The following is a 57,671-nucleotide window of genomic DNA, read 5'->3' as shown; positions in this document are numbered from 1 at the left end:
GGCCGCACGCGTCACTTGATTCCGGTGTTCGCGATGCCTGTGACGATCTGCCTCTGGAAGAAGAGGAACAGGATGATCACAGGCAGGATGCTGACCACGCTCATGGCGATGATGAGGTTGAATGGTACGGTTTCCTCAGCAGTGAAGCGCGCCAACGCAACCGGCAACGTGTAGACGGTTTCACTTTGGGCGACGACGAGCGGCCACAGGAAGTCATTCCATCGCCACATGATGGACAGGATGGCGACAACAGCCAGCGCCGGCCTGCACATCGGGAGGACTATCTGAATGAAGGTCCGGAATTCTCCGGATCCGTCCACCCTTGCCGCTTCGATCAGCTCGTCCGGGATGGAGAGCATGTACTGCCGCAGGATGAAGACCCCAGTGGGGGTGGCCGCCGCCGGGATGATGAGCCCCCAGAGGGTGTTCACCATCCCCAGCGACGCAACCACCTGGTAAACCGGAATCAGAATCACCTGCAGCGGGATCATGATCGTTGCCAGTGTGAGGAGGAACAGGCCGTTTTTTCCGCGGAAGTTGTACTTCGCCAGGGCGTAGGCGGCCATGGAATTGATCGCAAGAGTCAGGGCGGTCGCAGCGATCGTCACGACGGTGCTGTTGAAGAGGTACGTCGTAAAATCGAACCGCGTCAGTGCGTCGGTGTAGTTCGAGAGTCCCCACGACTCCGGCAGCAGCAACGGCGGCCGTGCCGACAGCTCGGTGGGAGTCTTGAACGACCCAAGCACAAGCCACACGATGGGGACCAGGGCTACGAGCGCCGCTGTAACGAGGATGACCACCCGGAGGGCGTCGGTGGCGGTTATGTTGTTTTTGCCTGTCGACGTCCAGGTTTTACCCGGGAGCGTCTCAGGTGCGGCCTCAGTAGTAGTGCTGCTCATGCTGCTTCCCTTTTCCGGCCAACCATCCAGTTGATGATCGTCAACGCGAATATGGCGCAGAACAGCAGGACGCTGCCCGCCGATGCCATGCCATACCTGATCGGGGAGACGAAGCCGTTTTCGTAGATGTATTGAACGATGAGGGTTGTGGCGCCGACGGGGCCGCCGCCGGTCAGGGTGTAGATGTAGTCGAATGCCTGGAAGCCATGGATGGTGGCAAGCACAACGACCACAAGGATGCTTGGCTGCAGCAGCGGAAAAGTCAGGCTGATGAACTGCCGCCACCGGTTTGCTCCATCCACTCGCGCCGCCTCATAGACAGACGGATCGATGCTCTGGAGCCCGGCCAGGAGGATCAGCATATAGAAGCCCACCTGCATCCAGACGCCAACAGCGATCACCACAATGGTGGCGAGGTTGTTGTCCACCAGCCACGGGATCTCCGGGATTCCGAACCAGCCCAGAAAGGTATTAACCAGGCCCCCCTGCCGCTCCAGCATCCAGTTCCAGACCAGGCCGACCACGACAGGCGAAATAAGGACCGGGATAAAGAAGACGGAGCGGAAGAACGTTCGGCCCCGCCGCTGCTGATCCACAAGCACCGCAAGTACCACCCCGATCACCACGGAGAGCAGCACAAACGCGAATGCATAGATCACTGTATTTCGGACAATTCCCCAGAAATCAGCGTCCGTCAGGATGCTCTGGTAGTTCCCCGCCCCCTCCCACCGGAAAGTCCGGCCGTTGGAGGAGGAGTACATGGAGATGTTGAAGCCGTTGATCGCCGGCCAGATGGTGAAGAGTCCAAAGATCGCCATGTTCGGCAAGAGGAAGAGATAAGGAACCAACCCCATCTTCAGTGATGACTTGCGCTTCCGGGGAGGAGCGGTCTGGACTGCTGTCATCGGTCCAGTTCATCCACGAGGGCCTGTGACTTATCCTGGACCTTCTTCAGCGCAGCCGGCATATCAGTCTTTCCGGCAACCACTTCCGAGACAGCATTGACGAGTTCCGTCGCGGAGCCGGCGAACGCCGGATCGGCATTTGCGGAGTACCCCACCTCAGGAGTGCGTGAGAGATCCTTCAGGAAAACGTCCATATCGGATTGCCGGGCAGGATAAGCGACGCCTTCCTCGGCAAGGTCCTTCCGGGTGGGCAGGAAGCCGCCGGCAACGATGAAGGTCTTCTGGCTTTCCGCGGTATTCATGAACCGGATGAACTCAGCGGCCAGCGCAGGATTCTTTCCTTCCGCCAAAGCCGCCATGTACTTGCCGCCCGGGAAGCCGCCGCAGTTTTCGGCGCAGGGGTTGGGGGCTGCGGCCCATTCAAATTTGGCGTTGGCCGCGAACTGTCCCACCTGCCAGTTTCCCGAGAGGTAGACAGGGGCGTCCTGGGCCAGGAAGATTTCGTTGGCACCGGTATAGCGCGAGCCCGAGCCGAGCCAGAAGTCCCGGGGCATCCGGTTATCGCCCATCATTTCGACAAGGGGGGTCAGGGCTTTTGTTGCTTTGTCCGCGTCCAGGACTGCTTTGCCATCTGCGACGAGCGTGGTGCCGTACTGGTTGAGAACGGTGGAAAGGCGGTGACCGGACTTGTCCATGGCGAAGGCGTACTGAGATCCGGTGGCCTGCTGCACCTTGGTAGCGGAGGCGATCATCTCCTCCCAGGTCCAGGGATCTTCGGGATTGGGAAGCTCAACACCGGCCTTCTTGAACATGTCCACGTTGACGAACGGGCCGTTGAGCGTGAGGTCCGACGGCACCGCAAGCAGCTGGTCATTCTCACCGGCAGCCCCGACCAGCGGGCCGGGGAGGAACTCCTCCGCGTACTTCTCACCCAGATAGCGGCGCAGGTCCAGAAGATCGGCCTTGAAGTCAGTGAGCCCGGTGAGGCGAACGACGTCGGGCACGTTTCCGCCGGAAAGGCGCGCCTGGACGGAAGTGACCAAATCTTTGTAGGGAAGAACCTCAAGGTTGACGGTGACGTCGAATTTCTTTTCGAAATCCCCGATGAGGGAACGGGTCGCCTGTTCGTCTGGCCCGTCCGTGAAGTAGACGTAGTTCAGGGTCTTGCCCTTGAACTCCGCCGGGTCGACGCTCTCGACAGTAAGCGGCTCCTGTCCAGGGCCGCCCTCCCCTTCAACCTGGCCCGGCGCACAGGCGCCCAGCAGGGTGACGGCGGTGACAGCGAGCATCAACCGCGCTGTTATCCGACTCTTTTTAGCCACTTCATCCTCCTTGATGGTGATCGCCCCCTGCCGGGGCGACGATGTGCCCAACGTCACGAACACTGGAAAACAGCATGGCCTATTTTCAGCTGGATGGAAAGCACTTTCCGTCCAGCTGAAAAACGGCTAGGCTACATTTCTACCTGAAGTGCAGCATCGGACCCGCTGGTTGCCTCTGCTGCACTGACGCCCGTTGCGGATAAGTTGCGAAGAAGGAGCCCCAAAACCGTGAAACGCCTGTGGAGCACCCACCCTGATGACCTGGCCCGCCTCGATTCCACGGAGCTGCACCAGCGCTTCGTCGTCTCGGACCTCTTCGCACCCGGGGAGGTCCGGCTCGCCTACGCCCACGACGACAGGATGATCGTGGGAGGGGCCATGCCCACAGGGGACCCGATCGAGCTTGAGGCTCCAACGGAGTTGCGGTCCGGGAATTTCCTGGATCGACGCGAACTTGCCCTCGTTGGCCTTGACGGCGCCGTAGGAGTGACCGCCGACGGGGAAACCTGGAAGGTGGGCCGGCATGACGTCCTCTACCTGCCGTGCGGAACGAAGTCGGTGACGCTGTCCGGCACGGGGGCCGTTTACCTCGTTTCGGCCCCTGCGCACCGGCGAACAGCAGCGCGACTTGCTTCCCACGATGAGGCCACAGCCCTGCATCTGGGCTCGGCAGAAGAGGCCAATGAGCGCGTTATTCGCAAGTACGTTCACGCCGACGGAATCGAGTCCAATCAGCTGGTCCTTGGCATTACCACCCTGAATCAGGGTTCTGTCTGGAATACCATGCCAGCCCACCTGCACGACCGTCGGACTGAAATCTACTTTTACGATGGGCTGGGTGACGCCCTGCTTGTCCACCTCATGGGCCGGCCGGACAGCACACGTCACCTGTTGCTGCGGAACCGGGACGCTGTGGTTTCACCGCCGTGGTCCATCCACAGCGGCAGCGGAACGAGTGCCTATTCGTTTGTGTGGGCGATGGCCGGAGAGAACATCGACTACACCGACGTTGATTCCGTCAGCTCGGGAGACCTTCGATGAACGGCGGAACCAGCCTGGAATCGTCCAGCCCTCTGTCCCGTCCACTTCAGGGTCAACGCGCCGTGGTTACCGGGGCGCGGACAGGCATCGGATTCGCGTGCGCGGAGCGGCTCGCCCGCGGGGGCGCCGATCTGGTCCTGTGGGGACACCGGGACATGGCGGAGACCGCAGAGCAGCTGTCCGGCCATGGTGTCACCATCGACGTTGTGACATCCGACCTTGGCGATCCTGCCGTGGCCCGTACCGATGCGGAACGCCTCGTGGCATCAGGGCCGGTGGATATCCTGGTCAATAACGCGGGAACGATTCACCGCGAACCGGCCGCGGCTCATGCCAGCGAGGCCTGGGACCGCGTCCTGAACCTGAACCTGAACACCGTCTGGCACCTGAGTCAGGTCTTTGGCACGCACATGGTCAACCGGGGACACGGCAGGATCATTTCCATCGCCTCGCTCCTCTCGTTCCAGGGAGGAATAAACGTTCCCTCCTACACGGCGTCAAAGCACGCGGTGGTGGGCTTGACCAAAGCCCTCGCCAACGAGTGGGCATCCCACGGGGTAACGGTGAACGCCATTGCGCCCGGATACATTGCAACGAACAACACTGAAGCTTTGCGCGCGGACCCCGAACGGGAGCGCTCGATCCGTGAGCGCATTCCCGCAGGGCGTTGGGGTTCGCCGGAGGATATCGCCGGCAGTGTGGCCTTCCTTGCCGGGCCGGAGGCGGCATACATCAACGGCCACGTTCTGGTTGTCGACGGCGGGTGGCTGGGCAGGTGACCGCCGAACCCGTGCCTGCAGAGCCCCAACTGTCCGCACTGATGAAAGGCCTCAAAGTGCTGGAGGCGGTGCCTGCGCACCACAGGATTTCTGACATTGCCTCCGAGACTGGCCTGTCCGTCAGCACCGTCCACCGCATCCTGAGTGACCTCGTGGAGTATGGCTGGGTGGAACAGGACCAGGAGAGGGCCTACCGCCCAGGCCGGCGGGTCCAAGGGCTTGTCTCGAAGCTTTCCAATGACGAACAACTTGTCCGCACGGCACTGCCTGACCTTCAGGCGCTGCGGGACCGCGTTGGTTTCACCGTCCACATGGCACGATTCGCGCACAACGAGTTGAGTTACGTCGCAAAAATAGACGGGCCGGCCGCCTACCAAATGCGCTCAAGGGTCGGCGACACCATTCCGCTGTGGTCCTCCGCCATTGGAAAGGCGATACTGGCCGCTCTCGACGAGCAAACGAGCCGCGACCTGTTGAAAGCCGCGCAGCTGAAGCGGCGAACCCGGTCCACCATCATGTCCAAGACCCTCCTCTGGAACCAGGTGGAACTTATCCGCAGGCGGGGGTGGGCCGTGGACGACGAGGAAAACGAGCTGCACATCAGGTGCGTGGGGGTTGCGCTCCAGGACGCGAGCGGAAGAGTCATCGGCGGACTCAGCACGTCCGCGCTTGACCACGAGATGACCCCCGCCACGATAGAGCGGATAGCGCCCCTTGTCATGGAAACAGGGGCGCGGATCAACAAGCTCTTAGGCCGGGACAGCCAACGGAAGTGAGCCGGGTTGTCGAGGAAACGGGCACTCCCCCGGCGTATCCGCGGGAACAGCAAAACGCGAGGGACTAAGTACGGCGGGTGCCGGGCTTAGTCCCTCGCGTCGGTGTCTAGCGGTATTAGCCTTCGACGACGGTGATCTCGTTGGGTGTGCCCGGGAGTTCCTTGGAGGTGGTGACTTTGCCTGTGGCGAGGTCGATGGCGTGGAGTGCTTTCTTGGCCGGATCGGTTACGTAAGCGGTGCCACCGAGCACAGTGAGCGCCGGGTGCGGGTCCTGCCACTCGGCAGGGCCTTTCCAGGCGTCGATGACCGGCAGGGATGAAGTGGTCTCTCCGGTGACGGGATCGAGGGTGTGCAGGGATCCGTCCGTGCCGAGCAGGAGAATTTCTTCGTTGGGTCCGCGGGCGACGTCCCGCCATGTGTATTCGACGCCGTCAGGCAGGTCCACCACTTTCATGGTCTTGGCCTTAGTATCGATGAGGCCGAGCTGGTGCAGCAGGTACCCTTCGGCGTCCGGATCGGCGTTGTAGTCGAAAACGGCGATGGGGCTGGTGTCCGTTACATAGGCGTTGCCCATGCGGCCGTACTTGTCCGGCGCGGTGATTTTGGTGATGGTGCCGGCCTCGTAGACGAGCACGCCGTTGCTGCAACCGAAGACTGCGATTTCGTCCGCTACCGTGCCCTCGCCATGGATGGAGGGGCATTCGCCGTTCCGGGCGATTTCCTTGCGGTCCTTGTCCAGAACCCGGAGTCCTGAGCGGCTTTGCGAGTTGCCTACGGTGGTGAGCAGGGTGTCATCCTTGAGGACGATTGATACGCCGTGGTGTGCTTCCTCGGCGGGAACCACTTCGGTTTCAGGCAACTTGGTGGGTTCGTCAAGCAGCGCGTCGGTCTCGAAAATCGTCGTTTCGCCCGTGCCGTCTGCGTAAAGGACGGTCTTGCCGTCATGTCGCACAACGTGCCCGGCTTTGTCGGCCTTGAAGATGAGATCGGTGAGTTGAGGTTCGGCCTGCCGGGAGCCGCCGGCGTCAGTCCAGGTCCCCATGTCCAGGACCTGGAAACCTTCTGCGGTGGTGACCATTGCGTGCCGTCCGTCGCCTGCCGGGTTGAGCCGGTTGAAGCCTTCCAGGGGCAGGTCACCCTCGAGCTCAAGTGTTTTGCCGTCAAGGACGGCAATGCCCCCGTCATACGTGAGGGCCACGCGAGGGGCCGGCGCAGTTGTGCCGGCGCCGGCAGAACCGGTGCTGGCCGGATTGGCTGCCGGTCCGGCGGCGGATCCGCAGGCGGACAGGAGGAGCGCAGAGGCCGTGACGGCTGCTGCGAGGACAATGCGCCTGGTGCGCAACGGCGATGTGGCGTTTTTCATGTGTTCTTTCTGGTGTGTGGCCTCATGGCGAGAGGCCGGTGGAGATGCGATCGGTATTGGTGCGCATCATGGTCAGGTAGGAATCCGCCCCGCCGTCGGGGTCGGTAAGCGATTCGGTGAAGAGTTCGACGACGGACACGTCGATGTTGGCCCCATCGGCCAGGACCTGGACCAAGCGATCCGGTTGGGAAGACTCCGCGAAGATGGTGGGCACTTTGGCTTCCTCGATGGCGCTGACCAGGTCACGAAGGTCGGAAGCGCTTGGGGAGGCAAGGGTGGTTCCGCCCGGGATCACGGCACCAATTACGTTGAACCCGTACCGGTCGGCCAGGTAACCGAAGACGTGGTGGTTGGTCACGAGGTTTCGCCGCTCTTCGGGGATGGCGGTGAAAGCTGCGGTCATGTCAGAGTCCAGCTGCTTCAGCTCTGCCTGGTAGGACTCTGCCCTTGCTTTGACCGTTTCGGGGTCGATTCCGTCAATGGTGGATAGCCGGTCCTGAAGGGCGCTGACCACTGCGATCATCCGTTCCGGGTCGGTCCAGAAGTGGGGATCGGCTGCTCCGGCGGAGTTTCCTGCCGTGCTGTCGTCGCCGTAATTGAGGACGTCAATGACGTCGCCGGCGACGAGCAGGGGGACCTTGCCGGCGTTGGCCGAGTCGATGTGTTGCTGCAGGCCTTCCTCCAGGCCCAGTCCATTGGTAACGATGAGGTCCGCCTGCCGCATTGTTGCTGCCTGCTGGGCGGAAATCTCGAACGAGTGCGGGTCCGCATTGGGCTGCATAAGCGTCAGGACCTCGGCCTCGTCCCCGATGACGTTCTCCACCACATCGCCGAGGATGTTCGTGCTGACCACAATCAGCGGCCGGTCCGCTTCCTGCGGGCTGCAGCCAGCGGAACCGGCTAGCGCCACGGCCGCCAGAAGCAGAGTCAGCGGGCTGCGTGCACTTTTAAGATGTCGAAGCATCTTGGTCACCGTCCTGTCCGGGCAAAGACCACCGGCACGGACGGTGTGGGGAAGGTCCGGGCCAGACGGGCGTTATCAGCGAAATCAATCTCGTACAGCTTCTGTTCGGCCGGCGCATTGAGGTAGGCACGCTGCTGGTCGGCAACCAGTTCCACGCTGGCCAGGAGCCCGGGATCGGACAGGGTCTTGGCCAGCAGGGGTTCGGTGGAGGACAACGTGGCGCCGGTCTCGGCGGAGAGCACCAAGATGCGCCCGTCAATGGAAAGGGCGACGGCGTGCCCTTCCTTGTCATCCACGGCAGCTACCTGCTGCAACGGGACGTCAGTTTTGATGAGCTGCCAGCTCCGTTCGCGGGTATCGAGGATCCACGCGCCCTGGTCACCGGCCACGGCCGCCACAGTTGGGCGGCCTTCGCGGGCCCGGAACACCGTGGCGGGTCCTGCCCCTGCGCCTTCGGGGTAAGGGATGTGCTCGAACGCGACTTTCCCGTTTTCCACCGTTGCCAGGAGGGCCCCATCCGCGCATCCGATGACTACACCAACACGTGTGGTGATGGTGCCCTGCGCGTCAGCGCAGGCCGCCTGTGCTCCGTCGAGAGCCGACCCCTCGCCGTCGTACGCCTGTACTGCCTGGGCTTTCCCGCCAGCGCCGGGCACCGTGGCGAGTGCGAAGTCACCCAGCGGCACCAGCATTCCCTGGTGGGGTGCGGCGTCGAGGTGCGCTGTTTCACGGATCTGCCCTTCTGCCAGGCCGTCGTTGCTTAGGAGGACGCCCTTTCCCGTTTCGGGGAAGAACACCCCGGTGGCCGAAGCCCCGGGTGTAACGACTGCCTTCCCTTGCCCCGTAATTACTCCGACGGTTTTGGGATCGGAGCGGTAGTAGTGGAAGTGATCCTCGTGGTCCCAGGTCCAGACGCCACTGTCCAGGACCGTGACGGTTCCCTGTTCGGGGGATGAGGCGAAGATGTACCTGCCATCGGTAGTGCCGCTCTTTGTGCCCGGCAGGGTTCCCGCGTTTCTCCATGTTTCATCCGCAAGGTCCAGCATGCCCACTTCGCCGGCCTGGCCAACGGTGAGCAAGTGCAGCTGGGGTTCCGCTACCTCGCTGGCGCCTGCTTTGGCGCCATGCCCGTCGCCGATTGCCGATCCCCCTGCAGCGGCGGTTTCCTTGGCTGTTTCCTGTCCTGATCCCGGGACTGCCGCCGGGGCGGAACATGCGGAAAGGGCCAGGGCCAGCGCGAAGGCGGAAAGTGTGAGGGTTCTAGATGTTCGCACGGATTGCTTTCTTGGTGGAGCGATTAACGGAACCGGCAACAGGGCTGCCGGCGATGCCGGAGGGCAAGTCTTCGGAAGGGTGGGAAGCATGCCCGGCTGCCCGGCCGCGCCGCAGCGGTGAAGACACGGCCCGGGCGAGGTTTGAACAGGCCGCTGCTGAAACCGCGGTGAGGGCGATGGAGGCACCGGCGGACGTGCCCCAGTACCAGGAAATCAGCAGGCCGACGAACACCGACGTACAACCGATAAGCGCTGCCAGGACCATGGTGGTCCGGATGTGCCGGGTCCAGGCTGCAGCGGCCACGGACGGGGCAAGCAACAGGCCGAGGACCAGCAATGCACCCACGGCCTGATAGGAAGCGACCACCGCCAACGTCACCAGTCCAACGAGCAGCACCTGCGCCAGCCGGGGCCGGAGACCCATGACCTGGGCAACACGCTGGTCAAACACCAGGGCCACAAAGGAGCGGTGGAACACTCTGGCCACCACTATGGTTGCCAGCAATGCCCAGAACAGCATCCACAGATCGGCCTGCCCTATGGCCAGGATGTCGCCAAAGAGGATGGCCGTGGCATCGGTGGCAAAACTGCGTGAATGCGAAATGATGATCACGCCGGCGGCGAGCATGCCGACGAAAAAGAGACCGATGCTCGTGTCATGGGACAACCGGCCCCGGCGGGCCAGGAGACTCACCCCGACGCTCATCAAAATGGCACTTCCGGCAGCTCCTATGACGACAGGAACACCCGTAAGGGTGGCGATGGCGACGCCTGGCAGCATGCCATGAGCCATTGCCTCGCCCAGGAATGCCATGCCCCTGATGACCACCCATGTCCCCACGACGGCGCAAACGGCAGCACATAAGGAACCGCCCAGAAGGGCGTAAAGCATGAAATCAGCAGCGAAGGGTTCAAGGATCAGGTGCACGGTCTAGACGATAACGCTAATGACAATCATTCCCAAATGCTAGTCTTTTGTCATGACTTCTTCGCCCCGCCTCCCCCCGACGCCCAGCAAGGCAACGCAGACCGGCGTGCTTGTCTTAGAAGATGTATGGCTGGACCATGACGGCGTGGAGGCGCTCTGTGGTCTGTCGCTGCGGATCGAAGCCAACACCATCACTGCTGTGGCCGGCCCCAACGGGTCCGGAAAATCCACACTGCTCAATGTGCTGGCCGGCCTGCTGACCCCGCGCCACGGAAGAATCGAACTGCCGGTCAAAGGCAGCACCGCCCTCGTGGTTCAGCGCAGCGCCGTCCCTGAGCGAATGCCGCTGACGGTACGCGACGTCGTCAGCATGGGCAGGTGGGCACGCAGGGGGCTTCTGCGCCCGCTTCTCAAACATGACCAGAGGATCATCGAGGAATGCATTGGCCGGGTCGGCCTCTCAGGCTACGAGAACCGGCAGTTGCACAGCCTTTCAGGCGGGCAGCGCCAGCGCGCCTTCCTTGGCCAAGGCCTCGCGCAAAACGCGGACATCCTGCTCCTGGATGAACCGACCACCGGACTGGACTCGGAGTCACAGGAACGGATCACGGAAATTCTTTTCGCTGAAAAAGAACGGGGAGCAACGGTTGTGTGCGCATCACACGACACAGCAACCCTGGACGCAGCCGACACCGTCATCACGCTAAACCGCGGCCGCCTGTCTCGGCCCGCGGAGATGCAGGGTTCAGAAACCTTCTAGCGACCGGGCGGCCAGTAGGCCGCCCGCCCACATAGAAGGAAAAAGTCGGCGCACAGTCCGCCTAATGTTCCTCCAGTAGCGGCGGGCCAGTCACCCGCCGCCGAATGGTACAAACGCGCCCGGATGCAATCGGCATCGTCGCGCCCTCAAGCTGCTCCCGCCATCAACGGCGTGACACTGCCCAGCGTCCAGGAAGCCCTGACCCAGCTGGACTCCAAGCGGATCGACGGGGTCTTCTACGACGCCAGCGCCCTGGCCTGGGCCAACGAGCAGCAACCCAACCGCTTCCACATCCTGGAGCCCAGGATGGATACCCGCACCAACACCAACGTCGCCATGGCACTGAAGAAGGGATCAGCGTTTACACCCGCACTGCAGCAGGCCATCCAGTCCGTCCTGGAATCCCCGGAATACAAGGAGTGCCTGGAGTACTGGGGCCTGGAAGAATCAGCCATCACTGAAGCCGCGATCCGCTAGCGGCGTCGATGCAGCAGATCATGCGCATGGCGAAAGAAGACGTTTCGCTCCTGCTCAGTGGCCCTTCCCAATCCTCAAGGGCCTGAGCCCAGTATCGCACCGGGCTCAGGCCCTTGAGCTTTGTCGAGATTTTGTATCACCACTTCCAGGCTTGCCGCCGCTGATGCGCCAGCGGATCAGGCGCCGCTGGCCTCCTTGGCGGCACGGAAGCCGGCTTCAAGGTCTGCCAGGATGTCATCGATGTGCTCGATGCCCACGGAGAGGCGGACCAGTCCCGGGGTCACGCCGGCAACGGCCTGCTGCTCCGCGGAGAGCTGGCTGTGGGTGGTGGAGGCCGGATGGATGACCAGGGACCGGACGTCCCCGATATTGGCTACGTGTGAGTGCAGGTCCAGCGCGTCCACGAACCGTTGGCCCGCCTCGGCGCCGCCGGCAAGGTTGAAGGACACGATGGCTCCCGTCCCCTTGGGGCCGTACTTGCGCCCACGCTCGTACCAGGGGCTTGAGGGCAGGCCCGCGTAGGCGACGGATTCGACGTCGTCACGCGCTTCCAGCCAGCGGGCCACTTCGCCGGCATTGGCCACGTGGCGTTCCACCCGCAGGCTCAGGGTCTCCAGGCCCTGGGAGATGAGGAAGGCATTGAACGGAGACACCGCCGAGCCCAGGTCCCGCAGTAGCTGGACACGTGCCTTGAGGATGTAGGACAGGTTGGCGCCTAGGGCGCCGCCCTCACCAAGGTCGCGGCCGTATACCAGCCCGTTGTATGTGGGATCCGGGGTGTTGAAGCCGGGGAACCGCTCCGGGTCCTTGCTGAAATCGAACTTGCCGGAGTCGACGATGACACCAGCGATCGCTGCACCGTGGCCGCCCAGGTACTTGGTGGCCGAATGGACCACAATGTCCGCGCCCCACTCCAGCGGACGGATCAGGTACGGCGTGGACAGCGTGTTGTCCACGATCAGCGGAACTCCTGCCTTATGGGCGGCCGCGGATACGCCCTCAATGTCCAGGACATCCTGGCGGGGGTTGGACACCACTTCGGCGAAGAAGAGCTTGGTGTTCGGCTGCACCGCGTCACGCCACTGGTCCAGGTTGTCCGGGTCCGCCACGAACGTGACAGTGATGCCGAACTTCTTCAGCGTATGGGCGAAGAGGTTGTAGGTTCCGCCGTACAGGCTGGGGCTGGCCACGATGTGGTCACCGGCTTCGGCGATGTTCAGGACCGCGTATGTCTCCGCCGCCTGGCCGGAGCTGAGCAGCAGCGCTGCCAGTCCCCCTTCGAGGCTGGCAATCCGCTGCTCAACCGCGTCCTGGGTCGGGTTGCCGATGCGCGTATAGATCGGTGCCAGTTCGGCCAATGCAAAGCGGTTGGCTGCGCTCTCGGCGCTGGGAAACACGAAGGACGTGGTCTGGTAGATGGGCAGTGCCCGGGCGCCGGTGGCAGAATCCGGCTCCTGCCCGGCGTGGATCTGGCGGGTTTCGAAGGACCATCCGTTGGACATGCAAGGCTCCTATGACATGGGCCCGGGGCATGCTGGGAGCACCACGGGCCGCGCTTGCCATCCGGCCGGTGCCGGACAGCCAGGTCCTCACCCGGGGCACCCCACCGCGGATGGAGGGTTGCCGGCCAGCGAGCCGGGGCTTGGCGCTGGCGCTCATGACCTGAGCTCAGTGTAGGGGCAAAGGCATATGCCGACAGAATCACGACGAACCGTTTCGAAATGCTGCACAAACACTCCGCGTTCCAGCCGCATAGGCGGCCCTGGCCCGCATAAGCGTTGCTGGCCGGCACCGCTTATGCGGGCCAGAACCGCTCACCGCGCATCGGGTGGGCATGCGCGAGTTACAGGGCCGTCAGGCCGCCGTCCACGGTGAAGATTCCCCCGGTGGCGTAGGCGGAGTCGTCGCTGGCGAGGAAGACCATGATGCCCTCCACGTCCGCAGCCGTCCCGGGACGCCCCAGCATGGTGGAATTCACCAGGCCGGCGCGGCTGACGGGGTCGTCCGCGATGGCCTGGACCAGCGGGGTCTCGGTATAGCCGGGGACCACGATGTTGACGCGGATTCCCGCGTGCGCATAGTCGGCGGCGACCACGCGGGCCAAACCGTGGACCCCGGCTTTCGAGCTCGTGTAGGCAGTGAACGTCTGGCCGCAGGCCACAACGGCGGTGGGGCTGCCGGTGCAGATAATCGACCCCCCGTGTCCTTCCATGGCCCGGACGGCGTGCTTGAGGGTGAGGAATGCACCGCGCTGGTTGATGCTGACTGTTTTTTCCCAAACCGCGAGGTCCAGGTCGCCCACTTTGGCGTCCTGGCCGAAGAGCTGCACACCGGCGTTCGCCACCACCACGTCAAGGTGTCCGGCTTCGGCCACAGCAGCGTAGGCGGCGGCCACGCTCTCCTCATCCGAGATGTCCATGCGCAGGGACCTGGCGGCGGACCCGGAGGCCGCCGCGGCTTTTTCGGCTGCCTCCACGTTGATGTCCGCGAAGTAGACAGCGGCTCCTTCGGTGACGAACCGGTGGGCAACGGCGAGGCCGATCCCCGAACCAGCTCCCGTGACCAGGGCAGTTTTTCCTTCAAGACGCAGACCCATCGGGTCTCCTTTCGCTAAGGTGGCGCCGCCATCGGAAACGGCAGCAAAGTCGAGGCGGTCAACTGGGTGCCGGAAAACGCACGACGCCGGCGGACCAGGGTCCGAGCGCCAGCAGACCCAGCGAGGGGTCGCCGTCGTCCTGGGTACCGAAGGTGATGACGGAGCCGGCGCCGGGCCCGAAGGCTGTGCATTCTCCGGCGCCCGCAGTTACGGACCCAGGCAACTGGAGGTCAATCTCAGCCGCACCCCCGGAAAGGTTGGCCGCGAAAATCATCAGGCCACCCGGAGACTGCACGGGGTACAAAGTCACCGCCATGTCCCCGATCGGTGCAGCAGCCGGTACGTCCACCGCAAGGACAGGGTTGCCCCGGAGGGCCGCGAGTTCCTTCAGGAGTTCGCCCGCAGGGTTTAGCCGGCCGGCGTCGTCGCAGATGCCCCTCGAGCCGGTCGCCTCGAAGTAGCTGACGGATGCAACTCCGTCCATGGTCAGGGCGCCGATGCTGGCAAGGGTCCAGGCCGCAGTGAACGGGTGGGTTTGGAGTTCGTCCGCCTCCGCCTCGGCGCCATCGCCCGACGTCGCCACCGCGTTGAACCGCGGCAGGAGCGTCACCGGCCCCACATGGAGTGGTCTTCCACCGCCCAGGCGCAGCGCGTTCCGGGCCACGAGCCGGTGCATGGCCACGCTGTCGATGATGTGCGCAGTTTCGGTGCTGTGCATCTGGGGCGTGATGCTAAACGTTAGGGCGTCGGAGTCCGACGGCGTGCGGCCGCTGTTGCGGTTCAGTTCCGTGAAGTGGGACCGGACACCGGCCAGCAACCCGCCCCTGAAGCCGGCCGCCTGCGCCGCTGCCCTGACGTCCTTCCAGCTGTCCGGCTCCGTGAGGTGGCTGCCCGGGTGGAAGAACGCCAGCCGCTTCGCATCGGGAAGGTAGGGGGCGAGGTCCGCCACGGCGCCGACGGGGTCCGGGGTCACTGCCCGGATGTCCAGCGCGGCCGACTGGAGGGCAGCGGCAGCTGCGGCTGCCTCAAGTTCGGCGCCCCAACCGGAGCGAGGGGCGTCACCGTGCTGCTCGACCAGTTCCACCACGAAGGCGTCCAGGCCCGGGATCGGCGCGAGCAATTCCGGGGACTGCCCCGCCACGACGGCGAGGGCCGGAACCCGGCCGACGATGCCGCCCACGCCGGCACGGAATCGGCCGAGGGCACCGGGGACGCCGCGCAACGTTCCCGCGGCCGCCGTCTCCACGGCTTCCTGTGGCTCGAACGTCGCAGCCGCCAAGAGCACGGACTGCCGGACGGTGTCCCCCGCCGCGACATCCACCGGAAAGGGCAGTTCCAGCGGCGTGCCATAGGTCTTGAAGGAGGCATCCGTCCAATTCCGCTGGTCCTCTGTCTCGAAGACCTCTCCGGTGAACGAAAGCCGGAAAGCGGTGCCCGCGTCAGCCCATTCCAGGGCCGCGATATCAGTGAAAGGCTGGTGCGGACTGATGTCCTGCGGGAACTGGGCGGCGGTGATGCCGCCCCCCGGATGCTCCACAGCAACGTCCCGCCCCGCGTCTGCCGGCGGATGGAGCACCACCAGCCCAACCCGGTTGCTGCGGAAGGCGTGGGCCGCAGTGCCTACGAAGGCGATCTCCACCGCGGCGGGGGTAAAGGTCGCCGTCAGGACGCCGTCGTACTCCACGCCATAACCGGCATACTTCACTGTCCAGCGCGCATGCAGCCCGTCGTCGCCCTGGGTGACATTCACAGTGTCGACGGAAGGCTGGGGTGTCTGCCAGTCGTGGTCGCGGACCACGGCCTTGACTGCCCGCAGTACAGGCCGGCCAGCATAACTGAGATGAGCCAGTTCGTCGCCCACAAGCCGGGCAGACCACGGGCCGGCAGCCAGGAGCCGCACCGGCGGCGCAAGGCGGGCGCGGAGGGAAGGCGGGATTTGTGATTGGTCGTTCAGGGGCTGGACAGACACGTCGCTGCTCTCTGCCTTCCCCGGGGCTGCTGCGCCCGGGTGCCCGGCGTTGGCTGGTGCAAAGTCAATACGGCCTGTGAGGCAGGCCATACCGATTATCGATCCCCGAAACCCACAAGTCAACCGGTTGACCAATGAAAGGACTCGGAAGCGGAGGAAAGCGGAAAGCTATTGCGAAGCGTCGAAGCCGGCAAGAAGGCGACGGGACGCAGTTTCCATATGCGAACGCATGGTCCTGGTGACCGCCTCCGGGTCACGCGCCTCCAACGCTGCAAAAATTTCCGAGTGCTCCTTGAGCGCGGCGGCGGCGTGGCCCTCGTCCGTCAAGGCGCGGTCCACCCAGATCCGAAGCAGGGACCGGATGCTCTGCAGCAGTTCCTGCAGGACCTGGTTTCCCGAGCTTTCGGCAATTTCACGGTGGAACAATGCGTCCGCTTCGACGAACGCTGCCAGATCATCCAGTGTCTCGGCCATGGTGGCGAGGTTCCCACGCATGCGCTCCAGCGATTCGTCGGTGATGCGGACGGCGGCGAGCTGGGCGGCCTGGACCTCCAGCCCGCTCCGCAATTCCACGAGCTCCCGGGTGCGGGGCGCGCCCAGCATCATCCCCCAGCTCAGGGTTCGGGGCAGAAGCTCGGATATACCGTCCCGCAGATAGGTTCCGGAGCCGGGGCGGACCACTACGATGCCCAGGATCTCCAAGGCGGCAAGTGCCTCTCGAACGGCGGACCGGCCCACTCCCAGGGACGCAGCAAGCTGGCGTTCCGCCGGAAGCCTGGTCCCGACGGCGATATCGCCACTGGTGAAGTAGGCCAGCAGGCGCTCTGCCACTTCGGAGACAACGGACCCCTGACCCACTGAACCTAGGGCCTCGCTGATCTTGGCCGACGACGCGGCTGAGTTTATGGACACATCCCAAGCCTAACAACGCGCCGCGACGCCAGCCCGCCTCGAAGACGGGACACCCGAAAAGAATTTCACACGTCAACCGGTTGACCAATTTGGATTTCGATCTTATGGTTGAACTCACACGCTTTAGCTGCCGATTGGTCCGCCGACCCTTCGCGGCCTTGAGACAGATCCCCAACTTCCATTGACGAAGCGGCCGGGACACCAACAACTAGGAGTCAACGTGGACACCACACAATCGGTGGTCGAAAAATCTGCAATCAGGAAAGTGGCGATCAGGCTTGTCCCTTTCGTGGCCCTGATGTTCTTCATCAACTACCTGGACCGTACGGCGATCTCCTTCGCCGGCCCCAACGGCATGAACGCCGACCTCGCCCTCTCGGCGGCGCAGTTCGGCTTCGCCTCGGGCGTCTTCTTCATCGGCTACATCCTGCTGGAGGTCCCCAGCAACCTGGCCCTGCACAAGTTCGGCGCCCGCCGCTGGCTCGCCCGCATCATGGTCAGCTGGGGCATCGTGTCCCTGCTCTTCACCTGGGTGGGGAACGTGGAGCAGCTCTACATCCTGCGTTTCATCCTCGGTGTGGCTGAGGCCGGCTTCTTCCCTGGCGCCATCCTCTTCCTGAGCCTCTGGGTCCCATCACGGCACCGCAGCAAGATTCTTGCCCTCTTCTACTTGGCACAGCCGCTGACCACTGTGATCGGCGCCCCGTTTGCGGGCCTCCTCATCCAGCAGGACGGCCTCTTCGGCCTTGAGGGCTGGCGTGTCATGTTCTTCGGTGTTGCAGTTCCCGCCATCATCGTCGGCATTGTTGCATGGTTCTACCTGGCCGACTCCCCCGCAAAGGCCAAGTGGCTGACCCAGGAAGAAAAGACCTGGCTGACAGGCGCCCTGGAGAAGGAAAAGAACGAAACCGTTTCCAGCAACAAGCACGTCAGCGTCCGGACCGTGTTCGGCAACGGCCGGGTCTGGATGCTCTCCGCCATCTACTTCGGCTTCATCTACGGCCTCTACGCACTCGGGTTCTTCCTGCCCACAATCATCGCGGGCTTCGAAGGCATCTACGGCACCAAGTTCGATGTGTTCCAGAAGGGCCTGATCACCGCGATCCCGTACCTGCCGGCAGCGTTCGCGCTGTACTTCTGGTCCAAGGACGCCACCAAGCGAGGCGTCAAGACCTGGCACATCGCCCTCCCCGCCCTCATCGGCGGCCTAAGCATCCCGTTGGCACTGTTCGCAGGCTCCCCGGCGGCCACCATCGCCGTCATCACCATCACGGCCATGTCCATCTTCGCAGCCCTTCCCAACTTCTGGACCGTACCCACGCAGTTCCTCACAGGCGCTGCAGCCGCCGCAGGTATCGCCCTGATCAACACGATCGGCAACCTCGCAGGCTTCAGCGCAGGCTACATCACGGGCTGGCTCAAGGACCTCACCGGCAGTTACACGGTGCCGATGTTCGTCGTCGGCGGCTTCATGCTCCTGTCCTGCATCCTCATGGTCACGCTGAGCCGGGCCGGCAAGGTCAGCGAGGGTGTACCCGCTGAAGCGCTGGACCCCGCCGGCGCAGGACTGCACTCCGAACCGTAACCCAGACCCGGGGCGTCCGCCTTACCCGCGGACGCCCCCACCAATCCAAACCACCCGGTGGCCGAGCCACCGGAGCGAGCAATAACTCCAGGAGCTTTCCCATGACCCGCCTGTTCAACGAACCCGCAGCCTTTGCTGACGAGATGATCGAGGGCTTTGTCGCCTCCCATGGCCGCTGGGTCAAGCGCGTTTCCGGCGGCGTGGTCCGCAACACCAGGAGCACGCCGGACACGGTGGCACTGGTGATCGGCGGCGGCTCCGGCCACTACCCGGCCTTCGCCGGGCTGGTAGGCCAGGGCCTGGCGCATGGCGCCGCCATGGGAAACCTCTTCGCCTCCCCGTCCGCGCAGCAGGTTTACAACGTGGCCAAGGCGGCCAACAACGGCGGCGGCGTACTCCTGGGTTATGGCAACTACGCCGGCGACGTCCTGCATTTCACCCAGGCCCAGGACCGCCTCCGCAAGGAAGGCATCGACTGCCACAGCATCGCCGTCACCGACGACGTCTCCTCCGCCCCGCTCGCCGAGCGCGCCAAACGCCGGGGCATCGCCGGGGACCTCACCGTCTTCAAGGTGGCCGCTGCCGCCGCGGAAGCCGGCTACTCGCTGGACGCCACGGTGGAGATCGCCGAACGCGCCAACGACCGTACCCGCTCCTTCGGTGTCGCCTTCACCGGCTGCACCCTGCCGGGCGCCGGCCACCCGCTCTTCTCCGTCCCGGAGGGGCGGATGGCAGTGGGCATGGGCATCCACGGCGAACCCGGCATCGGTGAGGCAGACATCCCGACGGCGGATGAGCTCGCCGAACTGCTGGTCGCCAAGCTCCTCACCGAAGTCCCCGAGGGCGTCGCGTCCCCGCGCGACACCAACAAACGCGCCCGCGTGGTCCCCATCCTCAACGGCCTCGGCAGCGTCAAGTACGAGGAACTCTTTGTGGTCTACCGCCGCGTCGCCCAGCTCCTGGCCGAAGCCGGTCTGGAAGCCGTGGACCCGCAGGTGGGCGAACTTGTCACCAGCTTCGACATGGCAGGCACCTCCCTCACGCTCTTCTGGCTCGACGACGAACTCGAGACCCTCTGGAACGCGCCCGCCGACGCGCCCGCGTTCCGCCGCGGCGCCGTTAGTGCCGAAGCCCTGGAAGCAGGTGTTGCCGACCTTAGCGAAGCCGAGGTCTCCATCCCGGATGCCACCGACGAGTCCCGCGCCAGTGCCGTCCGCGTCCTCGCGGCCCTCGGTGCCGCCAAAGCCGTGGTGGACGCAAACGCCGACGAACTGGGCCGGATCGATGCGATCGCCGGCGACGGTGACCACGGCATCGGTATGGAACGCGGCGTCCGCGCCGCCGTCGAAGCCGCTACGGACGCCGTCGCACGCGGCGCCGGTGCCGCCACCACCCTGCACTTCGCGGCTGACGCCTGGGCCGACAAAGCCGGCGGCACATCCGGCGCCCTCTGGGGCATGGCCCTGAGGGCTGTCGGAGATGCGGTAGGAGACAGCCAAGCGCCCGACGCCGGTGCTGTCGCCGCCGGTGTCGCCGGCGCAGCGGCAGCGATCATGGACTTCGGCAAAGCCAAACCCGGTGACAAAACCCTGGTGGACGTCCTGGTCCCGTTCCGCGATGCCCTGGCATCCGGCGTCGGGGCCGGCATGCCCCTCACCGCTGCCTGGGGCGCCGCCGCCGCCACCGCCGAGCAGGCCGCCGAAGACACCGCCCAACTGCTGCCCCTCATGGGCCGCGCCCGCCCGCACGCCGAGAAGAGCCTGGGCACCCCGGACGCGGGCGCCGTGTCCATGGCCCTGATCATCCGAGCCATCCACAACACGCTCACGGACTCGAAAGCCACCGAGCGGACCCCCATTAAGGAGAAAGCATGAGCGCCAAACTGCGCCTGATCGTTGGAGCCGACGACGCCGGTTTCGAGTACAAGGAAGCCCTGAAGGCTGACCTGGAAGCCTCCGACCTGGTCGAATCCGTGACCGACGTCGGGGTGGACGCCACCAGCCACACCCCCTACCCGTCCGTAGCCATCGCAGCCGCCGAACTCATCGCCGCCGGCAAGGCCGACCGCGCCCTGCTGGTTTGCGGTACCGGCCTTGGCGTGGCCATCGCAGCCAACAAGGTCCCAGGCGTCCGCGCAGTCACCGCCCACGACTCCTTCTCGGTGGAACGCTCCGTCCTGAGCAACAACGCCCAGGTCCTCACGTTCGGACAGCGCGTCGTTGGCCTCGAACTGGCCCGTCGGCTCGCCAAGGAATGGCTCACCTACACCTTCGACGAAAGCTCTGCATCGGCCCAGAAAGTCACCCTGATTAAGGACTATGAAGGTGTCACTTCCTGCTAACCCCGCCGCACAACCGAAGGCCATCATCGGCGTCAGCCTGAAGATGTACTTCGGCTACCAGCGCTCCGTGGACTACTGCCGCGACGTTGCCGCCATCGCCTTCGCACACCCGGCGGTCCAGAGCGGTGACATAGAACTCTTCGTCCTGCCCACCCTGCCCGCCTTGCCCCAGGCCACCCGGGTCCTGGATGCAGCGGGAGCAGCCGCCGGCGCCCAGGACATCTTCTGGGAAGACGAAGGCGCGTTCACCGGTGAAGTGGGCGGCAAGACCGTGGCTGAACTCGGCGGACGCTACGCCGAAGTGGGCCACGCCGAACGCCGCCGCATCTTCGGCGAGGACGAAACGATCATCGGGCTCAAGACGGCCGCTGCCTACCGCAACGGCCTCACCCCCATCCTGTGCGTGGGGGAACTGCACCAGGGATCCGTGGAAGAGGCGGTCACCCGGTGCTCCGCGGAAATCGACGCCGCCCTCAACCGCGCCCAGTCGCTGGGACCCGCCAGCCGGACCATCGTGGCCTACGAGCCGCAGTGGGCCATCGGTGCACCGGAACCGGCAACACCGGATTACATCAGCGCCGTCATCACCGGGCTGGACGCGCACCTGCGCGCCCTGCCCGGCCAGGCGGACAGCCGCGTCATTTACGGCGGCAGCGCCGGCCCCGGCCTCATCACCAAACTGGACTCCGCCGTCGCCGGTCTGTTCCTGGGCCGCTTCGCGCATGATCCGAAAGCGCTGAAGACCATCCTGGACGAAACGGCTGCCCGGCTTGCCGCGACGGAGGTGACGGTATGAGCTCCCCCACCACCAACCGGACGGGCCAGGGCTCACGGATCGGTTTGAGCAGCTACGCGTTCTTCTGGCAGCTCTCGGACAAGGTTTCCGAACCGCTCAGCATCCACCAGGCGCTCGAGCGGACCGCGGAACTGGGCGTGGACCTCTTCCAGGTCTGCGACTACGCCCCGCTGGAGGCCATGACGGAATCCGAACTGGAAGCCATCCGGGCCAGCGCGGACCGGCTGGGCGTCTCATTGGAGCTCGGCACCAAAGGCATCCGCCCGGAGCACCTGCGGAACTTCCTGCGCATCGCCCGCATCCTGGGTTCGCCCCTGCTGCGGACCATGTTCAACGTCCCCGGACACACCCCCACCGCGGAGGAAGCCGTGGCGATCTTCACAGACGTCCTGCCTGATTTCGAGGCCGCCGCCGTGAAAATCGCGGTGGAAACCTACGAGCAGGTGCCCACCTCCCGGATCCTGGACGTGATCCGCGCAGTTGACAGCCCCTACCTGGGCATCTGCAGCGACCCGGCCAACACGGTCGCGTCGCTGGAAATGCCGCGCGAGGTGATTGACGCCGTCGGCCCCTACGTCCTGAACATGCACATCAAGGACTTCGCGTTCAGCCGCAAGGACGGGTGGGTCGGATTTACCTATGCCGGCGCACCGCTCGGCGAAGGCCTGCTCGACTACGACTACATGGTCAGCAAGTTCCAGCCCCACCAAAGAAATATCAACCAGATCGTCGAACACTGGCTGCCGTGGCAGGACTCCGAGGCGGAAACCATCCGGCTCGAAAACCAGTGGACCCAACACAGCATCGAATTCCTAAGGAGCAAGTGAAATGTCAGCAGAAAAATTGACCGTCGCCGTCATCGGAGCCGGAGGCAAAATGGGAATGCGCGTTTCCCGGAACCTCCAGAAGAGCGCCCACACCGTCTTCTACTCCGAGAACTCCCCCGCCGGCCAGGAACGCATCCAGGCCGAAGGCCGAACCATTACCTCCACCGACGAGGCCGTCAAGGGCGCCGACGTGGTGATCCTCGCCGTCCCGGACACCGTCCTTGGCATCGTCTCCGAAGGTGTTGTTCCGCAGATGAAGGCCGGCGCAATCCTGCTCACCCTGGACCCCGCCGCCGCCTACGCGGGCCTGCTGGCCAAGCGCGACGACGTCGTCCAGGCAGTTGCGCACCCCTGCCACCCGTCCGTGTTCCTGGAGCGCACCACCAAGGAAGAATGGGCCGACACCTTCGGCGGCGAAGGTGCCCCGCAGAACGTGGTTGCGGCCATCGACGAAGACGCCCCGGAGGCGACCAAGGCAGCTGCCGAGGCCACCATCCGCGTCATCTACGCCCCCGTCATCGACGTGCACTGGGTCACCGTGAAGCAGCTCGCCATCCTCGAGCCCACCCTGGTGGAAACCGTGGCCTGCATGATCGGCACCCTCCTCAACGAGGCGCTGCACGAGACCGTGCACACCGCCGGCGTCCCCGAGGAAGCGGCCAAGGCCATGCTTTTCGGCCACGTCCAGATCGCCCTCACCAACGCGCTGCGCGGCTCCAACCCGTTCTCGGAGGCCTGCGAAATCGCCATCCAGTACGGCAAGGACACCATCATTAAGGACGACTGGAAGAAGATCTTCGACGACTCCGAGCTGGACAGCGTTATCGCCAAGATGCTCAAGCTGGACGCCGTCAAAGGCTAACCCCTGCGAAAGCCCGGTGCGCGGCTTGGACCGTGCGCCGGGCTATCCGTGCTTGTAGTCTGGCTTCCAACCCGGCCCCCAACCCGCTTAGAGGACCACATGATGCTAACTCCGGAGAGTCCCCTCAGCGATGTCCTTGCAAACCGGGCCGCTCGGGCAATGATCCAGAACTACCTGCCCGGCATCCTCAACTCCCCCATGCTGCCTCAGCTCAAGGGGCTGCCGGTGGGCATGGTCATCGGCCTGAACGCCGAGCTCAGCAGTCGGACTGATGAGCTCGACAAGCTGTGGGAACGGCTGGCCGCTGTTCCGGAAGCGGCCACGGGCCAGTCCCCGTCAAGCGTCCGGGAAAAGCCCCGGGCAGATTACGAACCCGGGTCCGTGGCCCCCGGGTCCGCTTCGTTCCGCCATGCCGGGGGCGCCGCCTGCTGGGATATGTTCGAAGTGGTCATTGATGGGCCGGAGCACGGCAACCCCTTCACGGAGGTGGAGCTGACCGCAGCCTTTGTCCACACGGATTCCACCGGCGCCGCTTCCTCAACGGACGTTGCTGCACATCGGGTCGGTGGCTTCTATGACGGCGACGGGCTCTACAAAGTCCGGTTCATGCCCGACAAAGCCGGAGACTGGACCTTCCGGACCAGCTCGAATGCCCGATCCCTGGACGGGCTCGAAGGCCGCTTCCACTGCTCCGCTCCCAACCCCGGCAACCATGGACCGGTCAGGGTGGCTGACCAATTCCATTTCGCACACGCTGACGGCCGCCGCTACCGTCCGATCGGCACCACCGCCTACGCCTGGACGCACCAGCCGGCAGAGGTGCAGGAGCGCACACTCCAGACACTGGCCGGGTCCCCTTTCAACAAAATCAGAATGTGCGTGTTCCCCAAGTCCTACCTGTTCAACACCAATGAGCCGGACCTGTTTCCTTACGAGCGCACGGCCGACGGCTGGGATTTCGCCCGGTTCAACCCTGCGTTCTTCCGGCACCTCGAAGGCCGGATCAAGCAGCTGGCCGGGCTGGGCATCGAAGCGGACCTCATCCTGTTCCACGCCTATGACCGATGGGGCTTTTCAGACATGGGCGCCTCCGCGGACGATCTCTTCGTCAGCTACGTTGTCCGGCGGCTGGCCGCCTTCGGCAACGTGTGGTGGTCCCTCGCGAATGAATACGACCTCCTCCGTACCAAGAGCATGGACGACTGGGAGCGCATGGCGGAAGTCATCACTACCAATGACCCGGCCAGCCACCTTCTGTCCATCCACAACTGCTTCGGCTTTTACGACTACACCAAACCTTGGATAACCCACGCGAGCACGCAGCGGATTGATGTCTACCGCACAGCCGAGAATACTGACCAGTGGCGGGAAGCCTGGGGCAAACCCGTGGTGATCGATGAATGCGCCTACGAGGGCGACATTGACCAGGGCTGGGGAAACATCACCGGCGAAGAGATGGTGCGCCGCTTCTGGGAAGGGGCGGTACGCGGCGGCTACGTGGGGCACGGTGAGACGTACCTGAATGAGACCGAGGAATTGTGGTGGTCCAAGGGCGGAAACCTGGTGGGAAGCAGCCCGGCACGGATCGCGTTCCTGGCCGGGATTCTCGCCCAGGCTCCCGACGGCGTGCTGGACCCTCTGCCCAGTGACTGGGACGCTCCCCGCGGCGGCGTGCCCGGCGTCCTCGAACTGATCTACTTCGGATTTAACCGCCCCAGCTACCGGACCATCATGCTGCCGCCGGACACGGTGTGCACTGTGGACGTCATCGACACCTGGAACATGACAATCGAGCGCCTGGACGGGCAGCGGAGCGGCATTTTCCGTGTGGAGCTTCCCGCAAGGCAATACATGGCCATCCGGTTGAATATGGTCTAGCCACCCGGTTCGTCGAGGCACACGGTCCGGAATCCGCAGTTCCCGCTGGAGGATTCCGGCGTGTTCGCTGTACGGGCGGCCACCCGGTACCTGTTGCAGTAGGAGTCGTGGCAAAGGTAGGATCCGCCTCGCATGACACGTCCAGCGCCGATGGTGGGACCCTGCGGGTTATCGACGGGTGAATTTCGATAGTACTTAGGCAGGAACCAGTCGGAGCACCACTCCCAGACATTTCCCGCAGTCTCATAGAGGCCAAACCCGTTCGGAGCGAACGACTTCACCGGCGCAGTCCCCAGGAACCCGTCCTCGGCTGTATTCTTGCCAGGAAACGTGCCCTGCCAGATGTTGCAGCGGTGCTCGCCGCCCGGCGTCAGCTCGTCACCCCACGCGTATCGCTTCCCGGACAGTCCTCCCCGTGCCGCGTACTCCCATTCCGCTTCGGTAGGAAGCCTCCGCTGAGCCCATGAACAATATGCCAAGGCGTCATTGTGGGAGACGTGGACCACCGGATGATCCGCAGCGTCGCTCCAGTGGGAGTTGGCGCCAGCCGGGTGCGCCCAGTCCGCCCCGCGGACGTTAAGCCACCATGGCGCTCTTTCGGCTGCTCCGAGCACATCCTTTGGTGGCGCCTTCAGCAGCAGGTGGAACACTGCGGAAGTTCCGTACCTCTCCGCCTCTGTGCGATAGCTGCTCGCCGCCACGAACTTGGCGAACATTCTGTTCGTCACTGACGTCGTATCCATGCGGACCGCCGGAACCCGGACCTCATGAACCGGCACTTCACCGTCTGATGGATACCCCTCGCCGAAGGCATCGCCCATCTGGAATGAGCCCCCGGGCAGCAGTACGTCGTCATGGAATGCGAAACCGACGTCGGTCATCGGCTGACGCTGTTCACTGACGGCAGCGGCCCTGGAGGGGGCGCAGCAGCCGGATTGTTCAGCGCGGTCTGATGGCTCCATATTGCCTCCGGGATTAGGGCTGTACCCCTGTGACTTTACCAAAACCATTCCACAAGTGCTATTGCCTAACCATTCCAATTGTGTCATCGTCTACTCAACGTATGAGGGAAAGCTGTGGGGATGCCGGCTTGCGAGGAAGGTCATGCAATGAAGCTCGAGCACATTCTTTTGGGCGTTCTGCTCGAACATCCGAGCACCGGATATGACCTGAAAAAATTCCTGGACAACAGGGGACGATTCATGCGGTCCAATACCCAGATGAGCCAGGTCTACCGGTCGCTGGGGCTGATGGAGTCACAAGGACTGGTCACCCATACCGTGGAACGCAGGCCCGGGGCGCAGGACGCCAAAAAATACAGCGTTACTGATAAAGGTGCCGCGGTCTTCCTCGACTGGTTGACGGGACCGTATAGTCCACCAACCCGCTTTCAGGACCCGGAACTTAACGTTCGCCTCAGCTTCGCCGGGTTTATGGGCCGGGACCAGCTGGGTGCCTTGCTCGACGTCGAAATCCATCACCGGCAGGACGAGATCCGCCGCTACCGGGACCGGGACCGGCATGAAGATTGGCACCCATCCATCCCCTTCGACGAGGAACTGGCCGAGTCTGTCAAGGAATGGCTCCACCTGAAGGGTTCTGCCGCAATGGATGCCCACGTCGCTGCACTCACCGAACTCCGCGAGGAAATCCTCGGACTTCCGCTTCCAATGAAAGGAACCCGATGAGGGCCATTATCCTGATGTTCGACAGCCTCAACCGGCATATGCTTCCACCTTATGGCGACACCATAATTGATGCCCCAAATTTCGCCCGGCTGGCCGAGAAAGCTGTCACCTTTGACAACTTCTATGCCGGGTCCATGCCCTGCATGCCGGCCCGGCGCGAAATGCACACCGGCCGCTACAACTTCCTGCACCGCAGCTGGGGCCCGCTCGAACCGTTCGACGATTCCATGCCCGAAATACTGGGACAGGCAGGAATCCACACGCACTTGGTTTCAGACCACCCGCACTACTGGGAAGACGGCGGCGGCACGTACCACACCCGATACACCACATGGGAATTCCTCCGCGGACAGGAAGGCGACCCGTGGAAAGGGGTAGTTACCCCCCAGGGCAGCGTCGGTACTGCCTTGACCCGGATGAGGCGGCAGGATGCCATCAACCGCAGCTACATGCCAACCGAGGCCGAACACCCACAGACAAGATCGGTCAACGCCGGGATCGAATTCATCGAGACGAACAGCGCGGCAGACGAGTGGATGCTCCAGCTTGAGCTCTTCGATCCACACGAACCCTTCTTCACCCACCACTCCTTCAAGGCAAAGTACGTCCACGAGTACTCGGGGCCGGAATTCGACTGGCCCGGGTACCAAAAGGTGGCCGAGCCCCAGGAGCAGGTTGACCACGCCCGCTACGAATACGCCGCCCTGGTGTCAATGTGCGACAAGTCCCTGGGCCGCGTCCTGGATGCGATGGACAAGTACGACATGTGGAAGGACACCATGCTGCTTGTGAACACCGACCACGGCTTCCTCCTGGGCGAGCATGGCTGGTGGGCGAAATCTCTCATGCCGTGGTTCAACGAACTGGTGCATCTGCCAATGTTCCTGTGGGACCCAAGGACTGCGGAACGGGGCACGCGCCGGGGCGCCCTAACGCAAACCATTGACATCGCACCTACCCTGCTGCGTTTCTTCGGGCTCGAGGCCACCCCGGACATGCAGGGCCGGGACCTCGCCGCCGTACTCCGCGACGATGCAGACGTCCATAAAGGCGTGCTGTTCGGCATCCACGGCGGGCACGTCAATGTCACGGACGGCAGGTATGTCTACATGCGCGCTGCCACCGAAGCCGGCAACGCGCCGCTGGAGGACTTCACGCTGATGCCAACGCATATGCGCTCCCGTTTTACGGTGAATGAACTCGCCGCCTGGGAGCCTGCCGAACCGTTTTCCTTCACCAAGGGTCTTCGCAGCATGAAAATGCAGGCCAAGTCGCTGATGAATCCATGGATCCACGGAACGCTGCTGTTCGATCTGGAGGCCGACCCAGGTCAGAACAACCCCATCATCGACGACGAGGCGGAGCTGCGGATGCTCCGCCTGCTGGCCGAAATGATGCACGAATCTGACGCGCCGCCGAGCCAGTTTGTCCGCCTGGGCATCCCCTTCGATGCCGTCCCGGACACGAATCATTTGCTGGTCGGCAAGCAGGCTGCCCGCTCGGCGGTAGCGCTGGAACCGTTGCCTCCCTTGTCGGACTTTCCCCATGGTGGTGCCGTGCTGAACATCCCCATCCTGGAACTCCGCCAGGACCCCCGGTGCGAGGCCATTCTTGCCAAGCACCTTCCGCAGCTGGTAGCCACCGAACTGATCAATATCCGTGCTCAGCTCAGCCTCCACCAGATGGCCAGGGTCACGCCAATATCAGGTGCTGTGCTCACCCAGTTGGCAGAGGACCTTGAAGGCCTGGAAGATATTGGCGCCGACAGCCGGGCGCCCGCCGTCAACACCTTGGCCTGGAGCGCAGAAACATGACGCGTCCCAACATCCTATGGATTTCGACCCATGACATCAGCCCCCATCTCGGCGCCTATGCAGGTGTGTACCCTGGAGCTGAGTACGCAATAACACCGAATCTGGACCGCCTCGCCGACGAAGGCATGCGCTTCGATCATGCCTTTGCTGCCGCCCCCATCTGTGCACCCTCCCGTTCGGCCATCATGACCGGTTGCTTTCCGACCGCGACCGGCACGATGCACATGCGAACAAAGGCAGTACCGCCGCCGGAAGTACGGCTTTTCAGCGAGTACTTCCGGGAGGCCGGCTACTACGTCACTAACAACTCGTTCACGGATTTCCAGGTCAAAACCCCGCCCAGCGCGTTCGATGACTGCAGCGCCACTGCACATTGGCGGAACCGCCCGGACGCCAAGACGCCGTTTTTCGCTACGTTCCACGGGCTGATCACTCACGAGTCACAGATATACCTCGACGACGGCGCTTTCGCCGCACGCACCAGCCACGTCCGCCCCGTGGACAGGCATGATCCCGCCACGGCTCCCCTGCCTCCCTACTACCCGGACACCGAGGTTTTCCGCCGGTCCTGGGCGCGGTACAGCGACCTCATCACGGAGATGGACCACTGGGTCGGAACCATCCTTGCCGAACTGGAGGAGGACGGGCTGGCGGAAAACACGATTGTTGTGTTCTGGAGTGACCACGGCCCTGGCATGCCACGCGCCAAGCGCTGGATCAATGATTCAGGGCTTCGCGAGCCGCTCATCATGAAATGGCCTGGCCGCATTGCAACCGGAAGCGTCAACCCCAACGTTGCCCACCTCATGGACCTCGCGCCGACCATGCTGCAGCTATGCGGGCTGGACATCCCGCCTCACATGCATGCCAAGCCCTTGCTCAACCCTGACGGCAACATTATCGACTCGCCCAACACTTACGCCTTTGCCGGCCTGGACCGGATGGGTGAACTGGAGGACATGTCCCGCTCAGCGCGCGACAGCCGCTACCGCTACATCCGCCACTACCATCCTGACCGTGGACCGATGCAGCATTGCGACTACCCTGACGGGCTGGCCACCTGGCGCGAGCTGAGGCAACTCGCCTCCGCCGAGGCCGGGCAGCGCGCGACGGGCATGCAGCGCACTCTGCTCAGTCCCTTACAGCGCCGTCTCGTGGCGCCCGTGAAACCCCGCGAGGAATTGTTCGACCTCAGTGAAGATCCGCATGAAACGACGAATCTCGCCGAAGATCCCGCCTGTTCCGCGGTCTTGGGAAGATTCCGCTCGGCGGTGGACAACTGGCAGGCCACCTACGGTGACCTGGGCTTTATTCCCGAAGACGACCTGGCCGAACAGTGGCGCCCATCTGGCATCCAACCCGTCACAGCGCCGCCAGCTGTCCACATGAAAGACGGGGCCATCACGGCCGGCTCCTCTACTGACGGCGCGTGCGTGGTGTGGACGGCGGACCCGCCTGCACCCGAAGGAGCGGGGATGGCGACGGCCACCAGGCCGCGGCTGGCCGAGGAGACAGGTGCGCCACCTTCGGATGGACGCGCCTGGTACATCCTCTGTGAGGCGACTCCGGCGCCGCCCGACGCCGCGCTCTGGTTCAAGGCTTCCCGGCTCGGATACGCCGACAGCAACGAGATTCATTTCGCCCCAATAGCGGCAAGTTAGGATCTGCCTCGCAATCAGGCCGCGCTCTCAAACATGAACTCCATTTACCTTTGAATCACCACACGGTGCTTCAAATGGGCAGCTTACAGCCCGAATATCAAAAGCCGTTGCGCTAAATACTTAACGTAGTTTAGTATGTGATCCAAGGCACAGAACCATCCGGCCCCCCTACCACAATGGAGTTTTAGGAAGAGACATGATGAGGACTAGAAGCCGACTTCTCTCGACAGTGGTGACCGCAGTCGTCGCATCCCTGGCATTCACCGCATGCGGCGGCAGTACCCCGGAATCCACAACCACCCAGCAGGGGCCGGAAACCGCGCCCCTGCTGCGAATCGGCTCATTGCAGGAGCCGCAGAGTTATGACCCCGCGCAGGCCAACGAAGGACACCAGGCCCCTATCTACCAGGCCGTGTACGACACGCTTATCAAGCGGGAGCCGGATGGCAGCCTCAGCCCGATGCTGGCCACGTCCTGGGAGCCAAGCGACGGCAACACCACCTACACCCTGAAGCTGCGCGACGACGTGAAGTTCAGCGACGGTACGGCCTTTGACTCCGCCGCAGTCAAGGCGAACCTTGAGCACTTCACGAAGGCCAATGGTCCCCTGGCCGGAACGGCACGCAGCGTCCAGTCGGTCGAAACCCCAGACGCCACTACCGCCGTGATCCGGCTGTCCGAACCTGATCCCGGCCTTCCTTACTCCCTGGCCAACGCGGCAGGCTATATCGCAAGCCCCAGCGCTGTTGGCACTGAGGCGATTAAGACCAAGCCGGTGGGATCGGGTCCGTACACTTTGGACTCCGCCAACACCGTGTCCGGTTCGAAGATCACCTATGTCCGCAACGCCGATTACTGGGGTGACAAGCTTCCCTTCGACAAGGTTGAGTTCCAGGTCCTGACCGATGAGACTGCCCGTCTCAATGCACTGAAGTCCGGCCAGATCGATGCCGCCGTCCTCAACCGTGCGGCCACGGCCGTCGAAGCTGAAGGTGCGGGACTTCAGCACAAGCCCAACGAGGTGAACTGGGAGGGCATCTTCTTCTTTGACCGCAATGGAACCAAACTGCCGGAACTCGCCGACGTGCGGGTACGGGAAGCCCTGACGCTCGCCATCGACCGGGAAGCACTCCTCCAGGCCGTCCACCTCGGAAAAGGCACGCTGACCAGTCAGACCTTCCGGCCCGGCACTGAGGGCTATGATGAGGCCCTTGACGGCAAGTACACTTACAATCCCGACCGTGCCCGTGAGCTCCTCAAGGAAGCCGGTGCGGAGAACCTGACGTTCACCTTCCCGATCAGCCCGGTCTTCGATCCGTCGATCTACGATTCGATCATCCAGAACTGGCAGGATGTCGGGGTAACGGTGAACCGGCACCAGTGGGGCCCTGGCCAGGCAATCCCGTCCATGCTCCGCGCAGAATACCCCATCGCTTACATGGCCCTCAGCCAGCGTGATGATTGGCGGCACACCATCTTCCAGCTCGCACCCAGCGCCCCCTGGAACCCCTTCAAGGTTGAGGACCCTGAACTGAAAGGGTTTATCCAGAAGGCGCAGTCAGGCGACGAGGCTGAGCAGAAGGAAGCAGCCAAGTCGATCAACAACTTCATCGTGGACAACTACTGGTTCAGCCCGCTCTACCGGCTGCAGTCCCACTTCTACTTCACCGGCTCCGTCGACGTGGAGCCGCAGACGGAACAGGCCGTGCCGTCCATCTATAACTACAGGCCCACCGGCAAGTAGCAGTCAGCGCGTGCCGGGGCTTCGGCCCCGGCACGGTGACTACCGGACATAGGAGTCCCTCGTGACTATTTTTCTGCTGCGGCGTCTGCTCTCCGCCGTCGTCCTGCTCGTGGCCGTGTCTTTCCTGGCCTATGTGCTTCTTTACCCCACCGCAGGGGATATTTCCCGGAACATCCTGGGCGAGAACGCCACGGAGGAACAGGTTGCTCTGAAGAACCAGGAGCTCGGCCTTGACCAGCCCCTCCTGGTCCAATATTTCGCCTGGTTCACCAAGGCTATTTCCGGAAACCTTGGGATTTCCTACTTCAGCAGCCAGCCAGTGTGGGACACGCTCATGATCCGGCTCCCGGTTACCCTGAGCCTGGTGGTCGTGGTTACCCTGCTGACCGGAATCCTGGCGTTCGCGGCCGGCATCTGGGCCGCGGTGCGCAAAGGCTGGGTTGACCGCACCCTGCAGATCCTTGCCACCCTGGGGGATGCCCTTCCCTCGTTCATCGTGGCGCTGTTCCTGGTCACCTACTTCGCCATCCAGCAGAAAATCTTCCCGGCAACGGGCTACATACCACTGACTGAGTCACCAGCGGGCTGGGCAAGAACCATCACCCTGCCCGTGATCGCCCTCGCGATCGGGGGTGTGGCAGGCGTGGCTCAGCAGGTCCGTTCCGCTACCCTGGGGGTGCTTCGGAACGACTATATCCGGACCGTTCGCAGCCGTGGGCTGTCGGAGCGCCGGATCATCCTGACGTCCGTCCTGCGCAATGCCTCCACGAACGGCCTCACCAGCCTGGCAGTGCAGGTAGTGGGAATCCTCGGCGGCGCGGTCGTCATTGAAGCAGTTTTTGCGCTCCCCGGACTTGGCTCGCTCGCCGTCGAGGCAACCAGCCGCACTGACTTGCCCCTCATCGTCGGAGTGATCCTCGCCGTCGTGCTCATCGTCGTCATCGTCAATCTGGTCGTCGACGTCCTCGTCGCCTGGCTCAACCCGAAAGTGCGCCTGTCATGACTCTTGCGACAGAAGTCCCCACCGACGTCGAACCCGTCGTCGCCCGCTCTGGCCTGATTCGGCGCTTTGTCCGCAACCCCCTCGGACTGCTCTCCGCCCTGTTGCTCCTGGCCGTCATCACCATCGCCATCGTGGTGCCATTCCTCGGGCTGCCTGACCCCAACGGCGTAAACCTTCGCGAATCCGCGCTCCCCCCGGGGCCCGCACACCCACTGGGCACCGACGCCTCGGGCCGGGACATCTTCAGCCGCATCATGTGGGGCAGTCAGGTCATCCTTATCGGTGCGGGTATTGCCCTGGCCGTGGCAATGGTCACCGGCGTCACAACGGGACTGCTGGCAGGCTACTACGGCGGCTGGTTCGACAGCGCCGCGTCCTGGGTCAACAACCTGAACATGGCACTTCCCGGCATCGTGGTCCTGCTCGCAGTACGCGCCGTCGTTGGACCTTCCGTCTACATTGCCATGGCTGTCTTCGGCGTTCTCCTGGCGCCCGCGTTCTACCGGGTGGTCCGCGGAGCGGTGCAGGCGGTCCGTAATGAGCTGTACGTTGACGCCGCCCGCGTCTCCGGCCTGAGTGATGCCAGGATCATCGCCCGCCACATCCTCACCGTGGTGAGGGCACCGGTCATCATCCAGGCCGCCCGTGTGGCCAGCATCGCCATCGCCATCCAGGCAGGACTGGAGTTCCTCGGCGTCACGGACCCCGCTGTTCCGTCCTGGGGCAACATGCTCAATGAAGGCTTCCGCAGGATCGCCCTCAGCCCGGGACTGATCCTCTGGCCCAGCCTCGCCATCGGCTTGGTCTCCATGGCACTCATTCTTTTCGGCAACGCCCTGCGCGACGCCCTGGAAGACCGCAGCCACGGCATGACCCGCGCCGTCCGGCTCCCGGCCAAAAGCACTGCAGCAACCGCCGCCACGGCGGCACCCGCACCTGCTCACCCGGAAAACGCGCTCCTCTCCGTCCAGAACCTCAAAGTCGCCTACGGCACCGGCGGCGAAAAGGAAGTGGTCCACGGAGTCACCCTCCACGTCGCACCCGGCGAAGTACTGGGTCTGGTCGGCGAATCCGGATCAGGCAAGACCCAGACAGCATTCGCGATCCTCGGCCTCCTGCCCGAAGGCGGACGCGTCTCGGAAGGTTCCATTCTCTTCGACGGCAAAGAACTCACCACCCTCGGAAACAAGGAACGCACCGCCCTGCGCGGCACCGACATCGCCTACATCCCCCAGGAGCCCATGAGCAACCTGGACCCCTCCTTCCGTATCGGATACCAGCTCACCGTCCCCTTGCGGACAAAACTCGGGCTCTCCAAACAGGACGCCACCAAACGTGCCCTTGAACTGCTGGCCAGGGTCGGCATCACCGACCCGGAAAAAACCTTCAAATCCTACCCCCACGAAATATCCGGCGGCATGGCCCAGCGCGTCCTCATTGCCGGCGCCGTCTCCTGCAACCCCCGCCTGCTCATCGCTGATGAGCCCACCACAGCCCTGGACGTCACCGTTCAGGCCGAAGTCCTGGACCTGCTCCGGGACCTCCAGCGCGAAACCGGGATGGCGGTGATTATGGTCACCCACAACTTCGGCGTCGTAGCCGACATCTGCGACCGCGTGGCCGTGATGCAGGCCGGGCGCCTCGTGGAAGTGGACACCGTGGAGAAAATCCTCACCTCACCGTCACAGGCCTACACCCAGAAACTCCTGGACTCCATGCTCGAGGACGCCCCCGCCCGCCCCTACCCCTTCGACGACGACCTTCCGTCGCCCATCACGCCAAGGAGTAACCCATGACGAACCCGAACCGGCTACTGGAAGTCGAGAAGCTCGCCGTGGAATACCCCGGCCACGGCCGCAAACCTCCTTTCAAAGCTCTGGAGGACATTTCCTTCGCCATCCGCCAGGGCGAAACCCTGGGCCTCGTCGGGGAATCCGGCTCCGGCAAAACCACCATCGGCAGGGCGATCCTTGGCCTGGTCAAACCCTCCGCAGGGCGCATCCTGTTCGACGGCAAAGACATCACCCACGCCGGCCGCCGGGAACGGCGTGCCCTCAGCCGTGACATCCAGGTGGTGTTCCAGGACCCTTACACGTCCCTGAATCCGTCGATGACAGTGGAAGACATCCTCTCCGAGCCGCTCACCATCCAGGGCACCAGCAAAAAAGACGCCCTCGAACGCGTCCGCGGGCTCCTGGACCGGGTCCACCTGCCCGCAAACTCCGGCGGCCGGCTCCCCCGTGAGTTTTCCGGCGGACAGCGGCAACGCATCGCCATCGCCCGCGCCATCGCCGTCAAGCCACGCCTCATCGTCTGCGATGAACCCGTCTCCGCCCTGGACCTCACCACCCAGGCCACCGTCCTGGACCTCTTGGTCGAAATCCAGGAAGCGACCAAAGTGGCCTACCTCTTCGTCTCCCACGACCTCAGCGTCATCCGCCACATCAGCCACAACGTCATCGTCCTGTACAAAGGACACATCGTTGAACACGGCCGCGCGGCGCAGGTCACCTCCCAACCCGTCCACCCCTACACGCAAAGGCTGTTCATGTCCGCTCCAGTTCCCCACCCCGCCCAGCAACGCGAACGCCGCGAAGCACGCCGCCAGCTGGTCACCGCAACCGCGGAGCAGGCAGCATGAGTGTGGATCTTGAGCCCGAATTCCAGCGCACTCCGGAGGGTACTGTCTTTCGGGACCTCAACGGGAACGGTGTTATGGACCCGTACGAGAATCCCGGACTGCCCGTAGCCGAGCGGGTGGAGGATCTCCTGGGCAGACTTTCCCTCGAGGAAAAAGTGGGACTGATGTTCCAAACAGTGGTCAGCGCCGCCGAGAACGGAAAGCTCGGATACGAGACCCCCCGGCCAAGCCAGGCCACTGTTCAGCAAGTCGTCGCCGACAAGTACATCAATCACCTCAATCTCCACTTCGTGCCCGAGCCAAAACTCGCAGCCCGTTGGGTGAACGAACTGCAGCGCATGGCCACCAGCTCCAGCCCGCACGGGATCCCGGTGACACTGTCCACCGACCCCCGTCACTCCTTCATCGAAAACTGGGGCGCATCCTTCACCGCCGCGTACTTCTCCGCGTGGCCCGAGCCACTCGGCCTCGCCGCCGTGAGGGACGAACAGCTGGTCCGCGAATTCGCAGCCATCGCCAGAGCCGAATACACCGCGATCGGTATCCGTGCCGCCCTCCACCCCACCCTCGACCTCGCCACCGAACCCCGGTGGGCACGCCAATACAGCACCTTCGGCCAGGACAAGGACCTTGTCGCCCGCCTCGCCCTGGCCTACCTGGAGGGATTCGAAGACCAGCCTTTGGGCGCCGGCAGCGTCGCCTGCATGGCCAAACACTTCCCCGGCGGCGGCCCGCAACGGGACGGCGAAGACCCACACTTCCCCTATGGACGCGAACAGGTCTACCCCGGCGGCATGTTCGAGCATCACCTTGAGCCCTTTAAGCGCATCATCGCCCACGGCGTCACGGCCATCATGCCCTACTACGGCATGCCCATAGGCCTGGAGCTGGACGGCGAACCTGTTGAAGAAGTCGGTTTCGGGTACAACCGGCAGATCATCACCGGACTCCTGCGGGAAAAACTGGGCTACGACGGCGTCGTGTGCACCGACTGGGGCTTGGTCACCGAATCCCGTCTCTTTGGACGCCAACTCCCGCCGCGCGCCTGGGGCGTTGAACACCTCTCCGAAACGGAACGCGTCCTGAAGATCATCGAAGCCGGCTGCGACCAGTTCGGCGGTGAAGAATCCCCCGAACTCGTGGTAGCGCTGGTCCGCGACGGCCGGCTGAGCGAAGCGCGGATCGACACTTCGGTCCGCCGGCTGTTGAAGGTGAAGTTCGAACTGGGTTTGTTCGACAACCCGTACATCGACGAAATCCAAGCTGAAGAACGGACCGGCCTGCCCGAATATGTGGCGGCGGGCCAGCGGGCCCAGGCCCGCTCCGTGACCGTCCTGAAGAACGAAATAAGCGACGGCTCGGCGCTCTTGCCGCTGGCGTCAGGTCTCCGCGTATTTTCTGACGGGCTAAGCCCGGACGTACTTACCGAAGCCGGTCTCATCCCAGCCGCCGATCCCGCCGACGCTGATGTGGCAATTGTTCGGGTAGCGGCACCCTTTGAATTCCGCGACACCTACATGCTGGAAGCCAGCTTCCACGCAGGAAGCCTGGAATTCGACAGCGAGACCACTAACAGAGTCCAGCAGCTGGCTGCGGTGCTCCCGGTCATTCTGGTTCCTCATCTGGACCGCCCCGCAGTTTTGACCCCGCTGGAACCGCACTGTGCCGCCATCGCCGCCGTCTACGGCGCATCCGACATCGCCGTCCTTCAGGCACTCACCGGAATTGTCCCGCCCGAAGGCCGCCTGCCGTTCCAGCTCCCCCGCTCGGAGGCAGCCGTGATAGCCTCCCGACCTGACGTTCCCGGAGACACAAAGGACCCGCTGTACGAGTGCGGGTTCGGATTGGAGCTTTAAATGGCCGCAAACACCGAAGTGCCGCCGCGGAGGCGAGGAACCTACGCGAAAGGCAGGGCCGCACGGGAATTAATCCTTGAAACAGCTCTGGAAGTCATCAGCAAAAAGGGTTACACCGCCACTTCGCTTCGCGACATCGCAGATCAGGCGGGCATGACCCAGGCCGGGCTGCTCCACCACTTCGACACCAAGGAGAACCTCCTGGCCGAGGTGCTTAGAAAACGTGACGAAGTGGACAGGCAGCATTTCAGCCCAGCCGACATCACTCAACTTCCGCTGATTATCCAGCTTGCACATCACAACATGGAGGTCCCTGGCCTCGTGCAGCTGTACGTCAGCCTCCAGGCAGCGGCCGTTAACCCTGAGCATCCCTGCCATGACTATTTCCGTGACCGGGATCTGGTGGTCCACGCCCGGATAACCCGGGACATCGAAAAGCGCCAAAAGGCCGGGACGTTCAGCCCCGACGCTGACCCTAAGGTGATCTCCCGTATGCTTTTGGCGCTCTCCGACGGGCTGCAGGCGGAATGGGCCATCAACCCTGCCGTGGACCTGGCTGGGACGCTGGATGCTTTCTGGAACAGCTATGTCCGCACGAGCCCGACTGTTCCGGCCGTCGCCGAGGGATGAAGTGCCCGGTGCCATGAAGGCAGACAAAGAGCTTTTATTGAAATCACCGAACATCGTCTGGATCTCCACACATGACATAAATCCAGACCTGGGGTGCTATCGGGGGGTTTGGCCAGGAGCAGAATACGCCACGACACCGAACCTCGACCGGCTCGCCGCTGAGGGTGCCCGGTTTGACAACGCTTTTGCGTCCGCTCCTGTCTGTGCCCCGGCTCGTTCTGCGATCATGACCGGTTGCTTTCCTACGGCCATCGGCACAATGCACATGCGCACCAAAGCGGTGCCGCCGCCGGAGGTCCGGCTTCTGCCCGAGTACTTCAGACAAGCCGGGTACTACTGCACCAACAACAGCTTCACGGACTTCCAGGTGGTCACACCTCCCACGACGTTCGATGACTGCAGCAGCACCGCACACTGGCGCAACCGTCCCGATCCAGAGACCCCGTTCTTTGCCGCCTTCCACGGCATGGTCACCCACGAGTCACGGATCTACCTGGATGAGGAGGCCTTCGCGGAGACCACCCGAAACGTGGGATCGGGAGCCAGGCATAACCCCAATGAAGCACCGTTGCCGCCTTACTACCCGGACACTCCTGTGTTCAGGCGCGCATGGGCAAGGTACAGCGACCTCATCACTGAGATGGACCACTGGGTTGGGGACATTTTGGCCCAGCTGGAAGAGGACGGCCTGGCCGAATCCACCATCGTGGTGTTCTGGAGCGATCACGGCCGCGGCATGCCCCGGGCCAAACGATGGCCGAACGAAGCCGGGCTACGGGAACCGCTAATCGTCCGGTGGCCCGGCGCGATTCCTCCGGAGACAGTCCGGACGGAGCTCGTCCACACAATGGACCTCGCCCCCACCATGCTCAAGGCTTGCGGCCTTCCCATCCCTGCGCATATGCATGGCATTCCCCTCTTTAACGGCAACGGGGAATTCTCCGGGCAGCAGAACGACTTTGTATTTGGCAGCAGGGACCGCATGGACGAGGCCGAGGACATGTCCCGGACCGTCAGGGACGCCCGCCACCGATATATCCGGCACTACCACCCGGACCGTTCAGGAATGCAGCACACCCAGTACCCGGATCACCTGGAAACGTGGGCCGAATTCCGGGAGTTGGCCGCCGAGGAGGCCAACCAGCTGGGCAGCGGCACGCTGCCAAACCGGCTAACGGAACTCCAACGCAGCGTCGTGGCGGCTGGACGACCTCAGGAAGAGTTGTACGACCTCATTGCGGATCCGCATGAGACGGTCAACCTGGCTGAGGACCCTGCCCACGGTGCCGCAATGCAACAGCTTCGGTCTGCACTCGCGGACTGGCAGGACCGTTATGGAGACCTGGGGCTGGTGCCTGAACGTAAATTGATCGAACAATGGAGGCCCGGGGGAAGGCTCCGCCCCACGGACGTCCCCGATGTATCGCTGACCTCGGGGGGCTTAGAAGCCAAATGCTCCACGGCAGGGGCATCAATCGGGTGGACGTTCGACCCGCCCGGCGACGGGATGAAAGCTGGCAGCCCGTTGGAGCAGGTTAGCGGAGCTCCGCAGAATGATGGACGCCAATGGAACCTGTACACCGGTCCCGTTACCGCAGAAGAAGGAACCAGACTGTGGGTCCGCGCCTGGCGCCTTGGCTTTGAACCAAGCGATGAGGTCGCCATCACGATCAACTGAGAAAGGAAGAAAATGTCGAAGACGAACATCATCTTCATTATGTCCGACGACCATGCCGCGCATGCCATCTCGGCGTACGGGAGCCGCGTAAACTCGACCCCACATCTGGACCGCATCGCCGAGGGCGGCATGCGCCTGGACTCGGTGTACTGCACGAACTCGATCTGCAGCCCGTCGCGGGCGAGCATCCTCACCGGTACCTACAGCCACATCAATGGCGTCTCGTCGATCTGGACCGAGATGGATTATCGGGTCCCCACGTTCGTGGACGTGCTGCACGCGGACGGATACAAGACCGCCCTGTTCGGGAAGTGGCATCTCGGAGAGCACGGAAAAGCCCTGCCTCGGGGGTTTGATGCATGGAAGATCTTTCCCGGGCAGGGCGACTACGTCGATCCGGAAATGCTCGATGAGAACGGCAGCGCGACCATGCCCGGATACGCCACAGACATCGTCACTGACCTCTCCATCGACTGGCTGGACGGCCTGAGCGGCGAGGAACCGTTCTGCATGCTTGTCCATCACAAGGCACCGCACCGCCCATGGATTCCCGACGAGAAGCACAAGCACCTCTACGCGGACGGGCAGATCCCGGAGCCGGAAACGTTCCTGGACGATTACGCCACCCGCAGCCAGGCCGTGCGCGGCGTACATATGACCATCGCGGACGATATGGGTGCTGACGACCTCAAGACAGAGGTCCCGGAGGAACTGCGAGGGCCCGGGAACCGGGAAGCGCGGATGCGGTGGAAGTACCAGATCTACATGCGCGACTATCTGCAATGCGTTCAGTCCATCGATGACAACGTGGGCCGCCTGCTGGACCACCTCGAGCAGCGCGGACTCGCCGAGAACACGTTGGTGGTCTACACCTCGGACCAGGGGTTCTTCCTCGGGGACCACGGCTGGTTCGATAAGCGGCTGATGTTTGATCAATCCCTGCAGATGCCCATGCTGATGAGGTGGCCTGCCGAAATCCAGCCCGGCAGCCGCTGTGAGGCAATCATCACCAACGTCGATTTCGCTGCCACGTTCCTGGACATCTGCGGCATCAGTGCCACTGACGCGCTTCCGACGTCGCAGGGCCGCAGCTTCCGACCGCTCCTGCGTGGGGAGCAGGTCGACGATTGGCCGGATGCCGCTTACTACCGGTACTGGGAACACGACGACCCCATCCATGCGGCACCCGGTCACTACGGCATCCGCACCACGGACTACAAGCTCATCCACTACTACGGCGCAGGTCTCGGCGTCCCCGGCGCCTCGGAGCGTGAGTTCGACGCCGAGTGGGAACTGTACGACCTCCGTAACGATCCCGCAGAGGTCCGCAACGTAGCTGACGATCCCGCTTACGCAGACATCCGTACCGAACTGGAACAGAAGCTCGCCGAGTACCAGCGCCACTACCGGGACGAGCCCTACGCCGGGCCCGGCACTCCGCATCCGGAGTGGGGTCCCCACGATGCCGGGACACTCGAGCGCGTCGAAAAGTACGCCCAAGCCCTCCGGGCATCCAGTTAAGCCACCCCACCGCAGGTATCCTTCCATCGAACTCGATGGCGGCCGCAGGGTTTGGATTCGTTAGGGCCGATCCCACACACAACGACTCGCACCGGGCATGATGTTCACGCGTGCACGACCGACGCGGCCTTGGTAAGCCTGGCGAAGTCCTGGGCATCCGTCCCTTCCGAGAGTTTCCTGGTGGCGCGTCGCCAGGTGGAGCGGTGGGCTGACTCGTACTCCATTGGCAGGAGCACTTCCCCCTCGGGTGTCGTCACATAAACTTCAGCCGGCGCTGCCGTATCAGGCCCGGGAATAGAAGCCGTCAGGCTCTCCTCCACCGTCAAAAGCCGGACCCGGAGGTTCGGGCCGACGGCGGTGGTGACCACTGCCGAGACGGTCACGGGAGCGCCGCTAGCGAGCTTGCCGGCAAACTGATAGCCACGGTCGTCGGCATGGATACAGCGAAGGGAGTTGGCAGGCAGTGCGCCTTCTCCAACAATTTCGGTCACAGCTGTTAGCTGGTCCAGTAAAACCTGATTCAGGTCCACTCCTGGCGGAACAACGAGCCTGGATTCCAGGAGCACCGCCGGGGAGACCAGCCGGCCTGCTGCTTCAGCGGCCTTTTGGACTGCGGGATTAGACGCAAAAGCCCAATCAAACAGTATTCGGGAGGAAGACTTAGGGGCAGGATCGGACTCCAGTGTTGGTGAAATTATGATTGCTGCCCGGGCACCGTCGTCGAGAGCCTTCTGGGCCTTCTGCATCCAGGCGGTGCCACTTCCATCAATGGCCACAATGTCAGGTTGTGAAATGGTGTGGGCCAGGGAAACGGGGAGCGAAGCGACGACGCTGTCTACGGCCCCGGACTTGCGTGCTGCTTCGTCTGCTCCGACAGTGAAGGGGACGTTCATGCGTGGGCCTCCTCAGGCTGTAGCGCCGGGACCATCCCGGCTGTGGCAACCGCTGCGGCGGCGTCGGCTATCTTGATCGCGAAGCTCAGATCCTCGATCAGGGTTTTGGCTGCGGGAGCGCTGGCGGTGCCAGCGATGATGTCCGCAATGTGCCGCCACTCACCCTCATAGCCGTTGTAGGTAAATGGTCCCGCGACCAGCTTCCGGCATTCGGCAGTGTATTCCGCCACCGCGGAACCGGCCTGCACGTATGACGGCGTGAAGGTGACCTTCAACGCCGACTCAGGTCCGTAAGCTTCGAGCGTCCAATCGGGCTTCCAGGACTTGTTGATGGAGGCCAACAATTCGATCGTGCGGCCACCGGACCTCAGAGTGATCGAGTAGCCGAAAGGCTTGGCGATTGCGGCATGCAGTACTTTAAGGTCATCGAAGCGGGGCACGAAGCGGCGGACAAGCGGCAGATCATGAATGGCAAGACCGAGCACCATGCCCTCAAAACGGGCTTTGACGACGGAAGGGTCGCTGTAATCAGGCGTCGGCATGACGGGACGGGTGATTACCTCGGTTGAGAAGTCCTCAAAACGGGCGTTCGGAGGCAAGACGATTGATGATCGTATGTAATGCGCCGTTTCGGGGAGGTCTCCCCAGATTTTCTCTGCTTCGAGCCAGCCAGGGTCGAAGGTGTGCATGGCGCCGACGATGACCGGTACCCCCGTTTCCGCTGAAACCTCGGATATGTCCGCCGCCTCTGCAGCTGAGACTGCAAAAGGCTTCTCGCACAGCACAGCCTTCTTTCCGGCACGGCAAGCGGCAATGACCTGTTCCGCATGGAACTTATGGGGGCTGCAAATGGCTACAACTTCAACGGAATCATCCGCCAGCAAATCGTCGACGGCGGAAGAGGAACGGGCACCCACCCGCGCGGCAACCGACTCTGCAACTGACTGATTGACATCCATGACGTGGCTCACCCGGAACAGGTCGGTCAGACGGGCAAGGCTGGGCAGGTGGATCGCCTGGGTTACTGGCCCGGCACCCAGGAATCCAACTCCGATACGTCGGTCTTTGCCGGTCAAGGGGATCTTTGAGTTTATGTTCATCTTCAAGCCTGTCTGCTTTTAGGGTCCGGCACGCTGGCCCGGACGGAGACGGATGGGAAAGCTGCTGTGAGGTCTTGGCGGGATACAGGAGCAGATTCTGGAGTCTGGCTGGAAGGGCCGGACATAGCTGCGGTCTGTCGCCGTACCAGACCGAAGCATTCGGTCGCAAGCTCCACGCTCATGCTGCCTGCCCGGCAGTGCCAGCGAGCTGGCGGCGCGTTTCCCGCCGTTCCCTCTGCTGGGCAGGGTTGGGCACCGGAGCGGATGTGAAAAGTTTTTGGGTATAGGGGTGGACGGGTTGGGACGTGACCTGCGCCGCGCGGCCGTGTTCAACGATGTGTCCTTTGTACAGGACGATGACGTTGTGGCTGATGTGGCGGATGACGCTGAGGTCGTGGGAGACGAAGAGGTAGGCCACTTTGGTCGCTTCCTGGATCTCGACCAAGAGGTCCAGGACGGTGGCCTGGGTGGTGAGGTCCAGGGCGGAGACGGGTTCGTCGCAGACGATGAGGCGTGGCTTGACGGCGATGGCGCGGGCGATGGCGATGCGTTGCCGCTGTCCGCCGGAAAACTCACGGGGAAGCCGGCCACCTGAGTTGGCCGGAAGGTGGACCCGGTCCAGGAGCCCGCGGACCCGGTCCAGGGCATCCTTCTTGGCGATCCCTTGGATGGTGAGGGGTTCGCAGAGTATGTCTTCGACCGTCATCGATGGGTTCAGGGAGGTGTAGGGGTCCTGGAACACCACCTGGATGTCCCGACTCAGGGCACGCCGGTCGTGGCGGCTGGCGTGGGTGATGTCCTTGCCGTCGAAGAGGATCCGTCCGCCTGTGGGTTTGACCAGGCCAAGGATCGCCCTGCCAATCGTGGTTTTTCCCGAACCGGATTCGCCCACCAGGCCAAGGGTCTCGCCCTGGCGGATGGCGAAGGAAATGTCCTCCAGAGCTTTGAAAGGAGGTTTGCGGCCATGGCCGGGGTATTCCACGGCGAGCTTCTCGACTTCCAGTAGCCGGTTGGTGTGGGGCATGGGTTAGTCCTTGGAGGTGAGGGTGGCTGCGAGGTGGTCCTCGTCGAAGGGGTAAGGACGGACCGGTCCGTCCTCGAGCATGGAATCGAGGAGTTTCTGGGTGTATGCCTGTGACGGTGAAGTAAGGATTTTGTCGACGGTGCCTACTTCCACAAGTCGCCCGGCCTGCATCACGGCCACGCGGTCGCAGATGTCGGCTACCACGCCGAAGTTGTGGGTGACCATAATCACCGCCATACCGGTTTCGCGCTGGAGGTCCCGGAGCAGGTCCAGGACTTCGGCCTGAACGGTGACGTCCAGGGCGGTGGTGGGCTCATCGGCGATGAGCAGGCGGGGGTTGCAGGAGACTGCCCCGGCGATCAGGACGCGCTGGGCCATGCCGCCGGAAATTTCATGCGGGTAGGACTTCAAGGTCTTTTCCGGGTTGGTGATCCCGACGCGGGCGAGGAGGGCAAGGGCGCGTTTGGTGGCGTCCTGTTTGGAGAGCCCGAGTTTTGTCCGCAAGGGGACGGTGAGCTGGTGGCCGATCCGGAAGGAGGGGTCCAGGTTGCTCATCGGTTCCTGCGGAATGTAGGCGATTTCGGTGCCGCGCAGGGCGGTGCGTTCCTTGTTTCCGAGGGTGGTGAGTTCTTTACTGTTGAACAGGATCGAGCCGCCCGAAACGCGCCCGCCGTCGGGAAGGAGACCGAGTATGGAGAAGGCGGTTTGGGTCTTGCCTGACCCGGACTCCCCCACCAAACCCAGTACTTCGCCCGGGGCGACGTGAAGGCTGACGCCGTGGACCACTTCCTTTTCCCCGGCCCCGGTGCCGTAGGCGACTTTGAGGTTCTGGACGGACAGGAGCGCGTTGTCGGGATGGGCGGCTGCTGGTGCGGACCCAGTTGAGGAAAGCTCGACGGCGGGTCGGGCCGGGAGCCTGACCGCCCGGGTCGTGGCGTGCCCACGGTCTTCGAGGGCGTCGCGGAGTGCATTGCCGAAGAGGATCAGGGCCATGGAGACCAGCCCGATTGCGAGGCTGGGCCACAGGATAAGTCCGGGATTTAAGGCTATTTTTCGGAAGCCCTCGTTGAGCATATTGCCCCAGGAGGGGACGGAGCTGTCGGTGACGCCGAGGAATTCAAGTCCGGCCTGGATGGCGATAGCGATGCTGGCCACCCTGGCGGCCTGGATGATGACCGGTGCCCGGACCACCGTGAAGATGTGGCGGGCGAGTATCCTGGCGTCGCTGAGGCCCGAGACTCTGGCGGCGTCCACGTAGAGTTCGTTGCGGACTGCCTGCACCGCCCCGCGGACCACACGGAAGAAGGCCGGCGTCAGGAGGACGCCGAAAACACCCATCGCGATGTAGACGGAGGGTCCGACGACGGCTCGGACGGCGAGCAGGACCACGATGCCGGGAAGTGCCATGTTCAGGTTGTTGACCCAGGAAGCGGCGCTGTCGAACCAGCCGCCATAGTACCCGGCCAGCAGGCCTGTTGCGGTGCCTATGACCAGGGCAACGGCAAGGGCGAGTGCTGCGCCGATGAGGATGACTTGGGTGCCCCACATAAGACGGCTGAAGGTATCTCGCCCGGAGCTGTCGGTGCCCAGAAGATGGCCAGTTCCCGGGGGGCGCATGGCTTCGCGCAGGTTTACGCCGTTGGGGTCCGGCAGCCCCAGATAGGGTACGGCCACGGCGATGACGATGACTGCCAGGAGCACAATGGTGGAGATCAGTCCGAGCGGGTTGCGGACGAATCGCCTCAGGAGGCCCGAACGAGGGACGACGGGGTCCACGTCGGTGGGTACTTCGGTCGCAAGTGTCATGACAGGCGGACTTTCGGGTTGAGCCAGGCTACGAGGATGTCGACGATCAGGTTGACGGCGACGACGATGAGTACGACGGCGAGTATGACGCCGATGATGAGGGGAAGGTCAGTCCGGCTGGTCGCTTCGACAGCGAGTGAGCCCAGTCCGGGCAGCGCGAACACCGCTTCAATGACGACGGCTCCGCCGAGGATGCCGACCACTTGGACGGCGAGGCTGGTCAGGCCGTTCGTGGAGGCGTTCCGCAGCACGTTGGTCAGGATGATTCGGCGCTCCGAGAGGCCGCGGCTGCGCGCGGTGCGGATGTAGTCATTGCGTAAGACCCCCAACGTTGCGGAGCGGACCTGCTGGGCCACGCCGGCGACCCCGCAGATGGCGAGCGCGATGACCGGCAGGGTAATGGTCCTGACCCAGCCTGCGGGGGACTCGGTGAGCGGTATGTAGCCGGTTGCGGGGAACATCTTCAACTGGATCGCGAAGTACGTGACCAGGAAGAGGGCCACGATAAAGGAGGGCAGCGCGTCTCCGAAGGTGGCCAGGATTTGCAGGGTCCGGTCCACCCATCCCTTCCGCACGGCGGCATAGATGCCGGCCGCGAACGCCAGGATTCCGGTCAGCAACGTCACCACGATCACCAGGCTCAGGGTGACGGGGAGCCGGATCATGAGGGTGTCCCACACCGGTTGGCTGCTGAAGTAGGAGACGCCGAGGTCGCCCGATACGGCTTTGGTGAACCAGGCGAGGTACTGGATAGGGAGGGGCTGGTCCAGTCCGAGTTCCTGGTTCTTCAGAGCAACCTGTTCCTCCGTGGCGTTTTCACCAAGGATGTTCCGGGAGATGTCCCCCGCTGTGGGGAAAAGCAGCACGTAGGCCAGGAACGACACCGCAACGAGCAGGACCGCCGCCGACAGGAAGCGCCGCAGTAGGAAGAAAGTCACCGATGACTCCTAGTTCGGATCGAAAAGTGGGTTCCGGCGGCCGGACGGGCCGGCCGCCGGAACATGACTACTTGCCAGTGGGCTTGTAGTTGTAGATTGACGGGACAGCCTGCTCAGCCTGGTTCTGAACATCAACCTTGTCGTTGTGGTAAAAGTGCTGCTCCAACCTGTAAAGGGGGCTGAACCAGTACTCATCAACGACGATGTTGTTGATCTCCCTCGCAGCTTCGCCGATGGCCTTCTCATCCCCGGCTTGCGCCTTCTTGATCAGTTCGTTGATCTCCGGACGCTCAGTCTTAAAGGGGTTCCACGTTGCGTTCGGTGCCAGGAGGAGCTGGATGTGGCGCCAGTCATCGCGCTGCACCAGGGACATGTAAGCGACTGGGAACTCACCACGCAGCATGGAAGGAATCGCCTGGCCTGGCCCCCACTGATGACGGGTGACCGTAACCCCAACGTCCTTCCAGTTCTGCTCGATGGAATCGTAGATCGCGGGATCAAAAACCGGGCTGACCGGAAGGGTGATTGCCAGGTTTTCCGCGCCGGCTTCATTCAGAAGTTCACGGGCGCGGTCCGGATCATAGGTGTACTTGCCGTCAAGGGCTTGGTCATACCCCTTCGTATCGGGGCCGAAAGTTTGGCTGGTCAACTCGCCCTTGCCCAGCGCGACACTCTGCAGCAGGGCCTCGCGGTCGATGGCCAGGGACAACGCCTCCCGGACACGGACGTCTTTGAGTTGCGGGAGCTTGGTGCCCTCCCGGTCAAAGAACCAAATACCTTCCCAGTTGGTGGCATATGGTTCGTGCAGCAGTCCTGTGCCTTCAGCTTCTGCCGCTGTGGCGGCCCGCTGGAAGACTGCAGCGTCCACCTGACCGGACTTCAGCGCGTTCAGCCGGGCAGTCTCGTCGGCGAGAACATGGAATTCAACCTTGTCGTACGGAAGCTTGTCGCCCCAGTAATCTGCACTACGGGTCAGCGTGATCTTGGATCCGGCCACGGTGTTGGCGGCGTCGAGGACGTAGGGACCGGAACCCACCGGGCTGGTCTTGATTTCGGTCGTCTCGAGCGCCTTCGGACTGCCCATGTAGCCGGGGGCGTTGGAAAGGGAATATGGAAGCCCGGGATCGGGTTCCGTCAGCTTCAACACAGCAGTAGCGGCGTCGGGCGTGTCTACGCCGATGACTGACTTCATTGAGCTGGCGAACGGTCCGTTCGCCTTCTTGAAGTGCTCAACGTTGGCCTTCACCGCGGCGGAGTCGAATACCTCGCCGTCAGCGAACTTCACGCCCTCACGCAACTTCAAGGTGTAGGACAGGCCGTCCTGGCTTTTCTCCCATGATGTGGCCAGCATGGGGCTGAGCGCCCCGTCTGCTTCACGCTTGATCAAGGTGTCGTAGACGGCCTGGTAGATAGGAGCCTGATGGCCCTCGTTCGCCTGCGCCGGGTCGTAGCTCTGCGGCTCCTGCAGGGAACCTATCCGCAAGAGCGGGGCGGTATCTGGCCCCTGCTGACTGCCAGTAGATTCCTGGGGCGTGCTGTTGCACCCGGTAAAGGCCAAAGCTGAGACGACGGCTGTTACCGCCGTGGTGAGTATTCGGCTTCTGATGCTCATCGCTTCTCTTCCTAGAACTTCGTTGTGGTAGGACAGCGCACTCCGTTCTCAGGTGACGGGGCGCATTCCGTAGCTTCGGTAAATAATCACCGATCGCTTACTTTTCAAAAATATAAGCGTCTGGTAACTTTTTGGCAAGAGGTACTTGGAAATGCGGAACAGAACGGTGGTGATGGGCATGGCAGCGAAGCCAGGAACCAGAGGCGCGTACCCCAAGGGCGTCGAGCGCCGCAGGCAAATCGTCAGGGCGGCAGCGCGTATCTTTGCCCAGTACGGCTATCACGCAGGTTCTCTGCGGAACATAGCCGACGAAGTAGGCGTCACCAGTGCGGCCCTCATCAGGCATTTTCAGAGCAAAGAGGGCTTGCTCACGGCCGTACTGGAGTACTGGAACGAGGAAAGCCAGTCGGCCGGCAACCCGGCCACAGGCCTTGCCCACATCCGCCAGCTTCCGACTCTCATGGCCTACCACCTCACCCATCGGGGCCTCATAGAGCTCTTCCTTACTCTGGCCGCAGAGGCATCGAATCCAGAACACCCCGCCCGGGATTTCATCGTAAAACGATACGAAATTACCGTGGCCAGCCTCAGCGCCCGGATCCGTGAAGCGATTGATGCGGGGGAAGTTTCCATGCCCCCGGAGCAGATCGAAAGCGAAGCCAGAGGACTCGTGGCACTGATGGACGGCATTGAGCTCCAATGGCTGCTCCACCCCGAACTTGATCTCGTTGGCCTCTTCACCACCCACTTGGAGCACCTCCTCGCGAGGTGGACCGGTCAGGTTCAACCGTCAATCGCCGGCACAGGAGCTGTTGCCGTGCAAGGCACTGCGTAACGGCGACCTACTTCCCTTGAATTGAAAGGCAAACGATGAAGATCATTTACGTCGATGTGGACAGTCTGCGCCCCGATCACACCGGGCCATACGGATACCAGCGGAGGATCACTCCACACTTGGATGAGCTTGCACAGCGCAGTGTCCGCTTCGACCGCTACTACTGCTCCGATTCCCCATGCCTGCCGTCCAGGACAGCCCTGACCAGTGGACAATTCGGTATCACTAACGGAGTTGTGGGCCATGCCGGAGACGCGGCGCGGTTTCGGCTGGACTCGGGTCACCGTCCAGAACCGGGCCGTCCGCTGCTCGGCCAGCACCTGACTCAGAATGGCTATCTAACCGCCTGCGTCTCATCGTTCGCCGAGCGGCACCGCGCCTACTTCTTCACTGGCAATTTCCAGGAAAACATCCGGGCGGCTCCCGAAATCGGTGATGAGCCTGCCGAGATCATTACCGACAAGGCCGTGGACTGGATCGAACGCAACAAGGACGGGGAAAACTGGTACCTGCACCTTACGTACTGGGATCCTCACGTGTCTTACCTTCAGCCCCCCGAATGGACCGACAAAGCCGCGGCCAGCGGACCACCCCCTGCCTGGCCTACCCAGGAAGCCATTGACAGGCACGCAGAGATCTATGGTTCACGAACTGCCTTGGACCTTCACTACTTTGGTGGACCCAACCCTTCCCCTGTCCCCTACAACATGCCCGATGCAATCCGCACCCGCGCTGACTTTGAGCACCTAATCAACGGCTACGATGGTGCCATCCATTACTGGGACCACCATTTCGGCCGGTTACTCACCGCGATCGATACCCTCGGCATTCGAGAAGAAGTCGCCATAGTTGTAAGCGCCGATCACGGAGAAGCCTTCGGTGAACTCGGGGCCTACGGCGAACACGGGCTGGCCAGCGAACCGGTGCAACGACTGCCGCTCATCATCCATTGGCCGGGTATCACGGACACCGTGGAAGCAAAGTCCAACGACGCACTTCTGTACAACATCGATTACGCTCCGACGCTTTGCAAGCTGCTCGATCTACCGGTACCGGAAAAGTGGCAGGGGGAATCCTTTGCCTCCGCGGTTCAAGGAGAACCCATGAAAAGCCGTGAACACCTGGTGCTCGGGCACGGGGCCCATACTTTCCAGCGCGCTGTTCGAACGCGTGACTACCTATATATGCGCACGTATCACCCCGGAGCCTACAGAGCTGAATGGGAATCGCTCTTCCATGTTGACCAGGACCCGTACCTCGAACACGACCTCATCGAAACCGAGCCTTCAATCGCCGAGGGAATGCGATCCAGGCTTATGGCGTGGTGGAGCTTCTACGCCGGGACCCCGGGCGCCCTCCCGGACCCGATGCAGATCTCGCTCCAGACAGGCCCAACACTGTATACCGACCCCGAAGAATATGCCCGGCATCTCCGCGACACCGGACGAGAGCACCTGGCCAAGGATCTGGAGGAACGGCTACACCCAGCCAACGGCGCCGTTCCCGTCTCCTGGCATGCATCCGCTCCTATACGGACAATTCGGGCCAAAAAGGCCGAAGTTCCAGACTGACCTGCAAGAGAGTGACCACAAGGATCCGGAAACAGACCAGGGGAAACAATGAAGCTGCTGCCCGGAAGTGATTCAACGGATGTCCCGCCAAAGCCTGTTGCACGCCGTCGCGGCTCATTAAAGTCGCGCCTTCAGCGAGCCACGACTGCGCATAGCCAGGGTGGAGACACACCACCAGCGCGACCCAGGGGCAGACATCGGTGGCGGAGGGCTGCGGGGGTGCCCCCGAGCCACCGCGGGGCGTGACTGCGGTGCTCAGTGATGCTCTACGCGGGTCGCAAACTCGCTGCCGAGTCCGGCGCTGATCTCAGCGGCGGCGTCCTGGAGCAGGGGGAGGTGCTCCAGCAGCTCGCGCGTCGTCAGGGCGGACGATGACAGGCCGAGCCCGGCGAACACCCGTCCATCGCCTCCGCGGACCGGCGCCGCGATCGAGCGCAGCCCGGTTTCGAGTTCCTGGTCGACCGCCGACCAGCCGCGCTCGCGGATCTTCGCGAGGCGCTCTTTGAGTGCTTCGGGGGTGGTGATGGTATGCGGCGTGATCGCCTCAAGTCCGGTTGTGTCGAGATAGTGGCGGAGGCCCTCCGCTGACAGATCTGCGAGGATCACCTGTCCCATCGCGCTCGCGTAGGCCGGGAGCCGGGTGCCGATAACGAGCGAGAGGTTGCTAATCCGCCGCATCGAGATGCGGCTTATATAGACGATGTCGGATCCGTCGAGTGTCGCCAGGGTGCAGGTTTCCCGCACCTCGGCGACGATCTGCTCCATCACCGGCTGCGCGATCTCCCTGAGGTCGAGCGAGTTCAGATACGCGTATCCGAGCGTGAGGATGCGCGGCGTCAGCACGTAGCCGCGCCCGTTGGCGCGGACATAGCCAAGTGCCTCGAGGGTGATCAGCAGGCGTCGTGCGGTGGGACGGCTCAGTCCCGCTGCTGCGGCGACCTCTGTCAGGGTCAGCCGCGGACGGTGATCAGAGAAGGCCAAGATGACCGAGAGTCCCCGCTCGAGTGACTGGACATAGTCGCGTTGATCTAGGCCCTCGGGTCGCCTACTCATCCAAAATCTCCAACCACTCGAACGCGAAACCCCTGCACGTCCGTGAAGCGGACGTGCCTTTCGGATACAGCGTAATTCAGCTCCCGATGGAGCCGATCGCGCTTCAGTAGTCCGCTGGCTTGATCCATGGCGAACTGATCCTTGCCGCGAGCACCACCAGGCCCCCCTGTCTCCAGGCGGCGACAGCGCGCTTTATCCCATCGGCGAGATCTTCCGGGGAGCTCACCGTGAAGCCGGTCGCGCCGCACGCCGCGGCGATCCCGGCGATGTCCACCTCGGCGAGGAAGGCAGTCGCTGGCGGCTGGGGCCGCTCGGCGTCGGGAAAGAGGTCGTGGACGGGCTGACTGCTCGCCGCGTAGCCACCGTTCTGGAGTACCACGATGAGACCGTCGACGCGCTCGCGCCGCAGCGCGGTCAGCGCCGCAACCGGTGCACTGAATATGAACGAGCCATCGCCGACGACGACGAAAGTCGGCCGCTCCGGCTCTGCGGCCATCGTCCCGAGCAACGCGCCGAGGGCCCAGCCGAGCCCGGCACCGCCGGCGCGGAACAAGGTGCCCGGCACTGTCCGCGGGAGCCACTGGCGGACAAAGCCCGCCGACGTCGTCGACTCCTCGATGAGCCGATCCTCCGCCGTGATGTGGTCGGCGAGAACGGCAAGGACGTCCTCCGCCGTGAGCGATGCGCCGGGGGTCGGGCGTTTGGGCACCAAAGGCGGCCGCCCGAGCGGGACGGGCCTCGCACCCTCCGATTCGAGTCGCGCGACTATCGTCTCGAGCCAGACGCGCGGCGAGCTGGCGACGCGTACATCCGCCGGGAACGCCCAGTTCGGCATCGCGACGTGGAGCGGATCGGTGTCGATGAGGAGTATCCGGCAGTCCCGCCGGGGGCCTTCCTTCCCCAGGATCCAGGGTACGGGCGCATCGAGGACTATGGCGAGGTCGGCCTCCGCCCAGGCGGCCGCGACGTTGGTCGCGGCGAGCGGGTGCGTCGGGGGGAAGTTCATCCGTTCCTTGAGCGGATCGATGACGGTCGCACCGATGAGCTCCGCGAGCCGGGTGAACGGTGCGACCGCTTCGGGGTCCTGCCCCACCCGGGATGTGACGAGCACGGGGTGCTTGCTCGCCCGGATCTCCCGAAGGCTCGCCGCGGTTGCCTCCGAGCTCGGGCCGGAGCTGAACAATGAGCCCAGCCGCGGGGCCTCGGGCTCCGGTGCCGTCTCGATGAGCATCTCACGCCCGAACGTCAGGTAAACCGGCCCGGACGGGGCTGCCGCGGCGATGTCGATCGCCCGCTGCACGGTCTTATGGACGAGGCTGGCGTGGGAGGGATTGAACGTGGCCTTCACGTACTGCCGGACGATGCCGGCTTGGTCGGGTGCGTCCTGCATCCAGTGGACGATGTGGTCGCGTCCGCCATGGACGGTGCCGTACTCGTCGTAGGGGGTGAGGCCAGCCATGATGATGACGCCTGCCCCCGCCCGGGCCGCGTTGTGCACCATCGCGCCGAGATTCTGCGTGCCGACGTCGACGTGGACGAAGACGGCAGACACCTGGCCGGTCACCGCGAAATGTGCGTGGGCGGCAGCGAGTGCGACCGTCTCGTGCGGGCACAGGACAAGCCGAGGAGCAGGGCGCGCCTCGGAGAGTGCAATCTCGATCGCGCGGGCAAGCGGCGCGGTATCGGTACCTGGATTGATGTAAATCGTGTCTACGCCCCGGTCGATGAGGCCCCGGAGGAGGAGCTCTGCTCCGGAGAGCGGCCGCGGAGTGGTTCGGGAGAGAGCCTGCTCGGTGGTCAACTGCCTATCCTTCGCGTTCGCTTTCAACATACCGGTGTCGACCGCCGGGTCAAGCCTTCGCCTCCGCTTGCGCTGCCGCCGCCTCTGCTTGCGCTGCTGCCGCATCTGCGCTGGCTTGCGTGATGAGCTTCGCCACCTTGGTGCGGAGCTCTCCGAATCGTGGCAGACCCTTCGTCGTGACCTGGCTGCGCGGATGCGGCAGATCGATGTCGATCACGTCCATTACGACTGTCGGCCGGTTTGACACGACGACGACGCGGTCGGCGAGGTAGACGGCCTCATCGATGTCGTGGGTCACGAGAACGATGGTGACGCCCGCGCTCTGCCGGACCCGGAGGATGAGGTCTTCAAGGTCGGCGCGGGTCTGCGCGTCGACGGAGGCGAAGGGCTCGTCCATGATGAGGAACTCGGGGCGGTAGGCGAGGGCACGGGCGATTGCCACCCGCTGCTGCATGCCGCCGGAGAGCTGCCACGGATAGCTGTCCCCAAAACCATCGAGCCCGACACTCTGCAACGCCTGCTCGACAGCCTGCCGGCGCTCGTCCCGGTCCTTGATGGTGTTGGCGAGCGGCAAGGCGACGTTGCGACTGACCTTGTACCAGGGCATCAGCGAACGGCTGTAGTCCTGGAACACGCAGGCAATCTCTTTCGGCGGCGAGTCGATGACCCTGCCGGTGTCGGTCAACGTCACCTTCCCGCCGGATGGCGGCAGGAGACCGGCCATACAGCGCAGCAGCGTGGTCTTCCCGGCTCCGGACGGCCCCACGACAGTGACGAACTCGCCCTCCTTGACCGTGAAGCTCACGTCTCGGAGCACCTCAAGGGGCTTGCCGCCCGTGGAATAGGTCTTTTGCAGCCGTTCTACGCTGAGCACGTCAGTCCTCCTGATTTTGGGTATACCAGTGGAGCAGCTTGCGCTCCACCAGAATGAAGATTCCGTTGACGAGCAGCCCGATCAGTCCGAGCAGGATAAGTCCGGACCACATGAGCGTAATCTGGAAGCCCTGCTGCGCGAGCAGGGTCACATAGCCCATGCCGTTCGTCGCGCCAAGCATCTCCGACGAAACCATGACGACGAAGGCGAGGCTCAACGCGATACGCATTCCGGAGATCACCTGAGGCGAGGCGGCGTGGAGTTGGACCCAGCGCAAGCGCTGCATCTTGGTCAGTCGGAAGGACCTGCTGACGTCTTCGATCACCGGGTCGATATTCCGGACTCCGTCGATCGTGTTCAGCAGGATCGGGAAGGAGCTCACAAAGGCGATCAGCACGATCTTCGGGGTGTCGCCGATGCCGAACAGCACCACCGCGACGGGGATGAGTGACGTCGCCGGGAGCGATCGGAAGAACTGCAGGACCGGGTTCAGCGCGTAGGCCGCGATCCGCAGCCGCCCGAGGAGCGCACCGAGCGAGACGCCGACGACGACGGCGATCAGGAATCCGACCACCAGCCGCGTGAGGCTCGGCACAATATCGGACATAACCCGCGCCGACAGCCAGGCCTCGACGAAGGTCTGGAGGATCAGCTGGAGGGGTGGGAAGAACGGCGAGGTGCTGTTCGCCGACACGAACCACCAGGTGATGAGGATCACCACGGGAAGGATGAGCGAGACGATCGTACCGCTGAAGCGCGGGGACCCACGCCGTCGAGTGGCTTCGGTGGTGGTCGATTCGGTGGTCGCTGTGGTGGTCGTCATGCCTGCTTCTCCCGGTACGATGCATGCCAGTGCAACTGACGGCGCTCGAGCAACTCGAGCAGCCCGTTGATAATGAGTCCGATGATGCCGACTACCAGGATGAGGGCGTACATCCGGGGAAAGACGCCGTTCTCGGCGTAGTTCTGGATGTCACGTCCCGTGCCCGGGACGGCGGCGATGATCTGGACCGCGACCACGATGATGAGCGCATGGGCCGCGGCGATCCGGATCCCGGTCGCGAGGAACGGCGACACGCTGGGGATGGTGATGCTCCGTATCTGCTGCGCGCGGCTCAGGCCGAACACGCGTCCGGTGTCCTTCAGGATCGGCGATACGCCGACGACTCCGTAATAGGTCTGGTAGAGAACCGGCCACGTGGACCCGATCGCCGCCAGGGTGATCGCCACCGGCGGCCTTGCTCCCATGAGGAGCAGGAGGATCGGGATGTACACCACGCTAGGGGTGAAGCGAAGGAACTCGAGCACATACCGAAAAAGCTGGTTCAGCACCGGCGCGACGCCGATCAGAATGCCGAGCACAACGCCTGCGCCGATTCCAAGCGCAAGGCTGATCGCAAATTGTTGGAGCATCTGCCCGAGGCCCGTGAGGAAAACGTCGGTCGGCAGCATCATCCAGCCTGCAGCGACGGTCTCCGTGAACGGGGGGATGACGTTGGGGAGCACGCCCGTGCGGGCGAGGATCTCCTGCAAGGTGATGATGGCGAGGGTCGTGATCCAGGGAAGGGACCGGACGAGCCATGAACGACGCTTCACTTTAGTTCCTCCTAGGCGCCGTTCGGGCGGCCACGGGTGACGCAAAAGCCGACCGAACGATGCAGATTGTCTCGTCTATCCATCAGGTTCAGGGAACGATCAGGCTGTCGACCGACGGCGCGTTCTGGATCACTCCGTACTTGAGCAGCCAGCCGGTTTCCTTCTCGATCGCGTTGCGGTCGAGCTCCACCACGAAGTTTGGCACCGGGGCAGCTTTGACGAGATCAGGATTGAGCGACACCATCGAGATCGCGGCCTCCCGCACCTTATCGGGGTTGGCCTTCGCGTAGTCAGTCGACTTCTGCAGTGCCGCACGCCACCGCTCAACGACACCTGGGTTGTCGTCCACGAACGACTTCGCCATGAAGTAGTTGGTGTTGCCGTTCTCGGGGTCGCCGTACGCGATCGCCGCCGGGTCGCCGATGCTGACGAAGCCCTCAAGCTCCGCCTGCTTGGCGAAGGGCTGCTGCGTCGTGATCGCGTCGACTTGGCCGCTGGCCAGCGCTGTGGCCTGCTGGGCGAACGGCAGTTGAACCAGCTTCAGCTTGCTGTCGTCACCGCCGTCGGCGATGACCGATTCACGGGTCCAGAAGTCCCAGCAACAGTTCAGCGAGTTGATCGCGACTGTCTTCCCCTCGAGGTCTTTGAAGCTCTTGATGCCGCTGTCCGGCGATACGAGCGTGGCGTACCAGGGGCCTTCCGGGCTCTCGGCGTCGGCTATGCCACCAGAGACGAAGACGACCGGGATGTTCTGCGAGGCTGCGGTGATGGTCCCCGAGAGCCCGCCGAGCGCGACCTGGATCTCACCGTTGATGAGCCCTGTGACACCGCCGGCGCCGGTGCCGGACGGCACGGTGGTGACATTCAGCCCCTCCTCTGCGAAGAAGCCCTGCTCCATTCCCAGGCGCAGGTTCAGGGAGCTCATGCTCGCCGCGACGCCGGCGACGATGTCCACCGTCTCTCCGGAACCATCCGTCCCGTTCGTCGAGCCGGGTCCGGGACTGCAGCCGGCAACCGTGGTGAGGGTCGCCGTGAGTGCAAGCGCGACTATCGAGATGCTCTTCAATCGCCTTTGAAT

49 protein-coding genes and 1 riboswitch (1 of these 50 cut by a window edge) are annotated in these 57,671 nt (G+C 63.5%); of the genes, 25 read left to right on the top strand and 24 right to left on the bottom strand.

From position 1 onward, the window contains the following. Window positions 1-11 precede the first annotated feature (11 nt). The 3 genes from F8G81_RS11505 to F8G81_RS11495 are packed head-to-tail and all read right to left on the bottom strand — an operon-like array spanning window position 12 to window position 3,126. Window positions 12-899, bottom strand: coding sequence for a carbohydrate ABC transporter permease (locus tag F8G81_RS11505; RefSeq protein ID WP_267279101.1), 888 nt, complete (start codon window positions 897-899; stop codon window positions 12-14). Further along, window positions 896-1,804, bottom strand: a complete 909-nt coding sequence (locus F8G81_RS11500) for a carbohydrate ABC transporter permease (RefSeq protein ID WP_267279100.1) — start codon at window positions 1,802-1,804, stop codon at window positions 896-898. Before F8G81_RS11500 ends, F8G81_RS11505 begins: the two co-directional genes overlap by 4 nt. After that, the gene (locus F8G81_RS11495) at window positions 1,801-3,126 is read right to left on the bottom strand and encodes an ABC transporter substrate-binding protein (RefSeq protein WP_267279099.1); all 1,326 of its coding nucleotides are present in this window, start codon (window positions 3,124-3,126) and stop codon (window positions 1,801-1,803) included. The genes F8G81_RS11500 and F8G81_RS11495 overlap by 4 nt, the downstream gene beginning before the upstream one ends. 228 nt (window positions 3,127-3,354) lie before the next feature. Here F8G81_RS11495 and kduI point away from each other — a divergent pair, with 228 nt between their 5' ends. The 3 genes from kduI to F8G81_RS11480 are packed head-to-tail and all read left to right on the top strand — an operon-like array spanning window position 3,355 to window position 5,722. After that, window positions 3,355-4,167, top strand: coding sequence for a 5-dehydro-4-deoxy-D-glucuronate isomerase (kduI, locus tag F8G81_RS11490; protein WP_267279098.1), 813 nt, complete (start codon window positions 3,355-3,357; stop codon window positions 4,165-4,167). Continuing rightward, window positions 4,164-4,946: an SDR family oxidoreductase gene (locus F8G81_RS11485; RefSeq protein ID WP_267279097.1), complete on the top strand. Its 783-nt coding sequence runs from the start codon at window positions 4,164-4,166 to the stop codon at window positions 4,944-4,946. Before kduI ends, F8G81_RS11485 begins: the two co-directional genes overlap by 4 nt. Continuing rightward, entirely contained in the window at window positions 4,943-5,722 is a 780-nt protein-coding gene (locus F8G81_RS11480; RefSeq protein WP_267279096.1) for an IclR family transcriptional regulator, read from the top strand. Before F8G81_RS11485 ends, F8G81_RS11480 begins: the two co-directional genes overlap by 4 nt. A 115-nt stretch (window positions 5,723-5,837) precedes the next feature. Here the strand turns inward: F8G81_RS11480 and aztD are convergent, their stop codons facing one another. Genes aztD through aztB form a run of 4 tightly spaced genes read right to left on the bottom strand, consistent with a single transcriptional unit; the run spans window position 5,838 to window position 10,251 of the window. Then, entirely contained in the window at window positions 5,838-7,085 is a 1,248-nt protein-coding gene (gene aztD, locus F8G81_RS11475; RefSeq protein ID WP_267279095.1) for a zinc metallochaperone AztD, read from the bottom strand. Between the two features lie 22 nt (window positions 7,086-7,107). Further along, window positions 7,108-8,049: a zinc ABC transporter substrate-binding protein AztC gene (gene aztC / locus F8G81_RS11470; RefSeq protein ID WP_267279094.1), complete on the bottom strand. Its 942-nt coding sequence runs from the start codon at window positions 8,047-8,049 to the stop codon at window positions 7,108-7,110. Between the two features lie 5 nt (window positions 8,050-8,054). Further along, window positions 8,055-9,323 carry an ABC transporter gene (locus F8G81_RS11465; RefSeq protein WP_267279093.1) on the bottom strand — a complete coding sequence of 423 codons (1,269 nt, stop codon included), beginning with the start codon at window positions 9,321-9,323 and terminating at the stop codon, window positions 8,055-8,057. Further along, window positions 9,310-10,251, bottom strand: coding sequence for a zinc ABC transporter permease AztB (gene aztB / locus F8G81_RS11460; RefSeq protein ID WP_267279092.1), 942 nt, complete (start codon window positions 10,249-10,251; stop codon window positions 9,310-9,312). The genes F8G81_RS11465 and aztB overlap by 14 nt, the downstream gene beginning before the upstream one ends. 52 nt (window positions 10,252-10,303) lie before the next feature. On the opposite strand from aztB, the gene aztA reads away from it, so the two are divergent. Both aztA and F8G81_RS11450 read left to right on the top strand, forming a co-directional pair. Next, a complete protein-coding gene (aztA, locus tag F8G81_RS11455; RefSeq protein WP_267279091.1) occupies window positions 10,304-11,011 on the top strand; it encodes a zinc ABC transporter ATP-binding protein AztA in 708 nt (235 codons plus the stop codon). A gap of 123 nt (window positions 11,012-11,134) precedes the next feature. Further along, a complete protein-coding gene (locus F8G81_RS11450; RefSeq protein ID WP_267279090.1) occupies window positions 11,135-11,488 on the top strand; it encodes a transporter substrate-binding domain-containing protein in 354 nt (117 codons plus the stop codon). Between the two features lie 176 nt (window positions 11,489-11,664). Here the strand turns inward: F8G81_RS11450 and F8G81_RS11445 are convergent, their stop codons facing one another. The 4 genes from F8G81_RS11445 to F8G81_RS11430 all read right to left on the bottom strand — a co-directional run bounded on the left by F8G81_RS11445 (window position 11,665) and on the right by F8G81_RS11430 (window position 16,965). Continuing rightward, window positions 11,665-12,990: a bifunctional o-acetylhomoserine/o-acetylserine sulfhydrylase gene (locus F8G81_RS11445; RefSeq protein ID WP_267279089.1), complete on the bottom strand. Its 1,326-nt coding sequence runs from the start codon at window positions 12,988-12,990 to the stop codon at window positions 11,665-11,667. 45 nt (window positions 12,991-13,035) lie between these two features. Next, a riboswitch (SAM riboswitch) is annotated at window positions 13,036-13,151 on the bottom strand. 180 nt (window positions 13,152-13,331) lie between these two features. Then, window positions 13,332-14,084 (bottom strand): SDR family NAD(P)-dependent oxidoreductase, encoded by a 753-nt coding sequence (locus F8G81_RS11440; RefSeq protein ID WP_267279088.1) that lies wholly within the window; start codon window positions 14,082-14,084, stop codon window positions 13,332-13,334. 58 nt (window positions 14,085-14,142) lie between these two features. Then, complete coding sequence (locus F8G81_RS11435) at window positions 14,143-16,143, bottom strand: hypothetical protein (protein WP_267279087.1); 2,001 nt, start codon at window positions 16,141-16,143, stop codon at window positions 14,143-14,145. A gap of 78 nt (window positions 16,144-16,221) precedes the next feature. Beyond that, window positions 16,222-16,965 (bottom strand): FadR/GntR family transcriptional regulator, encoded by a 744-nt coding sequence (locus F8G81_RS11430; protein WP_267279086.1) that lies wholly within the window; start codon window positions 16,963-16,965, stop codon window positions 16,222-16,224. Window positions 16,966-17,185: 220 nt separating this feature from the next. Here F8G81_RS11430 and F8G81_RS11425 point away from each other — a divergent pair, with 220 nt between their 5' ends. The 7 genes from F8G81_RS11425 to F8G81_RS11395 all read left to right on the top strand — a co-directional run bounded on the left by F8G81_RS11425 (window position 17,186) and on the right by F8G81_RS11395 (window position 25,254). Next, window positions 17,186-18,550, top strand: coding sequence for an MFS transporter (locus F8G81_RS11425; protein ID WP_267279085.1), 1,365 nt, complete (start codon window positions 17,186-17,188; stop codon window positions 18,548-18,550). 101 nt (window positions 18,551-18,651) lie between these two features. Beyond that, window positions 18,652-20,424: a dihydroxyacetone kinase family protein gene (locus tag F8G81_RS11420; RefSeq protein WP_267279084.1), complete on the top strand. Its 1,773-nt coding sequence runs from the start codon at window positions 18,652-18,654 to the stop codon at window positions 20,422-20,424. Next, the gene (locus tag F8G81_RS11415) at window positions 20,421-20,891 is read left to right on the top strand and encodes a ribose-5-phosphate isomerase (RefSeq protein WP_267279083.1); all 471 of its coding nucleotides are present in this window, start codon (window positions 20,421-20,423) and stop codon (window positions 20,889-20,891) included. Before F8G81_RS11420 ends, F8G81_RS11415 begins: the two co-directional genes overlap by 4 nt. Continuing rightward, a complete protein-coding gene (locus F8G81_RS11410) occupies window positions 20,875-21,687 on the top strand; it encodes a triose-phosphate isomerase family protein (protein WP_267279082.1) in 813 nt (270 codons plus the stop codon). The genes F8G81_RS11415 and F8G81_RS11410 overlap by 17 nt, the downstream gene beginning before the upstream one ends. After that, window positions 21,684-22,514 carry a sugar phosphate isomerase/epimerase family protein gene (locus F8G81_RS11405; RefSeq protein ID WP_267279081.1) on the top strand — a complete coding sequence of 277 codons (831 nt, stop codon included), beginning with the start codon at window positions 21,684-21,686 and terminating at the stop codon, window positions 22,512-22,514. The genes F8G81_RS11410 and F8G81_RS11405 overlap by 4 nt, the downstream gene beginning before the upstream one ends. A 1-nt stretch (window position 22,515) precedes the next feature. Then, window positions 22,516-23,376, top strand: a complete 861-nt coding sequence (locus F8G81_RS11400) for a phosphogluconate dehydrogenase C-terminal domain-containing protein (protein WP_267279080.1) — start codon at window positions 22,516-22,518, stop codon at window positions 23,374-23,376. A gap of 99 nt (window positions 23,377-23,475) precedes the next feature. Then, window positions 23,476-25,254 (top strand): DUF5605 domain-containing protein, encoded by a 1,779-nt coding sequence (locus F8G81_RS11395; protein ID WP_267279079.1) that lies wholly within the window; start codon window positions 23,476-23,478, stop codon window positions 25,252-25,254. Here F8G81_RS11395 and F8G81_RS11390 read toward each other — a convergent pair. Next, entirely contained in the window at window positions 25,251-26,135 is an 885-nt protein-coding gene (locus tag F8G81_RS11390) for a formylglycine-generating enzyme family protein (RefSeq protein WP_267279078.1), read from the bottom strand. The genes F8G81_RS11395 and F8G81_RS11390 overlap by 4 nt on opposite strands. Window positions 26,136-26,363: 228 nt before the next feature. On the opposite strand from F8G81_RS11390, the gene F8G81_RS11385 reads away from it, so the two are divergent. The 11 genes from F8G81_RS11385 to F8G81_RS11335 all read left to right on the top strand — a co-directional run bounded on the left by F8G81_RS11385 (window position 26,364) and on the right by F8G81_RS11335 (window position 41,490). Continuing rightward, window positions 26,364-26,942, top strand: coding sequence for a PadR family transcriptional regulator (locus F8G81_RS11385; protein WP_267279077.1), 579 nt, complete (start codon window positions 26,364-26,366; stop codon window positions 26,940-26,942). Then, window positions 26,939-28,756, top strand: a complete 1,818-nt coding sequence (locus F8G81_RS11380; protein WP_267279076.1) for a sulfatase — start codon at window positions 26,939-26,941, stop codon at window positions 28,754-28,756. Before F8G81_RS11385 ends, F8G81_RS11380 begins: the two co-directional genes overlap by 4 nt. Beyond that, the gene (locus F8G81_RS11375) at window positions 28,753-30,417 is read left to right on the top strand and encodes a sulfatase (protein ID WP_267279075.1); all 1,665 of its coding nucleotides are present in this window, start codon (window positions 28,753-28,755) and stop codon (window positions 30,415-30,417) included. The genes F8G81_RS11380 and F8G81_RS11375 overlap by 4 nt, the downstream gene beginning before the upstream one ends. Window positions 30,418-30,613: 196 nt before the next feature. After that, on the top strand, window positions 30,614-32,161 hold the full coding sequence (locus F8G81_RS11370; RefSeq protein ID WP_267279074.1) for an ABC transporter substrate-binding protein: 1,548 nt from the start codon (window positions 30,614-30,616) through the stop codon (window positions 32,159-32,161). A gap of 61 nt (window positions 32,162-32,222) precedes the next feature. Beyond that, window positions 32,223-33,164, top strand: a complete 942-nt coding sequence (locus F8G81_RS11365) for an ABC transporter permease (protein WP_267279073.1) — start codon at window positions 32,223-32,225, stop codon at window positions 33,162-33,164. Then, window positions 33,161-34,960, top strand: a complete 1,800-nt coding sequence (locus tag F8G81_RS11360) for a dipeptide/oligopeptide/nickel ABC transporter permease/ATP-binding protein (protein ID WP_267279072.1) — start codon at window positions 33,161-33,163, stop codon at window positions 34,958-34,960. Before F8G81_RS11365 ends, F8G81_RS11360 begins: the two co-directional genes overlap by 4 nt. Further along, on the top strand, window positions 34,957-35,805 hold the full coding sequence (locus F8G81_RS11355) for an ATP-binding cassette domain-containing protein (RefSeq protein WP_267279071.1): 849 nt from the start codon (window positions 34,957-34,959) through the stop codon (window positions 35,803-35,805). The genes F8G81_RS11360 and F8G81_RS11355 overlap by 4 nt, the downstream gene beginning before the upstream one ends. Next, a complete protein-coding gene (locus tag F8G81_RS11350) occupies window positions 35,802-37,661 on the top strand; it encodes a glycoside hydrolase family 3 protein (RefSeq protein WP_267279070.1) in 1,860 nt (619 codons plus the stop codon). Before F8G81_RS11355 ends, F8G81_RS11350 begins: the two co-directional genes overlap by 4 nt. Continuing rightward, the gene (locus tag F8G81_RS11345) at window positions 37,662-38,291 is read left to right on the top strand and encodes a TetR/AcrR family transcriptional regulator (RefSeq protein WP_267279069.1); all 630 of its coding nucleotides are present in this window, start codon (window positions 37,662-37,664) and stop codon (window positions 38,289-38,291) included. Between the two features lie 13 nt (window positions 38,292-38,304). Continuing rightward, entirely contained in the window at window positions 38,305-39,969 is a 1,665-nt protein-coding gene (locus F8G81_RS11340; RefSeq protein WP_267279068.1) for a sulfatase, read from the top strand. A 12-nt stretch (window positions 39,970-39,981) separates the two neighbouring features. Beyond that, complete coding sequence (locus tag F8G81_RS11335; RefSeq protein ID WP_267279067.1) at window positions 39,982-41,490, top strand: sulfatase; 1,509 nt, start codon at window positions 39,982-39,984, stop codon at window positions 41,488-41,490. Window positions 41,491-41,594: 104 nt separating this feature from the next. Here the strand turns inward: F8G81_RS11335 and F8G81_RS11330 are convergent, their stop codons facing one another. The 6 genes from F8G81_RS11330 to F8G81_RS11305 form a co-directional block, all read right to left on the bottom strand. Then, the gene (locus tag F8G81_RS11330) at window positions 41,595-42,383 is read right to left on the bottom strand and encodes a hypothetical protein (RefSeq protein WP_267279066.1); all 789 of its coding nucleotides are present in this window, start codon (window positions 42,381-42,383) and stop codon (window positions 41,595-41,597) included. Then, the gene (locus tag F8G81_RS11325; protein WP_267279065.1) at window positions 42,380-43,483 is read right to left on the bottom strand and encodes a Gfo/Idh/MocA family protein; all 1,104 of its coding nucleotides are present in this window, start codon (window positions 43,481-43,483) and stop codon (window positions 42,380-42,382) included. Before F8G81_RS11325 ends, F8G81_RS11330 begins: the two co-directional genes overlap by 4 nt. Window positions 43,484-43,661: 178 nt before the next feature. Further along, window positions 43,662-44,507: an ATP-binding cassette domain-containing protein gene (locus F8G81_RS11320; RefSeq protein WP_267279064.1), complete on the bottom strand. Its 846-nt coding sequence runs from the start codon at window positions 44,505-44,507 to the stop codon at window positions 43,662-43,664. A gap of 3 nt (window positions 44,508-44,510) precedes the next feature. Further along, complete coding sequence (locus F8G81_RS11315; protein ID WP_267279063.1) at window positions 44,511-46,313, bottom strand: dipeptide/oligopeptide/nickel ABC transporter permease/ATP-binding protein; 1,803 nt, start codon at window positions 46,311-46,313, stop codon at window positions 44,511-44,513. Next, the gene (locus F8G81_RS11310; RefSeq protein WP_267279062.1) at window positions 46,310-47,251 is read right to left on the bottom strand and encodes an ABC transporter permease; all 942 of its coding nucleotides are present in this window, start codon (window positions 47,249-47,251) and stop codon (window positions 46,310-46,312) included. The genes F8G81_RS11315 and F8G81_RS11310 overlap by 4 nt, the downstream gene beginning before the upstream one ends. A 67-nt stretch (window positions 47,252-47,318) precedes the next feature. Then, on the bottom strand, window positions 47,319-48,863 hold the full coding sequence (locus tag F8G81_RS11305; RefSeq protein ID WP_267279061.1) for an ABC transporter substrate-binding protein: 1,545 nt from the start codon (window positions 48,861-48,863) through the stop codon (window positions 47,319-47,321). 151 nt (window positions 48,864-49,014) lie between these two features. Here F8G81_RS11305 and F8G81_RS11300 point away from each other — a divergent pair, with 151 nt between their 5' ends. Beyond that, window positions 49,015-49,698 (top strand): TetR/AcrR family transcriptional regulator, encoded by a 684-nt coding sequence (locus tag F8G81_RS11300; RefSeq protein ID WP_267279060.1) that lies wholly within the window; start codon window positions 49,015-49,017, stop codon window positions 49,696-49,698. 35 nt (window positions 49,699-49,733) lie between these two features. Further along, complete coding sequence (locus F8G81_RS11295; protein ID WP_267279059.1) at window positions 49,734-51,269, top strand: sulfatase; 1,536 nt, start codon at window positions 49,734-49,736, stop codon at window positions 51,267-51,269. A 255-nt stretch (window positions 51,270-51,524) separates the two neighbouring features. Here the strand turns inward: F8G81_RS11295 and F8G81_RS11290 are convergent, their stop codons facing one another. From F8G81_RS11290 to F8G81_RS11265, 6 genes are all read right to left on the bottom strand, one after another. Continuing rightward, window positions 51,525-52,250: an IclR family transcriptional regulator domain-containing protein gene (locus F8G81_RS11290; RefSeq protein WP_267279058.1), complete on the bottom strand. Its 726-nt coding sequence runs from the start codon at window positions 52,248-52,250 to the stop codon at window positions 51,525-51,527. A gap of 175 nt (window positions 52,251-52,425) precedes the next feature. After that, a complete protein-coding gene (locus tag F8G81_RS11285) occupies window positions 52,426-54,123 on the bottom strand; it encodes a thiamine pyrophosphate-binding protein (RefSeq protein WP_267279057.1) in 1,698 nt (565 codons plus the stop codon). 49 nt (window positions 54,124-54,172) lie between these two features. Beyond that, on the bottom strand, window positions 54,173-54,997 hold the full coding sequence (locus F8G81_RS11280) for an ABC transporter ATP-binding protein (RefSeq protein ID WP_267279056.1): 825 nt from the start codon (window positions 54,995-54,997) through the stop codon (window positions 54,173-54,175). Between the two features lies 1 nt (window position 54,998). Further along, window positions 54,999-55,820, bottom strand: coding sequence for an ABC transporter permease (locus F8G81_RS11275; protein ID WP_267279055.1), 822 nt, complete (start codon window positions 55,818-55,820; stop codon window positions 54,999-55,001). Continuing rightward, on the bottom strand, window positions 55,817-56,593 hold the full coding sequence (locus F8G81_RS11270) for an ABC transporter permease (protein WP_267279054.1): 777 nt from the start codon (window positions 56,591-56,593) through the stop codon (window positions 55,817-55,819). The genes F8G81_RS11275 and F8G81_RS11270 overlap by 4 nt, the downstream gene beginning before the upstream one ends. Window positions 56,594-56,681: 88 nt before the next feature. Further along, window positions 56,682-57,671, bottom strand: partial view of an ABC transporter substrate-binding protein gene (locus F8G81_RS11265; RefSeq protein ID WP_267279053.1) — the 3' portion only. Its footprint extends 6 nt past the window's final position; 990 of the gene's 996 nt are visible here — the last part of the coding sequence; the start codon falls outside the window, past its right edge; the stop codon is at window positions 56,682-56,684.

The sequence above is a fragment of the Arthrobacter sp. CDRTa11 genome, from assembly GCF_026427775.1.
Classification (GTDB): domain Bacteria; phylum Actinomycetota; class Actinomycetes; order Actinomycetales; family Micrococcaceae; genus Arthrobacter.
This window is presented reverse-complemented; position numbering and strand designations above follow the sequence as displayed.

What these genes read in the sequence shown, in the direction of transcription:
- F8G81_RS11505 (WP_267279101.1), bottom strand. Translation starts at nt 899, where the DNA reads ATGAGCAGCACTACTACTGAGGCCGCACCTGAGACGCTCCCGGGTAAA.
- F8G81_RS11500 (WP_267279100.1), bottom strand. Translation starts at nt 1,804, where the DNA reads ATGACAGCAGTCCAGACCGCTCCTCCCCGGAAGCGCAAGTCATCACTG.
- F8G81_RS11485 (WP_267279097.1), top strand. Translation starts at nt 4,164, where the DNA reads ATGAACGGCGGAACCAGCCTGGAATCGTCCAGCCCTCTGTCCCGTCCA.
- aztD (WP_267279095.1), bottom strand. Translation starts at nt 7,085, where the DNA reads ATGAAAAACGCCACATCGCCGTTGCGCACCAGGCGCATTGTCCTCGCA.
- aztC (WP_267279094.1), bottom strand. Translation starts at nt 8,049, where the DNA reads ATGCTTCGACATCTTAAAAGTGCACGCAGCCCGCTGACTCTGCTTCTG.
- aztA (WP_267279091.1), top strand. Translation starts at nt 10,304, where the DNA reads ATGACTTCTTCGCCCCGCCTCCCCCCGACGCCCAGCAAGGCAACGCAG.
- F8G81_RS11450 (WP_267279090.1), top strand. Translation starts at nt 11,135, where the DNA reads ATGCAATCGGCATCGTCGCGCCCTCAAGCTGCTCCCGCCATCAACGGC.
- F8G81_RS11445 (WP_267279089.1), bottom strand. Translation starts at nt 12,990, where the DNA reads ATGTCCAACGGATGGTCCTTCGAAACCCGCCAGATCCACGCCGGGCAG.
- F8G81_RS11440 (WP_267279088.1), bottom strand. Translation starts at nt 14,084, where the DNA reads ATGGGTCTGCGTCTTGAAGGAAAAACTGCCCTGGTCACGGGAGCTGGT.
- F8G81_RS11435 (WP_267279087.1), bottom strand. Translation starts at nt 16,143, where the DNA reads ATGGCCTGCCTCACAGGCCGTATTGACTTTGCACCAGCCAACGCCGGG.
- F8G81_RS11420 (WP_267279084.1), top strand. Translation starts at nt 18,652, where the DNA reads ATGACCCGCCTGTTCAACGAACCCGCAGCCTTTGCTGACGAGATGATC.
- F8G81_RS11415 (WP_267279083.1), top strand. Translation starts at nt 20,421, where the DNA reads ATGAGCGCCAAACTGCGCCTGATCGTTGGAGCCGACGACGCCGGTTTC.
- F8G81_RS11405 (WP_267279081.1), top strand. Translation starts at nt 21,684, where the DNA reads ATGAGCTCCCCCACCACCAACCGGACGGGCCAGGGCTCACGGATCGGT.
- F8G81_RS11400 (WP_267279080.1), top strand. Translation starts at nt 22,516, where the DNA reads ATGTCAGCAGAAAAATTGACCGTCGCCGTCATCGGAGCCGGAGGCAAA.
- F8G81_RS11395 (WP_267279079.1), top strand. Translation starts at nt 23,476, where the DNA reads ATGATGCTAACTCCGGAGAGTCCCCTCAGCGATGTCCTTGCAAACCGG.
- F8G81_RS11390 (WP_267279078.1), bottom strand. Translation starts at nt 26,135, where the DNA reads ATGACCGACGTCGGTTTCGCATTCCATGACGACGTACTGCTGCCCGGG.
- F8G81_RS11385 (WP_267279077.1), top strand. Translation starts at nt 26,364, where the DNA reads ATGAAGCTCGAGCACATTCTTTTGGGCGTTCTGCTCGAACATCCGAGC.
- F8G81_RS11380 (WP_267279076.1), top strand. Translation starts at nt 26,939, where the DNA reads ATGAGGGCCATTATCCTGATGTTCGACAGCCTCAACCGGCATATGCTT.
- F8G81_RS11375 (WP_267279075.1), top strand. Translation starts at nt 28,753, where the DNA reads ATGACGCGTCCCAACATCCTATGGATTTCGACCCATGACATCAGCCCC.
- F8G81_RS11370 (WP_267279074.1), top strand. Translation starts at nt 30,614, where the DNA reads ATGATGAGGACTAGAAGCCGACTTCTCTCGACAGTGGTGACCGCAGTC.
- F8G81_RS11360 (WP_267279072.1), top strand. Translation starts at nt 33,161, where the DNA reads ATGACTCTTGCGACAGAAGTCCCCACCGACGTCGAACCCGTCGTCGCC.
- F8G81_RS11355 (WP_267279071.1), top strand. Translation starts at nt 34,957, where the DNA reads ATGACGAACCCGAACCGGCTACTGGAAGTCGAGAAGCTCGCCGTGGAA.
- F8G81_RS11350 (WP_267279070.1), top strand. Translation starts at nt 35,802, where the DNA reads ATGAGTGTGGATCTTGAGCCCGAATTCCAGCGCACTCCGGAGGGTACT.
- F8G81_RS11345 (WP_267279069.1), top strand. Translation starts at nt 37,662, where the DNA reads ATGGCCGCAAACACCGAAGTGCCGCCGCGGAGGCGAGGAACCTACGCG.
- F8G81_RS11340 (WP_267279068.1), top strand. Translation starts at nt 38,305, where the DNA reads ATGAAGGCAGACAAAGAGCTTTTATTGAAATCACCGAACATCGTCTGG.
- F8G81_RS11335 (WP_267279067.1), top strand. Translation starts at nt 39,982, where the DNA reads ATGTCGAAGACGAACATCATCTTCATTATGTCCGACGACCATGCCGCG.
- F8G81_RS11330 (WP_267279066.1), bottom strand. Translation starts at nt 42,383, where the DNA reads ATGAACGTCCCCTTCACTGTCGGAGCAGACGAAGCAGCACGCAAGTCC.
- F8G81_RS11325 (WP_267279065.1), bottom strand. Translation starts at nt 43,483, where the DNA reads ATGAACATAAACTCAAAGATCCCCTTGACCGGCAAAGACCGACGTATC.
- F8G81_RS11320 (WP_267279064.1), bottom strand. Translation starts at nt 44,507, where the DNA reads ATGCCCCACACCAACCGGCTACTGGAAGTCGAGAAGCTCGCCGTGGAA.
- F8G81_RS11315 (WP_267279063.1), bottom strand. Translation starts at nt 46,313, where the DNA reads ATGACACTTGCGACCGAAGTACCCACCGACGTGGACCCCGTCGTCCCT.
- F8G81_RS11305 (WP_267279061.1), bottom strand. Translation starts at nt 48,863, where the DNA reads ATGAGCATCAGAAGCCGAATACTCACCACGGCGGTAACAGCCGTCGTC.
- F8G81_RS11300 (WP_267279060.1), top strand. Translation starts at nt 49,015, where the DNA reads ATGCGGAACAGAACGGTGGTGATGGGCATGGCAGCGAAGCCAGGAACC.
- F8G81_RS11295 (WP_267279059.1), top strand. Translation starts at nt 49,734, where the DNA reads ATGAAGATCATTTACGTCGATGTGGACAGTCTGCGCCCCGATCACACC.
- F8G81_RS11275 (WP_267279055.1), bottom strand. Translation starts at nt 55,820, where the DNA reads ATGACGACCACCACAGCGACCACCGAATCGACCACCACCGAAGCCACT.